This is a genomic window from Halomonas sp. IOP_31 (assembly GCF_021151495.1).
GTDB classification, from domain to species: Bacteria; Pseudomonadota; Gammaproteobacteria; order Pseudomonadales; family Halomonadaceae; genus Modicisalibacter; species Modicisalibacter zincidurans.
Window position 1 is genome coordinate 1 of the sequence record NZ_JAIRBP010000033.1, and the last position, 40,982, is coordinate 40,982.

Below are 40,982 nucleotides of genomic sequence, written 5' to 3' on the forward strand. Positions count from 1 at the left end.
CTGGAGGGCATGAACAATCGGATCAAGGTCATCAAACGGATGGCCTACGGGTACCGTGACACGGCGTACTTCTTCCTGAAGATCCGGGCCGCTTTTCCCGGCAAAGTGCGATGAACCGGAATTTTCGGGGGTGACGCTGGCTGACGGCTCGCTCGGCGATGCGCAGTTGAAACCCGCCCCGGATTATCGCCCGCGCCTGAAGCTCGCCTCGCTGGATATCGAGACCAGCGAGCGCGGCGAGCTGTACTCGATCGCGCTGGAGGGCTGCGGGGCGCGCACGGTCTATATGCTGGGCCCGGCGAACGGGCAGGGCGGCGACGCCGAAGCGGGCCGCGACTTCGAGCTCCACTATTGCGCAAGCCGCAACGCGTTGCTCACCTGTCTCAATGCGTGGATGGCACGCCATGACCCGGATGCGCTCATCGGTTGGAGCCTGATCCAGTTCGACCTGCGCATCCTGCAGCGTCATGCCGAGCAACTGGGCATCCCGCTATTGCTGGGGCGTGGCGGCGAGCCGATGGAGTGGCGCACCCATGGCAGCAAGCTCGATCACTTCTTCGCCGCCGCACCCGGGCGGCTGATCATCGACGGCATCGAGATGCTGCGTCAGGCGACCTGGCGTTTCGCCTCGTTCAGCCTGGAGAACGTCGCCCGGGAACTGCTCGGCGAGGGCAAGGCGATCGACGATCCCTACCAGCGCATGGACGCCATCAATCGCCTGTTCGCCGAGGACAAGCCGGCCCTGGCCCGCTACAACCTCAAGGACTGCGAGCTGGTCACGCGGATCTTCGCGCATACCGAGCTGATCGACTTCCTGCTCGAGCGTGCCACCGTCACCGGACTGCAGGCCGATCGCAGCGGCGGCTCGGTGGCGGCGTTCTCGCATCTCTACCTGCCGCGTATGCACCGGCTCGGTTTCGTGGCTCCCAACCTGGGTAGTCAGCGTGGCGAGAACAGTCCCGGCGGCTTCGTGATGGATTCACGCCCGGGGCTCTACGATTCGGTGCTGGTGCTCGATTTCAAGAGCCTCTATCCCTCGATCATCCGCACCTTCCTGATCGACCCGGTGGGGCTGGCGCAGGGGCTGGCCGAGCCCGAGAACGAGACGCTGCCCGGCTTTCGCGGCGCGCGCTTCTCGCGCACCCGCCATGCGCTGCCCGAGATGGTGGCGCGGGTCTGGCAGGGGCGCGAAGTCGCCAAGCGCGAGGGCAACGCACCGCTTTCCCAGGCGCTGAAGATCATCATGAACTCCTTCTACGGCGTACTGGGCGCCTCGGGCTGCCGGTTCTTCGACCCGCGCCTGTCGTCGTCGATCACCCTGCGCGGCCACGAGATCATGCACCGCACCCGCGAACTGATCGAGGCCGAGGGATATACCGTTATCTACGGTGATACCGACTCGACGTTCGTGTGGTTGGGTCGTGCCCACGAAGACGACGAGGCCGCCCGGATCGGCCGGCAGCTGGTCCAGCGCGTCAACGCCTGGTGGCGCGAACATCTGCGCCAGCAATACACGCTGGAAAGTGCCCTGGAACTGCAGTTCGAGACGCACTTTCGGCGTTTTCTGATGCCGACCATTCGCGGCGCGGAGGTGGGCAGCAAGAAACGCTACGCCGGATTGGTGCGCGAGGCCGACGGCAGCGAGCGGCTGGTGTTCAAGGGCTTGGAAACGGTGCGCGCCGACTGGTCGCCGCTGGCCAAGCGTTTCCAGCAGGAGCTTTACCGGCGGATCTTCGTCGGCGAGCCCCACCGCGACTTCGTGCGCGACTATGTGCAGCGTACCCTCGCCGGCGAGTACGACGAGCGGTTGATCTATCGCAAGCGGCTGCGTCGCAAGCTCGACGATTATCGACGTAACGTGCCGCCGCACGTACGCGCGGCACGTCTCGCCGACGCCTACAACGACCAGATGGGGCGGCCTCGACAATACCAGCACGGCGGCTGGATCAGCTACGTGATGACCTTGGCGGGACCGGAGCCACTGGAAACGCGGCGCTCGCCCATCGACTACCAGCATTACCTGACTCGCCAGTTGCAGCCGGTGGCCGATGCGATCCTGCCGTTCGTCGCTGACGACTTCGATGCCCTGACCGACCGTCAGTTGGGGTTGTTCTAGTCCAACGGCATTGCCGCAATCATGCCGATACAAAAACAAGGCCCCGCAAGAGCGGGGCCAATATCTTTCCATGATCATGTCGATCGGCATGAAGTGCCGTTTCACTCACTCAGGTGGATGCTTGCACCTGTGCGGATTCCTCCATGGGGGCCTCCCCCCTTGAGGTTTCCAGCCGGCGCGTTTCGGAGCGCTGCTGACTCGAGACGTCGATCTCGATCTCGCGCGGCTTCTGCGCTTCGGGAATCTCGCGCAGCAGGTCGATGATCAGCAGGCCGTTTTCCAGTTTCGCGCCGCGCACCTCGATATGATCTTCAAGCCGATAGGTCAGCTTGAAGGAGCGCTGGGCGATGCCCTGGTGCATGTACCGAACCCGATCGTCCTGCTCGGCCTGGGGCTTGGCGCCGGAAACGCTGAGCACGCCCCCTTCGAGCTGAATGCTCAGTTCCTGCTCGGTGAACCCGGCCACGGCCAGGATGATGCGGTACTCGTTCTCGCCATGCTTCTCGACGTTGTACGGCGGAAAGCCGGTTGTTGCGCTGCTTTCGAAGGCGCGTTCGAATAGATCGTTGAAGCGATCGAAACCGATCGAGTGACGGAAGAGCGGTTCCAGTGAGAATGCCGTATTCATAGTATGTTCTCCCCATTTGATGAGCGAAGCCATACCCCTATTGACGGGACCCACTTGGCGGCATCCCATGGCTAGGGATCTACCTTTCGGCACTTCATGAAATGGGGTCTGATACAACCGCTTCAATAGGCATATTTGTAAAAAATTGTATCAGGGCCTGTTGACGTTTTGTCGCGCTGGCTCCGTCAGTTGCCAGAAGCGGTACACGAAAGCTGTCAGTCCCGCCTGGATACTCTTTTGTCTGCCCGCGACATGTTCCAGCTTGAATGTCTTGCAAGTGATTGCTTACAAGTTCATATCCCAGCTATCGGCAGCCGAGGGAGAGGATTGGGCCGGGATGGGTACGAACGTCAACGCGTGGCGCGCTGCATGGCCTGAGCGCCGGTGGGCCGATCACAAGCCGAGCTGCCCAAGAAAGTGCGCCAGCAGCGCCGGTTCGAGTATCAGCGCGATGACCACGCCACCGAGTGCGCCGCCCAGGTGCGCTTCGTGAGCCAGCCCGCCGGCCTGGTCGGGGGCACGGCTGCGCATGGCGTACAGCGACAGGGCGACGAAGCCGATGGCGAACAGGATCGCCGGGATGGGAATGGCGAAGAACAGATAGAGCAGCCGGAAAGGTTCGTAGAGGCAGAAGGCGAAGACCACGCCGGTAATCGCCCCCGACGCGCCGACCGCCGAGTAGCGCGGGCTGTTGCGATGGACGATCAGCGCTAGCCCCTGGGCGGCAAGATCGGAACCGAAATACAAAAGCAGATAGCGCAGCGGCCCCAGAGCGGCTTCCAGCCAGGGGCCGAAGAAGTACAGCGTCAGCATGTTGACCAGTAGGTGCGCGCCGTTGACGTGCAGGAAGCCCGCGCTCAGCAGGCGATGGAACTCGCCGTGACGCAGGATGCGCTCTGGCCGAAAGGCCAGCGTGGCGAAGAGCTGAGGCCGGCGATGCAGCACGAACAGGCTGATGGCAACGTTGACGACGAGCAGCGCCAGGGTGATCGGCGCCTGGGTCAGATCAAGCATGGCGTTCCTCTGCTCTACTCTCTGCTGATGAAGCGCACCACGGCCTGCTGATGAAGCGCACCACGGCATTGTTGGCCACCAGTCATTGAGCATGCAACCTCTTCGTCGGGCACTTGTCGGAAAGATAGCCTTCGTCACTACGTATCGATCCAAGGAGACACCTCGTGCTCGACGCTATCCAGCAATTCTTTCAGCGTGCCTTGACCATGCCGGGAGCCGACGACGACCAGCGGCATTTGACCCTGGAACTGGCCACCGCGGCGCTGCTTTGCGAAATCGTGCGTGCCGACCAACGCACCGATCCCGCCGAACTCGACGCCTGGCGGGGCATGCTAAAGGCACGCTTTTCCCTGGACGATCAACGGGTCGATGAGCTGATGGCGCTGGCGACCCACGAGACGAACCAGGCAGTCGATCATTTCCAGTTCGTGCGGCTGGTCAACGAGCATTACGACTACGCCGACAAGGTCGCACTGGTCGAGTTGATGTGGCAGCTGGCCTACGTCGACGAGGCGCTTGATGCCCATGAAGAGCACCGCATCCGCAAGCTGGCGGATCTGCTGTTCGTCCGCCACAGCGATTTCATCCGTGCCAAGCTGCGGGTCCAGGCGCGGCGCGGCGGTGTATCGGGGTGAAGAGCATGGGCATCGGGTTGGGGTGGCCCGCTCGGGCGAGCCGGGTTGGCTAGCGATGCGGACTCTGGTGCCAGGGCAGGCCGGCGCGAGCACTGCGTTCGAGCTCGGCGATCACCTGGGCGCCGAGCAGCAGGATCACCGCACCGATCTCGAGACTCAGCAGCACCACGATCAGCGTCGCCAATGAGCCGTAGACAGCATTGACGTAGGAAACGTTGGCAAAGTAGTAACTCAGGGTAAGCCGGACGATCTCCCACAGCAGGGCGGCGACAAAGCCGCCGATCAGCGCGCGATGGGGCGCGATGCGCACCACCGGCATGATCTTGTAGATGGCGCTGAACAGCCCGCACAGACCGACGAAACTCAAGACATTGAGCGATATTACAGCCACGCTGGCCGAGGGCAGCTCGATGTCGAACAGCATGATTACTATTTGATTGAAGGCATTGCCCATCGCGACCAGCACGGTCAGCGCCAGCAAGCCGGCACCGAGTACCAACATGAAGGCGTAGGGCAACAGCGCCGACACCCAGAAACGGCGCTTCTTGTCGACCTCGTCGGCCTGGTGGAAAATCAGCGCGATGGAATCCTCGAGCATGCGAAAGGCGAATGAGCTGAAGAACAGCAATACCAGAGTCCCGACGAAGCCCACGACATTGCGCGAATCGACCAGCGTACGCACCGCATCGAGAATCACGTCGGCGTGGGCCGGTGCCAGGTGCTGGGCCTGAATGGCGATGATACCCAGCAGGCGTTGTTCATCGACGATATGGGTCAGCAGCACGGAGAGCAGGGCGAACAGCGGAACGGTCGAGAGCAGGACGTTATAGCCGACGCCGCCGGCCAGAAGAATGCCGCGATTGTGCAGGAAAGCGGCGAGTACGCGCCATGAGAACTGCCAGACCTGGCGGGCCAGAACGAGACGTTGCATTCCATTCCCTTGCAGCTTGGAACAAAGGTCCCGAAACGATGTGCTTCGGGCAGTCGTTGACGGTTCCCTGCCGGGCGGCTGGCAACGAGGATGGCTGTCATCCGACACTGACAGTATCCGCCAGGAAGCACTCGAGCACCAAGCCGTGGCAGGCGCTGGAGCGCTTCATGCGGACACGCACGCCGGAGCCCGCCTGAATGAGGCGTACTCACTGACAAGCAATCGAGGAGTTCCTCGGCAGCGCCAGGCTCACAGGGAGGTGATGCATGCATGAGGAACATGAAGACGCAGAGCCGGAAAACCTAGAGCAATTGCTCGCCGAGCTCGAGCGGGCCGTCAGCGAAGAGCGCCAATCCGGCGCGCCGGTCAGCCTGGCGCTGCTGCTCGAGGCGGTGGGCAACCGGGCGTTCGGCCCGTTATTGATAATTGCCGGGCTGATCACGGTCATGCCCCTGGTGGGCGATATTCCCGGCGTGCCGACGCTGATGGCGTTGCTGGTGGCGCTCAGTGCGGGCCAGCTGCTATTGCGACGCAAGCGCCTATGGTTGCCGAAGTGGCTGTTGCGCCGCTCGCTGTCCCGGTATCACTTTCTCAAGGGGTTGCGCCGTCTGTATCCGCTGGCGTGCTGGACCGACCGATTGCTGAAGCCGCGTCTGACCGGGCTGACCCGGGGCGCCGGCCTGCAGTGCGTGGCGCTGACCTGCCTGGCCATTGCCTTGTGCATGCCGCTGATGGAGCTCGTGCCGTTCTCCGCAACCGGCGCCGGCGCGGCACTGACCGCCTTCGGCCTGGCGCTGATCGCCCGCGATGGCCTGGTGGCATTGATTGCACTGGGCGTGACCCTGGCGACCGCGGTACTGGTGGCCCAGTCGCTCTGGTGAGCTTTCGTCGGGTGCCGTAAAGTAGCGGGCCAATCGTCGACCGGAGGTTCCATGCTGGAAATTTCCCGCCAGGTCAGCCTGCCCGACAGCGAATTCGAGATTCAGGCCGTGCGCGCCCAGGGCGCAGGTGGCCAGAACGTCAACAAGGTCGCTTCAGCGGTGCATCTGCGCTTTGACATCGGCGCCTCGTCGTTGCCGGCCCTCTACAAGGAGCGCTTGCTGGTGCTGGCCGATCAGCGCATCACCCGGCAGGGCGTGGTCGTGATCAAGGCGCAGCGCTACCGGACTCAGGAGCAGAATCGCGAGGATGCCCGGATGCGGCTGCGCGAGCTGATCCGTAGCGTGGCCCGCGAACGTCCCAGGCGAATACCCACGCGCCCCAGCAAGGCGGCCAAGCGTAGGCGAGTGGATGCCAAGACGCGCAAGGGCAAGCACAAGGCGCTGCGCGGCAGGATCGATAGCGAGTGAATGGCCGCTGTACAAGGCGACGTTGAATTTTCGTTCTACTCAATTAGTGAATTCGTCTTGCCCATCGGGGTGTTCATGGCCATGGTGAACTGGTACGCAGCCGAACCTAGGAGATGATCCATGGCCGAGACACCGCCGGAGCAGCCCCAGAACAAGCCCCAGAGCCCTTTCAAGGATAATCGGGTACGCATCGTCGTTGTGGTCGCGATAATCGCGGTGATCGTGGCGATCTTCGTGGCCTCCAACGCCAGTTCGCAGAAGGAGAAATGGCAGGCTCAACGCGAGTCGATGCAGGCACAGATCGCCCAGCTTCAGAACGAAAAACAATCCCTGCAACAGCGCAACGCCGATTTCGAGAAGGCCTATTCAAGCGTCGAAGCGGCCCAGCAGGAGCAGCAGTCGCTCGAGCAGCAGAATAGCCAGGCGCAGGAGCAGCTCAGCCAACTGCAGTCGCAGGTCGAGGACGTGCAGGCCCAGCTCGAGGAAACACAGGCTCGACTGGCACAGCGCACACAGCAACTGAAAGCCTTGCAGGATCAGGTCGGCCAGGCCCAGGCCCAGCTCGAGGATCTCAATGGCCAGGCTCAGCAGGCCCAGCAGCGTCTCGACAGCGCTCAGTCCGAATTGAAGAAGACGCAGCAGCAAATCGCCGATGCCGAGGGCCGTCGCACCGAGCTCGAGGAGAAGGTCAAGGCGCAGCAATCGCGTCTCGAACAGTTGGCCGAGCAGCTCGATACGCGGCAAACGGAACTTGCCGACATCGAAGGTCAGAAGACCACCGCCAAGGAAAATCTCGGACAGCTCAAGCAATCGCTGGCCGAAGTACAGCAGCGCGAGAAGTCGATGAGCGCCCAGGTCGCGTCCGCTGAGCAGCGCTTGAGCGAGCTGCAGGCGCAGATCCAGACGCGCACCCAGCGTCTCGGCAAACTCCAGACCTCCATCGCCAACATCCAGCAGGAGCTTTCCAGCATCGCCGCGATGCAGGAGACGCTGAACGAGCTCTCCCAGCGCATCGGTTCCGCTACGTCAGCCGGGGACGAGACGCCGTCAGGCGCGCAGGGCGCTTCGGACCAACCGCAGAATGGTTCTGAACCGGCCGGTGACGGCCAGCAAGATGGCGTCCAGAGTGGCGCGGACCAAAGTGGTAATAGCCAGAGCGGCGATTCCCGGGGCTCGCAAGGCGGTTCGGGCGCGTCGCAAGGCCAGGAGCGGTCTTCCTCCGGTCAGCAGGGCCAGCCGCAGGGCGATCAGCCACAGAGTGGATCCGAGACTCAGAGCGAGCAGAGCGAGGAGGCATCCCCGCAATCCTGATCATGTATTGAGTTGCTGATCTCATTTCGCCCGGCCAAATGGCCGGGCGTTTTATTTTCAGATCGGACCTAAGCGATGCTAAGCCATGCGTGGCACGCTATCCGTGGCCGGTATGCGCTACGCTCAAGCAACTGGGCAATATCGATAACAGCAACAATCACAGTACTGCGAGGCATTCATGAATAGATTGACTGTGGCACGGGCAATCTCGCTGATTGCTATCACCATCACGAGCGCCGTCACGGCGATGGCCAACGAAGACAGCCCCGCGACGGTGAAAATCACCCCGCTGGGAAGCCAGGACGGCGAGTTTTGCCGCTACGACCGGGCGCTGATCCTCGAGGATCCCAACGGCACCCGGTTGCTCTACGATGCCGGACGGACCGTGCGCGGCGGCGATGATCCGCGGCTCGGTGAAATCGATGCGGTACTGCTCAGCCATGTGCATGGGGACCATCTCGGCGATGTCTATCAGCCTACGGCCAACGCCGGCAGTTGCGCGTCGCCGGATTTTTCGGTGTCGGCCACGCCTGAATCCAATACCGTGCGCATTGCCGTGGCCAAGCAGGCCACGCTGCTAGTGGGCGGCGAGATGCCGGGGTTCTTCGAAAACAAGGTCGCTGCGGCCGGCGGTAGCGAAGAGCAGGTACAGTTGCTGCGCTTCGGTGGTGAAGCCGAGGTTGCAGGTGTCAAGATAGCCAGTGTGCCGGCCGTGCACAGTAACGGTCTGGGCCCGGCGTTCATCGAGGGCCAAGTCGGCGAGATGTTGGCAGCCAGCGGGCTGACCGCCTATGTCGGCCCGCCGGGTGGCTACGTGGTGAGCTTTTCCAATGGGCTGGTGGTTTATCTGTCCGGTGATACCGGGGTGACCGCCGAGCAGGATCTGGTGGTCAGACAGCTCTATGGCGCCGAGCTGGCGGTGATCAATATCGGCGATACCTTCACCACGGGCCCGAGCGAAGCCGCATACGTCATCGATGAAATGGTCCAGCCGAATGCGGTGATTCCTTCGCATGCCAACGAAGAGGCTACTCGTGATGGCGAATTGCTGCCTGATACGCGCACTGCAACATTCGCCGAGGCGGTCTCCGTGCCGGTGCACCTGCCGCTTAGCGGGCGCACCCTGGCTTTCGATGACCAAGGGCGCTGTGTCGGTGGCTGTCAGGGGCGCCGCTGAGCTGCCCACCGGGGAAGGACCCCCAGCGCTGCTCGACCGGTTCGTCTCTCGGCGCGCATGCGGTAGAACTCATCGGTGCCGTGCGAGGCTTCGCCGAGCAGCACGAACGGACGCTCGCCGACCTGCTCCATTAGCCGGTCGTAATCGCTGGGCTGGCCCGCCAGGCGCGAAGCGAGACCGTTCACACAATCGAGCGGCGTCATCATGGCCTCCTTGCTCTGGTAATGCCGACAGGTTGACTGTAGCCAAGCTCTTCAGGGGACGCATGGGCAGCGCAGCGCTCGGTGAGGGCGAGAAGGGCGGCTGCATGTACTAGGCTGATTGCAGAGTCATTGCGCCAATGGGCAGGGAGATAGCCACCATGCAACACGACGAATATCGCCACCACCTCGCGCCGCTGGCTGGCAGCGAGTGCGCCTTCGAGGAAGCGGAGCTACAGCGGCGTCGGGACACTGTCGTCAAGGCAATGAAGGACGCCGACATTGATGCGCTGTTGCTGACCGCACCGGCCGATATCTTCTACCTGACCGGCTACAGCACCTTCGAGGTCGCGGTCCACTCGGCGCTGGTGATGACCGCCGACCACATGATGCTGCAAGTGCCGTCGATCGAAGTGGGGCCGGCGGTGACCTGCACCCGCGTCGAGGATATACGCAGCTACCGCTGGGAGGGGCTCGCCGAGGTCCTCGCTCCGTTGACGAAGGTACTGGGCGAGGTGGGCGAATGCATCGGCATCGACCCGTGGCATGGCTCGCTGCGCCAGGGCGTGATCGATGCGCTGCGTCAGCGCCTGCCGGGCCACGAGTTCGTCGACGCCTCGGCGCTGCTGCATGGCATCAAGCTCGTCAAGTCGTCGGCCGAGCTGGAGTGTTTGACCGAGAGCGCCCGAATCACCGGGCGGGGCATCGAGGCGGCGGCCGATGCGGTGCGCGCCGACGCCACCGATAGCGAGATCGCCGCGGTGGGGGCCCAGGCCCTGCATCAGGCGGGCAGCGAGTTCATGAGCATGCAGCCGATCGTGGTGGCCGGCGTGCGCAGCAGTGTCGGTCATCTCAATCATCGTCGCCGGCCGATCGCCGCCGACGAGCCGGTATTCCTCGAGTTCGGCGCGGCCTGGAACCGTTACACCGCACCGATGATGCGCACCGTGGTCGCCGGGCGGCCTTCGGCGCGGATGGTCGAGGTGTTCGATACCTGCCGGCGCATCTACGACGCGCTGCTACCCGCGATGCGTCCCGGGGCCAGTTTCGACAGCGCGGCCCGCGACGCCGAAACGGCCTTCGAGTCGTTGGCCGGGCAGGCCTATTTCTCCGGGGTGTTCGGCTACGCGGTGGGCGCGCAGTTCCCGCCGTCCTGGGTCGAGGGTTCGGGGTTCATCGCCCGCGGCCAGAGCCGCTGCTTCGAGGAAAACATGGTCTTCCATCTGCCGTTGTGCCTGCGCTTGCCCGGCGAATGGGGCATCGGCTGCAGCGACACGGTACGCGTCAGCGCCGACGGCGGCGTGCCATTGACCGCCAACCCCTGGTCGCTGACCGCCGGCTGAAGCCAGGATCCGGCCGAACGCTTGGTCCTCGGCGCGCGGCGCGCGTTATACTGCGGCCAAGTTAGGAAAACCCTGAATAAATAGGCGAGCGGAATCAAGCGCAAGGCGTACGGAGCACAGGAACCGGAGCATATGGGTATATGTGAGGATTCCGCGCACCGCACAACGCAGCGATTTACCCGCGCAGACATTTATGCAGTTTTTCCTTAGGCATCGGTCGAACCCGGTGTCGTAACATTCAAGGAAAGGAGTCAGCCGTGATCGAGGGTGTGAAGCATATCGTGGCCGTTGCCTCGGGCAAGGGCGGGGTCGGCAAGTCCACGGTGACCGCCAATCTGGCGTTGGCGATGGCCGCCGAAGGCTACCGGGTGGGCCTGCTGGACGCCGACATCTATGGGCCCAGCCAGGCGCAGATGCTGGGCATTGCCGCGGGCACGCGCCCCGAGGTGGTCAGCGAGAACAGTTTCAAGCCGATCATCGCCCACGGCCTGCAGGCGATGTCGATGGCGCTGATGGTCGATGTCAACGAGCCCATGGTATGGCGCGGACCGATGGTTACCGGGGCCTTCCAGCAGCTGCTCAACCAGACGCTGTGGGACGACCTGGATTATCTGTTCATCGACATGCCGCCGGGCACCGGCGACATTCAGCTGACGCTGGCGCAGAAGGTACCGGTCTCCGGCGCGGTGATCGTCACCACGCCGCAGGACATCGCCTTGCTCGATGCGCGCAAGGGCATCGAGATGTTCCGCAAGGTTAACGTGCCGGTGCTGGGCGTGGTCGAGAACATGAGCCTGCACATCTGCTCCAACTGCGGGCACAGCGAGCCGATCTTCGGCGCCGGGGGCGGCGAGCGGATCGCCGCGCAGTACGACACCCGCCTGCTGGGACAACTGCCGTTGCAACTGTCGATTCGCGAGCAGGCCGACGGCGGCCGGCCCAGCGTGGTCGCCGAGCCGGAGGGCGGGATCGCCGCGACGTTCCGCGAGGTGGCGCGGGCGGTGGCCGCAGGCGTCGAGAGCCAGCGCGAGGAGGGGCCGAGTATTTCGTTCGGCGAATGAGGTGCTGTTGAAAGCGACTCGCTTTTGAAACGCCGCGGGGGCCGTTATGATGACGGCCCCTTTTTATCGATCCCGACCATGATCGCATTCGATCCCGACCATGATCGCGTTTCGATCCCGACCACGATCGCGTTTCGATCCCGACCACGATCGCGTTTCGACCCCTTTTTACGACCGCATGACCCGAGGACGCCCGATGAGCATCAAATCCGATAACTGGATTCGCCGCATGGCCGAACAGCACGGCATGATCGAGCCCTTCGAGTTCGATCAGGTCCGCCACGTCGACGGCCGGCGGGTGATCTCCTACGGCACGTCCAGCTACGGTTACGATGTGCGTTGCGCCGACGAATTCAAGGTGTTCACCAATATCCACTCGGCGGTGGTCGACCCCAAGCGCTTCGACGAGAAGAGCTTCGTCGACGTCAAGGGCGATGCCTGCGTGATTCCGCCCAACTCCTTCGCGCTGGCGCGCACCGTCGAGTACTTTCGCATTCCGCGCAGCGTGTTGACCATCTGCCTGGGCAAGTCGACCTACGCGCGCTGCGGGATCATCGTCAACGTCACCCCGCTGGAACCGGAGTGGGAAGGCCACGTGACTCTGGAGTTCTCCAACACCACCAACCTGCCGGCGCGGATCTATGCCAACGAGGGGGTGGCGCAGATGCTGTTCCTGGAGTCCGACGAGGAGTGCGCGATCTCCTACAAGGATCGCGGCGGCAAGTACATGGGCCAGCGTGGCGTGACACTACCCAGGACCTGAGCCGGCCCGGCCTCCGGCCGGGAGCTATAAGCAATCAGCTTGAAGCTGTAAGAAAAAGCGAACCCCACGAGCCTTGGGCCAGTGGGGTTCGCTTTTGATTATCTGGCTTACAGCTTACAGCTTACAGCTTACAGCTTACAGCTTACAGCTCCTCGTCCAGCTCCTCGGCGGCATCGTCGTGCGACAGCCGCATGCCCTGCGGCGGCAGCGCCGTACCATCGAGGGTCGGGCCTTCGGTGCCGAGCTGCAGCCGGCCCTCGAGGAACCAGCGCACGGCGATCGGGTAGATCAGGTGCTCGCGGGCGTGGATGCGCGCGACGAGCCGCTCTTCGCTATCGCCGCGGCGTACCTTGAGGGCGGCCTGCATCACCACCGGTCCGCCATCGAGATCCTCGGTGACGAAATGCACACTGACGCCGTGTTCCTCGGCGCCGTCGGCGAGTACCCGGGCATGGGTATCCAGGCCGGGGTACGCGGGCAGCAGTGACGGATGAATATTCAGCAGGCGACCGTAGTAACGTTGCACGAAGCGTGGGGTAAGGATACGCATGAAGCCGGCCAGCACCACCAGGTCGGGCTGATGACGCTCGATCACCTTGATCAGCGCGCCGTCGAAGGCCTCGCGACTGTCGTACTCGCGATGCGGCAGGGCGACCGCTTCGATGCCCGCGTCGTGGGCGCGCTTGAGACCGTAGGCGTCGGCCTTGTTGGAGATCACCGCGACGATCTCGCCGCCCAGTTCGTCGTAGGACTGGGCGTCGATCAGCGCCTGCAGGTTGCTGCCGTTGCCGGAAATCAGCACCACCACCCGGCGTGGCTCGGCGGCCTCGGCGGTGAAATCGTTGAGCGTGTCGCCGTTCGCGTCGTCCTGGCTCATGCCTCGAGGTTCTCCATGCGGACCTGCTCCTCGTCGCCGTCACGCGCGACGATGTCGCCGAGCTGGACGACCTGCTCGCCGGCGGCTTCCAGATGGCGCCGGGCTGCGTCGGCCTGGTCGGCGGATACCACCACGACCATGCCGATACCGCAGTTGAGCACGCGATACATCTCGCGCTCGGCGACGTTGCCCTGACGCTGCAGCCAGTCGAACACCGCCGGACGCTGCCAGGCGTTGGCGTCGATGCGCGCGGTGAGATGGTCCGGCAGCACCCGCGGCAGGTTCTCGGTGAGGCCGCCGCCGGTGATGTGCGACAGCGCATGCACGGCGACGCCGCTGTCCTTGATCAGCGAGAGCAGCGGCTTGACGTAGATGCGCGTCGGCGCGAGCAGGGCGTCGCCGAGGCTGCGGCCATCGATGTCGGTCGTCAGGTCGGCCGCGCTGACTTCGAGGATCTTGCGGATCAGCGAATAGCCGTTGGAGTGCGGGCCAGAGGAAGCCAGGCCGAGCAGCACGTCGCCCTTGGCGACCTTGCTGCCGTCGAGAATCTCGGCTTTCTCGACCACGCCGACGCAGAAGCCCGCCAGGTCGTAGTCGCTGCCTTCGTACATGCCGGGCATCTCGGCGGTCTCGCCGCCCACCAGCGCGCAACCGGCCTGCAGACAGCCCTCGCCGATCCCGCTGACGACGTCGGCGGCGATATCCACATCGAGCTTGCCCGTGGCATAGTAGTCGAGAAATTGCAGTGGCTCGGCGCCGGCGACGACCAGGTCGTTGACGCACATTGCCACCAGGTCGATGCCGATGGTGTCGTGACGGCCCAGCTCCATGGCCAGGCGCAACTTGGTGCCCACGCCATCGGTGCCGGTGACCAGCACCGGCTGGCGATAGCCGGCCGGCAGTTCGCACAGCGCGCCGAAGCCGCCCAGTCCGCCCAGCACTTCAGGGCGATGCGTCCGCTTGGCGACGCCCTTGATGCGGTCGACCAGGGCGTTGCCGGCGTCGATGTCCACCCCGGCGTCCTTGTAGCTCAGCGAAGGGGGCATAGGTTTGTCGGAGGCGCTGCGGGTCATGGCATGTCCTGTCAGTAGAAAGCCTAAGCTTGGCGTTAATTGCCCGTCGAGAATGACCTGGAGGAGAAAGCGCGCGCATTGTAGCATCGCGCCTGTCGCGGTGCATCGGCGTGCCGACGCGCATGGATGGAGTGAGTCGCATGACACGATTGCAAGTCTGGACGCTGCTGGGCGTGGCCGCCATGGTCTGGTTGCTGGTATTGCTCGGGCCGATCCTGATGCCATTCTTCGTCGGCATGATCCTGGCCTACCTGGGCGACCCGCTGACCGACTGGCTGGAAGCCAAGGGGCTGTCGCGTCGCCTGGCGGTCAGCGTGGTATTTCTGGTGTTGTCGCTGTGCCTGATAGTCGCCTTCGTGATTCTCATTCCGCTGCTGGGACGTCAGCTGGGGCAACTGATCGAGGCGCTGCCGGAGATGTTCAACTGGGTACAGACCATGATCCTTCCCTGGGTGCGTGAGGTCTCGGGACTCGATTTCAGCACCGACTTCGACCAGCTGCGTCAGGCGTTGATGGCCAACTGGAAGGAAACCGGCACCTTCGCGGCAGGCCTGCTCGCCCAGGTGTCGCGCTCGGGGCTGGCGCTGGCGATCTGGATCGGCAACCTGGCGCTGATCCCGGTGGTGACCTTCTACCTGCTGCTCGACTGGGATCGCCTCAAGCGGCATGTTCGCGATCTACTGCCGCGCCGCTACGAGCCGACGACGACGCGCCTGGCGATACAGTGCGACGAGGTACTGTCGGCTTTCCTGCGCGGTCAGTTGCTGGTGATGTTGAGCCTGGGCATCGTCTATGCCGTGGGGCTGACGCTGCTGGGTATCCAGTTCGGCGTGCTGATCGGCATCGTGGCGGGTCTGGCGAGCATCATTCCCTACCTGGGGGTGATCGTCGGCCTGGCGATCGCCGCGATCGTGGCCTTCTTCCAATATGGCGACGTGCTGTATCTGCTCGGCGTGGCGGCGGTCTTCGGTATTGGCCAGATGCTCGAGGGCATGCTGCTGCAGCCGCTGCTGCTGGGCGACAAGATCGGCCTGCATCCGGTGGCGGTAATCTTCGCCGTGCTGGCCGGCGGCCAACTGTTCGGCTTCACCGGCATCCTGCTGGCGTTGCCGGTGGCGGCAATGGTCATGGTACTATTGCGCTATCTACATGAGCGCTATAAAAACAGCCCCTTATATGAGGCCGAGGGTCCGCCCCGCGGCAACGAGGACAGTCAATGAGCACCGGGCCGGCGCAGCTGCCGTTGGGCGTCGGGCTACGCGACGACGCGACCTTCGGCAACTTCCTGCCGGGCGACAACGCCGCCCTGGTGGCCAAGCTGCGAGCCCAGCTCGACGACCACGGCGAAGCCTTCATCTATCTGTGGGGCGCGCCTGGGTCGGGGCGCAGCCACCTGTTGCAGGCCGCCTGCCATGAGGCCAGCGATCGAGACAAGCGGGCGCTCTATCTGCCGTTGAACGATCTGGGCCATTTTCCCCCGCATATGCTCGAGGACGTCGAGCGGCTCGACCTGGTAGTGATCGACGACATCGACCAGGTGATCGGGCGCAAGCGCTGGGAAGAGGCGCTTTTCCACGGCTTCAACCGCCTGCGCGATGCCGGCAAGCGGCTGGTGATCGCCGCCCCGGCCGCTCCCCGGCAACTGCGTGTCACGCTACCCGACCTGGCATCGCGCCTGACCTGGGGCGTGACCTTCCAGATCCAGCGCCTCGACGACGACGGTCGCTTCGAGGCGCTCAAGCTGCGTGCCAGGGTGCGCGGCATGCAGCTTCCCGATGAGGTCGCCCGCTACATCCTGCATCGCGGGCCGCGCCAGCTCAACGCGCTGTTCGCCATCCTCGAGCGGCTCGACCACGCCTCGCTCACCGCTCAGCGCAAGCTGACCATTCCCTTCGTCAAGCAGGCATTGGGCTGGTGACGAGCGGTTATTGGCCGTTCAATGTGGCCACGAGCTTGCGCGCGCCACCATGATCGCGATGTTCGCCCATCCAGATGCCTTGCCAGGTACCCAGTGCCAGCCTCCCCTTGTTCACCGCGATCGTCAGCTGCGTGCCGAACAGACTGGCACCGATATGCGTGGGCATGTCGTCTGGACCTTCGACGGTGTGGCGGAAATAGGCCAGGTCGCCGGGGACGAGATCGCGCAGGAAGGCATCCATGTCGTGGCGCACGTCCGGGTCGGCATTCTCGTTGAGGGTCAGCGACGCCGAGGTATGCAGCAACTGTAGATGCAGCAGGCCGACATCGAGTTCGCCGAGACGCGGCAGCGCATCGACGACGTCGCCGGTGATCAGATGAAAGCCGCGCGCTCGCGGCTCGAGGATGATTCGTTGTTGGTCCCACATGCGCATCTCCTTGTCTCGGTCAGCCGAGGCCGATAAGTCGACCCAAGGGATGAGTGTGGCCGTTCGTTCGGTATCGGGTCGAGCCCCAGGGTTCTGGAGCCAGATCTGCGAAGCCATTTGCGTTAGCATTTCGGCATTGTCGTCTGCCCCCGGCGCGCCATGTCAGGCCCCCAGCGTGATTCCCTCGATCGTGCCACGCATGGCGGCGACCATATCCGCGAGCCGGCCGGTGCCCCGGATATCGGGGGTGCGCGTTTCCGGGGCGGCGAGTGCGGATTGAACCCCCTTGGCCATCAGCTTCGCGGTTGCCTGGGCTTGCGGGACGTCGTGACGCCGGCCGAGCCATTCGATCAGCATGCGGGTGGATTCGACCATCGCGTAGGGATTGGCCAGCCCGGTGCCGGCGATGTCCGGCGCCGAGCCGTGGGTGGCCTGCGCCATGGCGATGCTGCCTCGGCCGATGCACAGGCCCGGCGCCATGCCGAGGCCGCCGACGAGACCCGCCGCCTCGTCGGTGAGGATGTCGCCGAACATGTTGGTGGTCACCACCACATCGTACTGCTGGGGGTGACGAATCAGGTGCATGGCAAAGGTGTCGACGATCGCTTCCTCGACTTCGACATCCGGGTACGCCTCGGCGGCCCGGTAACACTCTTCGACGAACATGCCGCAGCCGAGCTTGAAGACGGTGTTCTTGTGCACGACGGTCAGCTTCTTGCGTCGTGCACGTGCCAGTTCGAGCGCGGCTTCGGCGACCTTGCGGCTACCTTCGCGGGTGATCACGCGCACCGAGATCGTGGTGTCGTGGGTGGGGCGGAATTCGCCCGAGCCGGCCACGACGTTGCGATCCGGCTGGAAGCCCTCGTTGTTCTCGCGGACGATGACGAGGTCGATGTCATCGTAGATGCAGCCGATGTCGGGATAGGAGCGCGTCGGCCTGACGTTGGCGAACAGGTCGAAGTGCTTGCGCAGGATCGGGTGCGGGTTGATCGCGCCCTCCACCTTGGGGTATTCGCGATGCCCGATCGGGCCGAGAATGAAACCATCGAAGGTGGACAGGGTATCGAGCGTCCCTACCGGCATGGTGGTGCCGAGTTCGTCGAGTGCCTTGCGCCCCAGCGGCATGTGCCGCCAGTCGATGACGAGCCCGGTGCGCTCGGCGGCCGCCTGCGCGACCTCGACGGCGGCCGGTACGATCTCGTGACCGATATCGTCACCATTGAGAACGCCGAGGGTTATGTGGGGTGTGGACATAAGGCTTCCTTCATCATTTGTTTGGCGTTGTCGTCGAGGGCCGTGTTAGAGATCCGGGGCTGGCCTAACGGGTGGCACTCGGCACACAGGCCCTGGCCAATGCGCCGACATCGTCCATGGCCCCGATCTGCCAGGCCGCCTCAATCAGCGAGTCGCATGCCTGTTCGCCAATCACCATGGCGGCCTGGCCGCGGAACTTGGCCTCGATCTGGTCATCGCTCAGCGGCCGTTCGCGCGAGCCGATCGCTCGCTCGACGTGCTTCTCCAGGCGTTGGCCATCGTCGAGGGTGACGATGATGGTGACCGAGGCTTCATAACAGCCGGGATCGGTGGTGACATGCACGTTGCGGCGCAGCTCGACGAGCGCGGGATCGTTGACTGCCTCGTCGGTGAAGGCGGTGGGAGAACCGTCGCCACGCAACAAGGCGCTGGCGGCAGCGTGGAAAACGCTGAACTTGCCCTCGAGACCGGTGCGCGGTTCAGTCTTGCCGGTGAGTTCGAGTACCAGCGGGTGGGTGAGCAGCTCGACCTTGACGATACGGTTGACGTCGCCCAGCTCGTTCCTGAGCTGAATGCAGCCGTCGATCGCCGGGTGAATGACGATTCCGCAGGCGAACGGCTTGTAGGAATTCAACGCGGTTTCCCAGTGCGTGCCCAGCCCGCCGAGGATCTCGCCATAGTCCTGTTTGTCTGACATGACGTTGGCGAAGCCTCGCGGCGCTTCGATGGCGCGTTCCGACGAGTCGAAGCCCGCCTGAGCGAGAAAGGCGGCGAAGGCGCCGTTCTGTGCCGCCCGGCCGGGATGGAAGCTCTTGCACATCGTGCCGAACATTTCGCGAAAACCCGACGACTGCGTCGCCGCGATACCCAGCGCCCAGGTCATCTTCTGGACATCCAGGCCGAGAAGGCGCCCGACCGCCGCGGCTGCGCCGAACACGCCGGCCGTGCCGGTGATGTGCCAGCCGCGGTCATAGTGCTCCGGATAGACCGAGTTGCCGATGCGACATTCCGCTTCGACGCCGATAATCAGGGCGTCGAGAAACGCAGTGCCACTGACGGGACGCGTCTCGGCGATCGCGAGCAGGGCGGAGGCAACGGGGCCGGCCGGATGGATGATCGTCTTGAGATGGGTGTCGTCGTAATCGAGGACATGTGAGCTGATGCCATTGATCAGCGCAGCGTGCAGCGGATCGAGCCGTTCGCTGCGCCCCAGTACACTGGCCTCGGGGGCGCCGGAGAAGGGCGCGACGGCGGCTAGGGCGCGGTCGACCGTCTTGTGTGTCGCCCCACCGATGGCGCAGCCCAGCCAGTTGACGAAAGTGCGTAGACCCTCGGTGCGGATCTCCTCCGGGATGGCGTCGGATCGACAGCCGACGATCCATTCCGCCAAGGTTCGTGTGACATCGGTTCTCTGGGTCATGATGATTCTCCTGCTGTGCAATGGAGACTACGCAAGCCATCTCGACTTAAGTGATGGCCTGATTTTTGTACCGTAAATTGTAGACAATTCTGTAAAGCCTTATACTAGGCATGAATTCTGTAATGAAGCGCTTTCCCTGACTATAATGGTCCTATCTGTAGATATTTTTTTGACGACTGTTGACAAAAAAGTACATCAAATTAGCCAAAACATGTGGCGCGGTATGACGCCACGGCATTCCAAACATGAGCCAAGGCTGACGATAATGGCCGAAAAAAACATCGATTCCTCCGGTTTCCTGAGGGCCCAATCGCTGACCAGCATGGCGCAGCGTGAAATTGAACGCCTGGTCATGGAAGGGCATTACTCACCGGGCGAGCGCATCAATGAGAACGCCCTGGCCATACGCCTCGGCATCAGTCGTGGGCCTGTAAGGGAGGCGTGCCGGGCCCTGGCTGCACAGGGGCTCGTCCAGTTGATTCCCAATCGTGGCGTATTCATCCGCGTGATCGATGAAGAGGATGCAAAATCTGTCTATGAGGTGCGTGCCGGCTTGTTCGGCTTTTGTGGCAGGTTGCTGGCGGAGCGCATCACTCGCGCCCAGCTGGACCACCTGGAATTGCTGATCGAGCAGATGGAAGCGGCGGCCAATGCCAGTGATTTCGACCGCTACTATCCGGCGAATCTGACTTTTCACGACTTCCTGATTTCCGCCTCGGGTAACGAGCGGTTGGTCAAGACCTATCACGATCTCGTTCGTCAATTGCATCTTTTCCGCACGCGTGGCCTGGTGTCGGGCGATGGCATGAAGGCATCCAACCGTGAGCACCGCGAGATCGTCGCGGGACTCGCCTCGCGAGATGCTCAGCGAGCGTTCAATGCCATGCACGACCATGTGCTGGCCGGTCGGGACCGGGCTATGCGGGCGATTGCGCATGCTGGCTCTTGAGCCATGCTCGAGCGATGGTGCCAAGTTGGGCATGCTCACCTCTTGAAAAATTCCGACTAATCGCCCCAGATAACCGCCGGCCTTGGCCGGCGATGTCGCTTCGTACGGATTTACGGAGTCGTCGAGCGGCGTTTAGTGAAAATACGCTTAAATGCCGGCTTAATGAATGGGCTTGCCAAGCTGAGTGCCGCCAAGGCGAAGAAGAGATTGGAGACTGGGCTAGCAAAGAATAACGTCCAGTCACTATCGAAGATGATCATCGCCTGAGAGAAATTGTTCTCGAGCAGGTTACCCAGAACAAGTCCCATCACGAACGGTGCTGGACCAAAGCCATGGCGTAGTGCGAAGAATCCGATCAGGCCCGAAATCAGCATGACCCAGACGTCGAACATCTGCTGCTGATAGGCGAAAGCGCCGACCACCGAGAAACAGAATACCGAAGGCCAGAGAAACGTCCGTGGAATCAAGGTGATCATTGAGAATAGCTTGGCACCTGCCAGCCCGATGATCAGGAACCCGATATTAGCGATGAACATGGCCGTGAAGATTGCGTAGAGAATCTCCGGCGTTTCGCGCATGAGAAAGGGACCCGGACGGAAGCCATGCATGACCAGTGCAGCTAGAATGACCGCAGTGGTACCGCTTCCGGGGATGCCAAGTGCCAGCGTGGGTACCATTGCGCCACTAGTGCCGGCATTATTTGCCGCCTCTGGTCCGGCGATGCCCTCGATCGACCCCTTGCCGAACTCTTCCGGATGCTTCGACCAGCGTTTGGCTTCGTTGTAACCCATGATCGCAGCGACGGTGGTACCTTCTGCAGGCAGAATGCCCACGATGGTGCCGATTCCGGTCGAGCGCAGAATATGCGCCCAGATCCTGCGCATGTCAGCGCGCCCCGGCAGCTTGACCGCAACCGAACGGATCCTCTCCATGGCCTTGTCGCTGGCCTGGGATTGCTTGAGCAGCTCGGCGATCGCAAAGATGCCGATCAACACCGGTACGAAGTCGATACCTTCATAGAGCACCGAAGTGCCGAAGGTGAAGCGCTCGATGCCAGTAACCATATGAATACCGATAGTGCTTACCAAGACACCAAAGAAGCCTGCGATTACATTGCGAAGCGACGACTTGCCACTGATCGCGGCCAGCATGGAAAGACCGAAAAGTGTCAGCGCGAAATACTCTTGTGGGCGGAAGCTCAGGGCTACCGAAGCGAGCAGCGGCGCTGCGAGAATGAAGATGAACAGGCTTAGAATGCCGCCGGCGACGCTTGAAATGGCGGCAACGCCGAGTGCACGTCCGGCCTCGCCACGTTGTGCAAGTGGGTAGCCGTCGAGCGCCGTCGCCACCGCGGGCGGTGCACCGGGGGCATTGATAAGAATCGCTGTGATCGACCCGCCGAAGGTTCCGGCACAGTAGAGCGCAGCCATCATGGCAATGGCAACGACCGGGTCGAGCCCCAGCGTGAAGGGAAGCAGAAGGGCCACCGCCATTGTCGAGCTCAGTCCCGGTAAAGCGCCCACCAATACGCCGAGCAAGACCGAGAGCAGTATGAGCATAATACTCGTTGGCGTCAGAATGATTCCAACGCCCAGAATGATCGCATCGATGTTCAAGGGAGTACCCCCAGGCAAACTATTGAAAAGCGCTTAAAAGCTTTCTGCTGGTTTGAGCAGTTTCTCGGCCGCTCGGTAAGTCTCTGCCATGAGTGATTAAAATCACCCAGGGGCTACCGGAACAGGTAACCGGTAATGCCGGGCAGGAACGACACCTGAAGAGCCCCCGCAAAAAGCCATATCAATGCCGTGGGAAACAGCACGGCATAGGGCACCAGGATTTTGTAGCGGCGCTCACCCCATAGTAGTGGCAGTCCTGCCGCTGCGAGCAGTAGCCCAACGTAAGTGCCGAGCCAGGGCATACTTGCGACAAGGATCAGCATGACTGCCGAAGTGATGAATACGATCAGCTTCGGTCGGGTGCGACGGTCCTCGTCGAGGTCAATGCCTTGCTTGCGTTTCTGAAGATGCTCGAACGGCAGCAGGAGTGCTAATGCCGCAATAAAAACCAGCAGCATTTGCGGAAACATGGCCGGCTGAACGTTCTGAGCCAGGGAGGAGGGTACGGTGTCGAACAGTAATGTCCGCCAGAACAGGAAGGCGCAGATGGCGAGTATGATCAACGCAACAATCGTATCCAGGCGGTGAAAGCGCGAAGTTGCGGGGCGCTGTTGCCCCGCTTCTTCACCGGCACGCTGTGCTGGCTTGTGCCCCATTGTCACTTCCTCTATGAATGGCGAGTGGTGATTACTTCTCTGTGAGACCGAGCTTGCGCATGGCTTCCAGCGCCGTCTGATATTCTTCTTTGATCTGCTTGTCCCATACCTCGCTACCGGCAATGCTGTCCGCGGGATCAAGCCCGGCACTCTTTACGTATTCCTGGTAGCGTGTGCTCTCCATCGCATTGAGAATCCACTTCTCGATCCTGTCGACCATCTCGGGCGGCGTGTCCGCATCCACGTAATAGCCGCGTGTCGTGGAGACTTGGACATCGTCGCCGAGCTCAGCGGCCGTGGGCACGTTGGGCAGGGCCTTGATACGCTCGTCGGAGAGTGCTGCGAGGGCGCGAAGGTCGCCTTCCTGGATCTGGCCCAGCGCTTCGCTGACGTTGGCAAGCGAAGCATCGACGGCGCCAGAGCGCAGTGCGGTGACCATGTCGCCCCCGCCACCGAACGGCACGACGCGCACATCGGTTCCGGCGGCCTCGGCCCAGCGTTCGATGCCGATGTGCTCGGTACCGCCGACTTGCGCTACGCCCCAGGTCAACGCCTGATCCTTCGAAGCCTTGACCAGCTCCTCGTAGCTCTCATAGGGACTATCGCTACGGACCACGATCACCGACGGGTCGTCCATGGCACGGGCGACACCCTGCATGTCCGAGATTTCTATCGGAGAGTTGCCGCGCGCGATGGTGTAGAGGTGGGTCTGGGTGAAGGCCATGATGGTATGGCAGTCAGCACCCTGTTCCTGGAAGTATTCTTGTGCCGCGCGAGCACCGCCGCCCAGCTTGTAGACGATGACGACATCTTCGTCGACTTGCTGGGCGGCAGCGTCCATCCACATGCGCATCGTCATGTCAGTGCCGCCCCCCGCCGAGGAGTGCGAGACGAGTTCGATTGTCTGGGTTGGCCATTGTTCGGGGTCGCAGGAGTCTTCCTGTGCCGCTGCACTGAGAGGAACGACCAGGGCAGCAGTCATCAGGCCGGCCCGGAACAAGTGGCCATTCAGTGTGGATGCGGTAGTGCGCTTGAATGTCATATCAGCCTTCCTTCTCTCTGTTTATGCTTGTCGTCGAAATGGGCCTTGCTTTGGGGTTGCTTCGAGTTGTTATTGTTTCTCGCCTCGCTGCCTCTATCTACGAAGCATCTTCACTCGGCCTCCCCAATATTCAGTGTTTTTAGCTAAACAGAAAACTGTCAACAAAAAAGGTTTTCTGAATCTTAGTCTTTAGTCTTACTGATGCCGCTCACTACGAGCGAAGTCGCATCGATATTGTCCTATAAATACATATAAATTAGTTGCTTACTGGATTTTACGCAGACTCCGTTAGGCCCTGGCTTGGTCTAAGAGGCGACGGGCGATGAAAGTTTGAGGGCAGAATTGTTTTTTTGGTTTGACATAATAGTTAACAGTTTTCAATACTGGCGAGCGTAGCCTAATCGGACTTGCCCGCAAGTGCGAAGGTGGTCGGATTCGAGATTTGTTGCTGGCAAGCATTTGCCCTGGGTCGGCGTGCGTGCCCAACCATCAGGTGATCAATCGGGGAATAACAACAATGAAAATCAAGGACATCAGGACAAGTTTGCACACCACATCCATTGAGATTCCATTGCTGGCCGGCAAGGTGGCCGGCTACGGTCGCGAGGAACAGAAGCTTTTCGTGGTCTGCGAGGTGGAAACCGATGAAGGCATTGTGGGTTATGGCCTGACCGGACATTTTCTCGCTCAAGCGGTGGTCGCTGCCTTGGAGAAACACTTTCTGCCCGTGGTCAGGGATATGGACCCGCGCGACGTCGAAGCCATCCATCAACGCGTTGCTGCCAAGCTCAACCCGCGCGCGATGACCGGCACGGTATCCATGGCGCTGTCCTGCCTGGACATCGCCCTCTGGGACATCCAGGGCAAGCAGGCCGGTCGCTCGGTCACCCGGTTGCTAGGTGGGTGCCGCGAACGGGTTCCCGCCTATGTCACCTTCGGCTTTCCCCAGTACGATCGCGACCAATTGGCCGAGGCAGCCCGGTTGCACGTCGCTAACGGTTTTCGCTCGCTCAAGACGGTCGTGGGGGTCGATAAGGGCGGCTGGCGCGAGGACGCTGCGCGTGTACGCGTGATCCGCGAGGCGGTGGGTGACGATATAGACTTGATGATGGATGCCAACTATCTGTTCAGCCCGGTGGAAGCCAAGCTGCTATGTCGCGCCGTCGAGGACTGCGATATCACCTGGTTCGAGGAGCCGCTCTACCAGAATGATGCGCGGGCACTGGCCGACCTGCGTCGCTCGACGCGAATCCCCCTTGCTGCCGGCCAGATGGAAGGCCACCGTTGGCGCTTGCGCGAGCTGGTCGAGCACCAGGCGGTCGATATTCTCCAGCCTAACTGCACCTATTGTGGCGGTTATACCGAGGCGCGCAAGGCCGCGCACCTGGCACAGACCTATAACCTGCCGATCGCCAATGGCGGCGGTTGGCCGCTGTTCAATATGCACACCATGGCGGGGCTGGCCAACGGCTGGTTGGTCGAATGGCACCTGGGCATGGTGTCGGTGGGCGAGACGCTATTCATCGACCCGCCGCGTCCCGAGAACGGCATTCTCACCATTCCCGATCGTCCGGGCCTGGGGCTCGAGATTGACCGCGACGGCTTGAAGGATACCCGCGTCACGGCGTAGGCCGGATGCGGATCATCAGCGACCACGCCACCCCCATGCGGCTTGGCCGACCACGACGTGCTGCCATGCAGGCGTCTATTACCATGGCGTCAGACGACGACAAGGAGAGAACATGGCTGATAGTCAGAAAGCCACCATCGAGAAGTTCACACCCGATATCGACTCCCGACGCGGCGAGGGGCTGACGCGCGAAATCGTCGAGTTCATTCGCGGCACCGATTACGCTGATCTGCCCGACGACCTGATCAGCATGGGCAAGAAGTCTATCCTGGACGGCTTCGGACTAGCGCTGTCGGGGTCGGTGGCGGAATCGGGGCGGATTGTTCAGAACTACTTGAAACGTCAGGGCGTCTCCGGCCAGGCAAGCATCATTGGCACTGACATGCATGTGCCGGAGCGTTTCGCGGCGTTCGCCAACGGGGTCGGCATTCACGCCGACGATTTCGACGACACTCAGCTCGCGGTGGGTCCGGACCGCGTCTACGGTCTGCTGACGCACCCCACCGCGCCGTGTCTGCCGGCCGCGCTGGCGGTTGCCGAGGTTCATGACCTCTCCGGGCGCGAGCTGATGCTGGCCTATCATCTCGGTGTGGAGGTCGAAACCAAGATCGCTGAGGCGATCTCGCCGCGCCACTATCAGCATGGCTTCCACGCCACGGCGACCTGTGGCACCTTCGCCGCCGCGGCGGCGGCCGGTCGTCTGCTGGGGCTCGACGAGGCGACGCTGCTGCGCGCGCTGGCCATTGCCGCCAGCCAGTCGGCCGGCCTGCGCGAAAACTTCGGCACCATGACCAAGCCTTTCCACGCCGGCCGTTCTTCGGAGTCGGGGGTCGTCGCAGTGGATTTCGCCCAGTCCGGCTGGAGCGCCACCGACAAGATTCTCGAATCGCCGCGCGGCTTTTTCCAGGCTCATGGCGGTGGCTATATGCTCGAGGCGATATCCGGCAAGCTGGGCCTTCCCTGGACCTTCGTCGAGCCCGGTGTCTCGATCAAGCCCAACCCTTCCGGGTCGCTGACTCACCCGGGCATGACCCGCATGCTCGAGCTGATTCTCGAACATGACATCAAGCCCGACGACGTCGACCGCGTGGATGTGGGCACCAACCACAACATGCCCAACGCGTTGATTCATCATCGCCCGACCAACGAGCTACAGGCCAAATTCTCGATGGAATTCTGCATGGCGATCCTGCTGCTCGAACGCCGTGGCGGCTTGCCGGAATTCACCGATGAAGTGGTCAATCGCAGCGACGTTCAAGAGATGATCGAGCGCATCCACTTCGGTGTACATCCCGAGGCGGAGGCAGCCGGCTACGACAAGATGACCACCATCATCGACATCCATCTCAAGGATGGTCGGACAATTTCGGGGCGCGCCGATTTCGGCAAGGGCAGCCCCGCCAACCCGATGAGCTACGACGAGGTGGCCGACAAGTTCCGTGGCTGTGCCGAGTTCGCCGGTTGGGATACTAGCAAGAGCGAGTCGCTGATCGAGGCGGTGCGCCATCTTGAGGAACTCGAGTCGGTCCGTGAGTTGACGTGCTGGCTGAGCGCGTAAAGCCTGGCGCCGGCGACTAACGCCGGCATTCTCAATTCATTCAAAGGAATCGTACGCCATGTCGAATCTCTGGACGCCCGATCTAAGCGGTGAGTGCGCCATCGTTACTGGCGGCACGCGCAACATCGGGCTGGCGATCGCTCAGGCGCTACACGATTGTGGCGCCAGCGTCTGTCTTGTCGGTGCTTCGGATCGCCAAGCGCTCGATGACGCGCTGGCGACACTTGGCGGCGAGAGCGAGAGGGTGACTGGCCTGCTCGCCTCGGTGGCCGACGAGGCGTCGGTCGACGGCATCTTCGATCACGCCGAATCCTGGCTCGGCACGGTTTCGATTCTTATCAACGGCGCCGCGGAGCGTCCTCACAAGCCGTTTCTGTCGATTACCCGTCAGGAATGGGACAGCGTCGTCGGGGTCATTCTGGCCGGCGCGTTCCTGACTGCACAGCAACTGTTCCGCCGCCTGCCTGAAGAGCGCCAGGGGGCGATCGTCAACTTGGGCGGGCTGAGCGCGCATCGGCCAGCCACCGAGCGTCCCCATGTGATCGCCGCCAAGGCCGGGTTGGTGGGGCTGACCCGGGCGTTGGCCGAAGAGGGACTGGGCCGGGTGCGTGCCAATTGTGTAGTTCCCGGTGCGATCGATACCGCGCGCAAGCCCGGGCAGTCGGTGCCGCACCAGAGCGAGAAGGGGCCGCAGCGGGCCCTGGGTAGCAGCGAAGCGGTGGCTCGTGCGGTACTGCCCTTTGCCGATCCACGGGACTCATATATTACAGGGCAGACGCTGCACGTTAACGGCGGCCGGTTCATGCCGTAATGCACCAGCACCAGGTGTTCACGTTGCTGGTCGTGGCTGCTGCGGCAGCCGCTGGCTACGCAGCGAAGCTGGCCGGAATACCGCTGCCGTGGATTCTTGGCCCGATGCTGATCAGCGCGATAGCCGCGCTGAGCGGCTTCGGGGTTCCTGAATCCTTGACGGTGCGGCGTAGCGCCCAGGTCGTCGTGGGGACCGCGGTCGGCCATGGCTTTACGGCGGCCGTGCTTATTTCGCTCGCCTGGCAGGTGCCCTGGATGGTGCTGTTCGCGTTCTGGTCGCTGTGTGTTGCGGCGGTCTGTTCGCTGCTGCTGGCACGCTGGGCCGGCCTGGACCGACGTACCGCGCTGCTCGCCAATCTGCCCGGCGGGGTTGCGGAGATGGCCTTCCTGGGCGATGACAGTCAGTCGCGTGGGGCGAGTACGGCGATTTCGTTGATCCAGGCGATGCGCGTCACTTCGCTGGTGATCCTATTGCCGTTTCTGCTGAGTCTGATTCTCGACGGCTCGGGTGGCGCCAGAACGACGGCCGGCGGTGTCGAGCTGGGCTGGGCGACGCTGTTGGTCCTGGCAATCGGTTTCGGGGTCGGCTGGGGCATGAATCGTTTGGGCATTCAGAATGCCTTCATCGTCGGCGCGTTGCTGGTCTCGGTCATAGACACGCTGAGCGGGGCGTTGGGCGGCAACGTGCCGGCATGGCTGTTCATTGCGGCCCAGATTGCCATCGGCCTGACCCTGGGTGGGCGTTTCAAGCGTGAAGAGATTGCGCGCCTGCCACGAATTCTGGCGGTGGGGCTGGGCGTCTCGTTGATCACCTCGACGCTGATCATTGTATCGGCCTGGTCGATCGCGAGCCCGCTGGGCATCCCATTATCGATAATGACGCTGGCCGGCTCGCCGGGCGGCATCGCCGAGATGATGATCACGGCGACATCGTTGGGCTTGGGTGTTGCCGAGGTGGTGGCGTTTCAGATGGTGCGGATCATCGTCGTCAACCTGTCGGCTTCGCCGATGGCCCGTCTGTGGCTGCGGGTAACGTCTTGAATGGGCGGGACCGGCGTGGAGTGGATTGGGTGTTTGCTATGCTGTGGCTGAGTTACCGGTTTCGACGGTGTGTTTTCTTCCTGCGTAGACATTAGAGGTTGCCATGAGCGAGACCCGCATCGAACGCGACAGCATGGGCGAGCTGGACGTGCCAGCCAGCGCGCTCTACGGCGCCCAGACCCAGCGTGCCGTGAATAATTTCCCGGTCAGCGGTCAGCCGATGCCGGCCGCCTTCATCGCCGCGGTGGCGCGGATCAAGCAGGCCGCCGCCGAGGTCAACCGCGATCTCGAGCTGCTCGATTCGCCGCGCGCCGAGGCGATCATCGCCGCCGCTCAGCAGCTGATCGATGGCGAGCATGCCGATCAGTTTCCCATCGACGTCTTCCAGACCGGCTCGGGCACCTCGACCAACATGAACGTCAACGAGGTGATCTCGCATCTGGCGTCGAAGGAGGGGCTCGAGGTCGGGCCCAACGACCATGTCAACATGGGCCAGTCGAGCAACGACGTGATCCCCACGGCGATTCACCTGTCCGCCGCGCTGACCGTCAAGGAACGGCTGTTGCCGGCGCTGGAATACCTGAAGGCGACGATCGAGCGCAAGGCCGGCGAGCTCGACGACGTGGTCAAGACCGGGCGCACTCACCTGATGGATGCCATGCCGGTACGCATGAGTCAGGAGCTTGGCGGCTGGGCGAGCCAGGTGGGTCAGGCCATCGAACGTCTGCAGAGCGGCCAGCAGCGGCTCTCGCGGCTGGCCCAAGGCGGTACGGCGGTGGGCACCGGAGTCAACGCCCATCCCGAGTTCGCCGCGCGCATCGCCAAGGCGCTGAGCCGCCAGACCGGACTGGAGCTGCGCCCCAGCGACAGCTTCTTCGCCAGCCTGGGCTCGCAGGATGCCGCGGTCGAACTCTCGGGGCACTTGCGTACCTACGCCTGCGCGGTGATGAAGATCAGCAACGACCTGCGCTGGATGAATTCCGGGCCGCTGGCCGGGCTCGGCGAGATCGAGCTCGAGGCGCTGCAGCCGGGCAGCTCGATCATGCCCGGCAAGGTCAACCCGGTGATCCCCGAATCCGCCGCCCAGGCCGCCGCCCAGGTGATCGGCCTGGACAGCGCGATCGGCGTCGCCGGCCAGAGCGGCAATTTTCAGCTCAACGTGATGCTGCCGCTGATCGCCAGCAACCTGCTGACCTCGTTGACATTGATGACCAATGTCAGCCGGCTGCTCGCCGATCGGGCGATCGCCACCTTCAACGTGCGCCGCGACAGCATCGACGCGCCGTTGTCGCGCAACCCGATCCTGGTCACCGCCTTGAATTCGGTGATCGGTTACAACGCCGCGGCCGCGATCGCCAAGAAGGCCTACCAGGCTGGCCGGCCGATACTCGACGTCGCCGAGGAGCAGACCGATCTGTCGCGTGACGAGCTCGAGCGCCTGCTCGACCCGGCCAAGCTCACCGAGGGCGGCATTCCCGGCTGAGCGGTATCCGACGCGCCGGCGAATGCGAGGCGCTATTCACAAATGACCAAGTCGGCGCTCAGCGCCGGCTTGGTCATTGTATGCATGTTGGCGAGGCTGCGCCGATCAGCCGTGTCGGGTCGCCTCGCCGTCACCTTCGCGGCGCGCCTCCTGAATGGTCTCGGCGGCCTGCTGGCGCTCCTCGCGGTCGGCCTCGGGGGAGTCGTTCTCGTCGGCGCGGGCCGGACGGTAGCAGAGCGTGGCGAGGATCGGAAAATGATCGGAGCCGAAACCCTCGAGCCGGCGCATGCCGCCCAGCGTGAAGTGTTCGCTGACGAAGATGTGATCGAGCGGCCAGCGCAGCAGGACATGGCCCGCATGGAAGGTACTGAACATGCCGCGGCCACGGCGCGGATCGAGCATCCCGCTGACACGACAGAATAGCCTTGTGGTGCGCGACCAGGCGACGTCGTTGAGATCGCCGAACAGCAGGGTCGGCTGCTCGTGCTGATGGATGCCCTTGCCGACCAGCAGCAGCTCGGCGTCGCGCCACAGCGACTCCTCGCTCTCGCTGGGCGCCGGCGGCCGCGGATGCACGGCGTGGATGCGGATCCTGACGCCGCACTGCATGCGCAACCAGGCATGAATCGACGGAATGTCGCTCTGGATCAGCCATTTGACCTCGACCTCCTCGAGCGGCTCGCGTGAAAACAGATGCATGCCGTAAAGGTTGTCGAGCGGTACCTTGACGCTGTGCGGCCAGTCGCCTTGAAGCGAGCGGGCCAACTGATCGCCCCACCATTCGTCGGATTCCAGCGTCAGCACCAGATTGGGCTGGGCGGCATGGATCTGCTTGAGCAGGTCCTCGGCATTGCGGTTGGGCGTCAGCACGTTGGCGACCAGCACGGTCAGGTAGCGCCACTCGCCGTCGGCATTGGCATCGGCGACCTTCTTGGTCGCCAGCGGCGTCCAGGGGCGGATGTGCTTACCCTGAACGGCGAACACGGCGGTGCAGGCGGCGATTGCCCACCAGCGCCACTCGGCGCTGCCGAACAGCCAGAGCAGCAGGCCTACGACCAGCGCCAGGCTGGCAATCTGCAGCCGCGGGAAATCGAAGCCGCGTACCCACCAGTGGCGTAGCCGCAAGAAGGGAATCAGGGTGGCAATCAGCAGTAGCGCAGCCGCGGTGCTCAGGCCGATGTCGATCATGCTTGCTCCGGGCAGACCGCTCGACATCCGCCTGGCCAGTGGCGTCACTCGCAGACGACGTGTTCGGCCTGGTAGATCGTGAGCGGCATGAAAATGCGTCACTAATAACACGGATGACAACCGCGGCGTAAGCGTCGCTTTTCAATCGAGTGACTCAGAGCGTGCCTGCATTCATGGCGATCAGTTGAACGCGGCCTGCATCGAATGCTGCGTCCGCCCGAGGTAGTCGGCGAGCCGCTCGCGCTGAGTGTTGTCAAGGCGCAGATAGCGCTTGGTACGCCGCCACAGGATGTCGTCGACGTCACGCGCCCATTCGTGCTCGACCAGATAGTCGACCTCTCGCTGTGACAGCCCGCCGCCGAAATCCTGGCCCAGCGCCTCGATGCTGGTGCAGCCCTGGAGAAAATGCAGGCAGAGCGTGCCATAGCTGCCGGCAAAACGCCGTGCGCGCTCTGCGCCGAGGAACGGGTAGTCGCGCAGTAGCCGAGTCTGGAAGTCCGCCTGGCTGGCGATATCGCCGCCGGGCAGGCGTGCCTCGGCCGTCCATGCCGGCCGCATGGATGGGAACAGGGGGGCGAGTGTCTCGAGAGCGGTTTCGGCGAGCTTGCGGTAGGTAGTGATCTTGCCGCCGAACACGGAGAGCAGCGGAGCGCCCTGGCGATCCAGGTCGAGTGTGTAATCGCGGGTCATCGCCGCCGGATCGGTGGATTCGTCGTCGCACAGCGGGCGTACGCCGGAGAACGTGGTGACCACCTCGTCGCGGGTCAACGGTGTGCGGAAGTGCGCATTGACTACGTCGAGAAGATAGTCGACTTCGTCGTCGCTGGCCCGAATGGCGGCGGGGTCGCCCCGGTAGCGCACGTCGGTGGTGCCGATCAGGCTGAAATCCTGTTCGTAGGGCAGGACGAAGACGATGCGCCCGTCGCGGTTCTGCAGGATATAGGCGCGCTCGTCGGCATTGATGCGAGGCACCACCATGTGGCTGCCCTGGATCATCCGAATGGCGTAGCGTGAGTGATGCGAGGTGCGCTCGCTGATGAAGCGCTCGACCCAGGGTCCAGCCGCGTTGACCAGCACCCGGGCGCGGCGCTCGAAGCGTCGCCCGCCAGGCTGCTCCTCGAGCACCAGCCGCCAGTGGCCATCCTCGTCGTGGGCTTCGACGCAGCGCGTGCGCACCAGGATTTCGGCGCCGTTGTCGCGGGCCTGCAGGGCATTGAGCACGACCAGCCGGGCATCGTCGACCCAGCAGTCGGAATATTCGAAACCCTGGCTGATCTCTTCGCGCAGCGGGTTGCCGGCGGCGAAGCGCAAGCCCTTCGAGCGCGGCAGGCTGTCGCGCTTGCCCAGGTGGTCGTAGAGAAACAGCCCGGCACGAATCATCCAGGCCGGACGCAGGTGCGGCTGATGGGGCAGGATGAAACGCAGCGGCCAGATGATATGCGGGGCTTTTCTGAGCAGCACCTCGCGTTCGCGCAGGGCCTCGCGAACCAGCCTGAACTCGTAGTATTCGAGATAGCGCAGGCCGCCGTGGATGAGCTTGCTGCTCGCCGAGGAGGTCGCCTGGGCCAGGTCGGCCTGTTCGCAAAGGGTTACCGAAAGACCGCGACCGGCGGCGTCGTTGGCGATCCCCGTGCCGTTGATGCCCCCGCCGACCACGAACAGGTCGAGTAGCGGTGGCGTTGATGACGTTGCGCCCATGTCGGCTCCTTCGGGACACCCCGAGTGCGATGATGAAAACGGTGGTTTTCATTATGGGCGAAATTTTCGTTTATGAAAATACTCATGGGTGAAAACGAACATCATCGCGATTGCTGAGCGGGTCCCGTATCGTCTTCAAGCGAGCCGGCAGTGGCCGGTTCTTCGGCGATATGCAGGGCGACGTCGTGAGCCTCGATCAGCTGCAACAGCCGTTCCGGTGGCTGACGGTCGGTGAACAGGGCGTCGATCTGAGCGATGTTGCCCTGACGCACCACGGCGTTGCGGTGAAACTTGGAGTGATCGGCGAGCAGCATCACCTGTCGTGAGTTGTGGATGATTGCCTGGGCGACGCGCACTTCCTGATAGTCGAACTCCAGCAGCGAGCCATCGTCGTCGATGCCGCTGATGCCGATGATGCCGTAGTCGACCTTGAACTGGTTGATGAAATCGATCGTCGCCTCGCCGATGATGCCGCCATCCCGCGAGCGCACCTGGCCGCCGGCGACGATGACGTTGAAATCCTCCTGATGCTGGAGAATGGCCGCGACATTGAGGTTGTTGGTAATGACTTCCAGGCCGTGGTGGTCGGCTAGCGCCTCGGCGAAGATCTCGTTGGTGGTGCCGATGTTGATGAACAGCGAGGTGTTGTCGGGAATCTGGCGAGCCAGCAGGCGGGCGATGCGCTGTTTGGCAGCGAGATTGAGGGTCTTGCGCGTCTGGTAGGCGGTGTTGACGGTGCTCGACTCGAGCCCGGCGCCGCCGTGGACGCGGCGAAGCCGGCCCTCGTTGGCCAGCAGGTTGAGATCGCGACGAATGGTCTGCGGCGTAACCCCGAAATCGCCGGCCAGTTGTTCGATGGAGGCGTAACCTTGGCGCCTGACGAGGGCGATGATGGCGTCGTGGCGGTTGCGCTGGATCATGAAGCGTTCCATTGAGTTATCGATGCAAAGCCCGCAGGCGGCATGCCGTCATAGTATCAGCTTGTGCCAACAGCGCGGCCGCCACCGGGCGGATTCGACCATGGTCTTAGGGTGAGCCGTGCCCGATGGTTTGTTGTTATGTGAAAAGCGGTTTAGCCTCTTTCAAGCAATAACGAACATGCGCAACCCGGCGTCGACATCGCCCCTCCGCTCGGGCAGAGAGACGACGCGCGCCGGATAACCGCCAACAATACGAGTACGCCATGGCTTCCTACCTGCTTTCCATCGACCAGGGCACCACCAGTTCACGGGCCATTCTCTTCGATCGCGATGGTCGAGGCGTGGCGGTCGCCCAGGAGGAATTCCCGCAGCATTTTCCTCATGACGGCTGGGTCGAGCATAATCCCGAAGACCTCTGGGAGTCGGTGCTGCGCACCTGCCGGCAGGTGCTGGACAAGGCCGGGGTCGACGCCTCGGCGGTGGCGGCCATCGGCATCACCAATCAGCGCGAAACCACGCTGGTGTGGGATCGCCGTACCGGCGAGCCGATCTACAACGCCATCGTCTGGCAGGATCGCCGCACCTTCGCGGCCTGCCAGGCATTGACCGACGCCGGCCACGATGCGCTGATTCGCGAGCGCAGCGGGCTGGTGATCGATCCCTACTTCTCGGCGACCAAGCTCAAGTGGCTGCTCGACAACGTCGACGGGGCACGTGAGCGCGCCGAACGCGGCGAGCTGGCCTTCGGTACCGTCGACAGCTTTCTGCTATGGCGGCTGACCGGCGGGCAGGTGCATGCCACCGACGCCACCAACGCCTCGCGCACGGCGCTATTCAACATCCACGAGCAGCGCTGGGACGAGGATCTGCTGGCGCTGTTCGGCATACCCGCGAGTCTGCTGCCCGAGGTGCGCGACTGCAGCGGCGACTTCGGCACCACCCAGCCCGAGTGGTTGGGCGAAGCGCTACCGATCCGCGGCGTGGCCGGCGACCAGCAGGCGGCGCTGATCGGCCAGGCGTGTTTCGAGCCGGGCATGACCAAGAGTACCTACGGTACCGGTTGTTTCATGATTCTCAATACCGGGGGGCGCGCGGAAACTTCACGCAACCGGCTGTTGACCACCGTGGCCTATCGGCTCGATGGGCAGGTGACCTATGCCATGGAGGGCAGCATATTCGTCGCCGGGGCCACGGTGCAATGGCTGCGCGACGGACTCAAGCTGTTCGCCGAGGCCGCGGACAGCGAACAATTGGCGCGCAGTACCCGCAAGGGGCACGGCGTCTATCTGGTGCCGGCCTTCACCGGCCTGGGTGCGCCGCACTGGGACCCGCTGGCGCGTGGGGCGATCTTCGGGCTGACCCGCGACACCGGCATCGCCGAGATCGTCGCCGCCGGCCTGCAATCGGTGTGCTACCAGACCCGCGATCTGCAGACCTGCATGAACGACGACGTCGCCGGACGTGCCGGTACGCTGCGTGTCGATGGCGGCATGGTCGGCAACAGTTGGGTCATGCAGTTTCTCGCCGACATGCTAGGCGTTCCGGTGGACCGCCCCGAGACGCTCGAGACCACCGCGCTGGGCGCGGCCTACCTGGCCGGGTTGGCGATCGGCTGGTACGCCGACCTCGACGAGATCGCCCGGTTGTGGCACTGCGAACGTACCTTCGAACCGCAGATGGCCGAGGAGGAGCGCGAGACGCTGTATGCCGGCTGGCAGGATGCGGTGAATCGCGTCAAATGCCGTTGAGCCTGGCGCGCGGCGGTATCTTGAAGGCGCCGGTGCATTGTCAGGGCATCCTAGCGCTTGATGAGTCTGGAATTGTCCGCCGAATCAAGCACAAGGGAGGGATGTTCCGCGGCGAAAAGTGCCCGCCGGGGGTTGCATTCGCCGCCGCCGAGGGTAGAATACGCATCCGTTGCCGGCCAGCGTATGTGCATAATCGCCGTCAACGCCTGCAGGACCGTAGCTCAGTTGGTTAGAGCGCCACGTTGACATCGTGGAGGTCAGCGGTTCAAATCCGCTCGGTCCTACCAGCAGGCTCTCGCAGCATTGCAGGACCATAGCTCAGTTGGTTAGAGCGCCACGTTGACATCGTGGAGGTCAGCGGTTCAAATCCGCTTGGTCCTACCAGCTTTCAGACGCCCGATTCGCTTGCCGAGTCGGGCGTCTTTCGTTGTGTTTTTCACTGGTCTGGGCGTGTCAGTCGTCATCGACCGGCGCATGCGCGTCGACGAAGCGGGCGATCTCCTCGAGCGCCCGATTGGCCGCATCGAGTAGCGGGGCGAAGCCGACGAACACATGCGGCATGTCGGCCCACAGGCTGAGCTTGACGGGGCTGCCGCTTTGTTGCGCCTGTTCGGCGTAGCGCCGGCTGTCGTCGAGCAGCACTTCCGCTTCGCCGCACTGGATCAGCATCGGCGGCAAGCCGGTGAGATCGCCCTCGATCGGCGACACTCTGGGGTCGTCGGCCTGGGCGACCGGCGCGTGGCCAAGATACAGCTGGGTCAATTGCGGTAGCAGGCTGGCATCGAGGATCGGGTCGACTGTGGCCTTGCGCGTCAGCGAGTCGCTCTCCCAGCTCTGGTCGGTGGCCGGCGAGAAGGCGAGTACCGCGTCGGGCAGGCGCAGCGCTTCGCGCTTGAGAACATCCACACAGGCCAGCGCCAGATTGCCGCCGGCGCTGTCGCCGGCGAGCAGCAGCGGCGGCTCGGAGTCTTCGCGGCACAGCCATTGCCAGGCGTCGAGACAGTCCTCGAGCCCGGCGGGAAATGGCGCCTCGGGGGCCAGCCGGTAATCGATGGCGATCACCTCGGCCTGGCAGGCTCGTGCCAGGCGTGTCGTCAGCGGGCGATGGCTGGCCGGGCTGCCGGCGATCCAGCTACCGCCGTGAAGATACAGCAGCCGGCGGCATGGCTCGTGGTCGGTCTCGGCCGGGCGTACCCGCTCGGCAGCGATGACGCCGGCGCGGGTCGGCACCAGTAGCGGCTCGACCCGGCAGTGAGCGTCGAGGATCATTGGGTCGGCGGCGAAGTACAAATCGAGCAGGCGACGCTTGACGGTCAGGTTGTTACCGCTGGCGATATTGAGCGATTTGAGCCGCTCGAGATGGGTGAGCACGGCGTCCAGCCCCTCGTGGGCGGCGCCGGGCGAGGGCGTGTGATGCATGAATGAGCCTCCCGGATTAGCGGACGTACAGCATGGCGTCAGCGAGAGGCGGCGGCAATGGCTAGCCGGCGAAGTCGCTGGCGGCGATGAATGTCGCGACAAGGCACTCGATCCCGGCCTGGTCGTCGCCGGAAAAGCGCGCCGGGTGGGGGCTGTCGAGATCGAGTACGCCCCACAGCGCCTCGTCGACGACGATCGGCACCACCAGCTCGGAACGCGACGCCGCGTCGCAGGCGATGTGATCGGCGATGGCGTGTACGTCATCGATGCGCTGGGTCTGGCGGGTGCGCGCCGCGGCGCCGCACACCCCGTTGCTGAAAGGAATCGGGTTGCAGGCTGGCTTGCCCTGAAAGGGACCGAGAATCAGCGTCTCGGCCCGGCGCTGCAGGTAGAAGCCCGCCCAGTTGAGATCGGGGATCTCCTGCATGATGAAGGCGCAGGTCTGGGCTGCGTTGGTCAGCCAGTCGCGGCTGTCGAGCAGCGCTTCGAGCTGGCGGGCGAGGCGTGGATAATCGCTCATGGACACTTCCTTTAAGCGGGCCTGAAAGTAGACGGGCCGGCCCTTTCAGGTCGGCCCGTCGGTCACGACGAGTGGCGCTTACTTCCAGCCGGGAACGGCGCCGCCCTTGAACAGCTCCTCGGCCTTGTCGATCACCGGCTGGCTCTGGTAGGCGTCGACCAGCTGCTGGATCGCTTTGCGGTCCTGATCGCCGGCGCGCACCACGATCAGATTGACATAGGGCGACTCGGGGCCTTCCTTGATCAGCGCATCGTCCAGGCTCAGGCCGGCCGGCTGGGCGAAGGTGTTGTTGATGAACGCCATGTCGACGTCGGGGAGCACTCGTGGCAACTGAGCGGCCTCGATTTCGCGAAACTCGAAATCGCGTGGGTTCTCGGCGATGTCGATTGGCGTGGCTTCAAGATTGCTCGGATCGTTGAGCTCGAGCAGGCCCTTGTTGTGCATCAGGATCAGCGCGCGGCCTTCGTTCGACGGATCGTTGGGCAATGCGATGGTCGCGCCGTCGGGTAATTCCTCGATGCTGTCGTACTTTTCGGAATAGGCGCCGATCGGATAGACGAAGGTGCGCCCGGCGATCGCGAAATCGTAGCCGCGGTCACGGACCATCGACTTCATGTACGGCTCGTGCTGGTAGGCGTTGGCATCCAGGCTGCCATCGGCCAGCGCGGCGTTGGGCGTCACGTAGTCGGTGAACTCGATGATCTCGACGTCGAGCCCGTACTTGTCCTTGGCGATCTGCTTGGCGACCTGCATGACGTCGGTTTCGGGCCCGGCCACGGTGCCGACCTTGATCTGATCGGCGGCGGCGCTGGCGGGACCGCCGACCAGGCCGAGGCCGAGCAGGGCGGTGCCGAGTGTCTTGGCGATGGCGTGCTTCATGATGTGTCTCCTTGCGATGTGCCCGATGCCGCGGAACCGCGCGGCGGAATAGGGCGTATTTTAAGCTATAAGCAGAAAATTGGTAATGCCTTTTGGTTATTGGTTCGATTTGGCTGCTCGGGTCGGCTATTTATGGTCGGTTCGCCGCACCAGATAGTCGCCGAGCATCTGGAAGCCCTGCACCAGAACCACCAGAATGACCACCGTGATCAGCATCACGGTGGGGTTGAAGCGGTTGTAGCCGTAGCGAATGCCCAGATCGCCGAGCCCGCCGCCGCCCACCGCACCGGCCATCGCCGAATAGCTGATCAGCGTGACCACGGTAATGGTCAGGCCGGTGATGATGCCGCCACGCGCCTCGGGCAGCAGCACCTTGGTGATGATCTGCAGCGGCGTCGCGCCCATCGATTGAGCGGCCTCGACCAGCCCTGGCGGGACTTCGTTGAGCGCCCCCTCGACCAGTCGCGCGACGAAGGGAATCGCGGCGATGGTCAGCGGCACGGCGGCGGCGCTGGTGCCGATCGAGCTACCCACCAGCATGCGCGTGAAGGGGATGATCGCGACCAGCAGGATGATGAAGGGGACCGAGCGGCCGATGTTGGTGACGATCCCCAGGATGCGGTTGCTCAGCGGCTGGGCGAGAATCTGCCCCGGGCGGGTCACGTAGAGCAGTACCCCCAGCGGCACGCCCAGCGCCGCGGCGATGACGCCGGACACGGCGACCATGTAGAGAGTGTCGAGGGTCGCCGCGAGGATCAGTTCAAGCATCGCGCTGGACATGGCCGAGCACCTCCACTTGCAGGTCGTGGGAGTCGAGATAGGCCAGCGCCTTGGCGGTCTGCTCGGGCGTGCCGATCAGTTCGGCAATCATCAGTCCCAGGGTGCGATCCTGGATCGACTCGACCTTGGCCTCGAGAATGCTGACGTCGATGTCGCAGTCGCGGGCCAGGCGCGAGATCAGCGGGGTGGATACGGCATCGCCCTTGAATGCCAGGCGCACCACCGGGTGGCTGTTGTCGCCGGGGCGCGCCTCGAGCCGGTCGACCAGCGCCTGGGGCGGCTCGAGTTCGAGGAAGGCGTTGAGGAAATCGCGGCCCAGCCGGGTCGCTGGCGTGGTGAAGAAGTCACCGACGTCGGCTTCCTCGACCAGCTCGCCGCCGGAAATCAGCCCCACGCGATGGCAGATCGACTTGACCACTTCCATCTCGTGAGTGATCAGCAGAATGGTCAGCCCCAGCTTGCGGTTGATGTCCTGCAGCAGTTCGAGAATCGACACGGTGGTCTGCGGATCCAGCGCCGAGGTCGCCTCGTCGCACAGCAGCACCTTGGGACGGCTGGCCAGCGCCCGGGCGATCGCCACGCGCTGCTTCTGGCCGCCGGAAAGCTCGGCCGGGTACTTGTCGCGCTTGTCGGAGAGCCCGGTCATTTCAAGCAGCGGCTCGACGCGTTCGCGTATCTCGCGCTTGGCCACGCCCATCAGCTCCAGCGGCAGGGCGACATTGGCGAACACCGTGCGCGACGACAGCAGGTTGAAATGCTGGAAGATCATGCCGACCCGGTGGCGGGCGCGATTGAGTGAGGCGGCGTCGAGCGCGGTCAGTTCCTCGCCATCGACGTATACCCGGCCGGTGGTCGGGCGTTCGAGCAGATTGACGCAGCGAATCAGCGTCGACTTGCCGGCGCCGGACAGGCCGATGACACCGTGGATGGCACCCTGGGGCACGTGCAGGTCGGTGGGCTTGAGCGCATGAATGGCGCCGGCGCCGCTGCCGTAGGTCTTGGAAACGTGGTCGAGTGTGATCATGGTTCCGGTCGTGTCGGGGCGACGATCGGAGCGGGAAAACGGGCGGAGCGGACCAGGTCGCGGTACAAAAAAGGCCACCCTGGCGGGTGGCCATCAACGCTGGACACACCCTTTTAGCTGCACTTTCCAGCGCCTTGCGGCCCTGGAGGCGCCCGCAATCCGGGAACAAATCGGCGCCTTGAGATGATGCGCGAAAGTCTAGAGAGCCCTTCGGGGGCTGTCAACGACTTTGGTCTATGCCCTAATAACAAGCGCCACCATGTAGCAAATTGCCATGTGAAAGGCTCCTTTCATAGAAGAAAAGCCTAAAAATTCATGGGTGACCCGCGGCCGTTGATGGCGGTTATCCGCCCGCGGCGTCGGTGGGCGCGACAATCGGCTTTCCTCCAGGCGCGGCTTTTCTCTAGCAGCCTGTCGGACTTAGCGTCGGCAGACAATGGACGCCGCCTGCCGCGGCAGATTTTTGCACCATCATGATGCCTACTTACGGGCTTCTGTGGCCAATATTCTCAAAACGAGCAGCA

The 40,982-nt window shown here is 63.3% G+C and carries 39 protein-coding genes and 2 tRNA genes; 21 read left to right on the forward strand and 20 right to left on the reverse strand.

Annotated elements, in window-relative coordinates:
- Nucleotides 1-114: transposase (locus K7I12_RS14385; RefSeq protein ID WP_171250026.1), on the forward strand; the 114-nt coding region annotated here is incomplete at its 5' end.
- A gap of 16 nt (nucleotides 115-130) precedes the next feature.
- A complete protein-coding gene (locus tag K7I12_RS14390) occupies nucleotides 131-2,116 on the forward strand; it encodes a DNA polymerase II (protein ID WP_231664520.1) in 1,986 nt (661 codons plus the stop codon).
- 109 nt (nucleotides 2,117-2,225) lie between these two features.
- Here the strand turns inward: K7I12_RS14390 and K7I12_RS14395 are convergent, their stop codons facing one another.
- Together K7I12_RS14395 and K7I12_RS14400 are read right to left on the reverse strand one after the other, a co-directional pair.
- Nucleotides 2,226-2,744: an Hsp20 family protein gene (locus tag K7I12_RS14395; RefSeq protein WP_035575259.1), complete on the reverse strand. Its 519-nt coding sequence runs from the start codon at nucleotides 2,742-2,744 to the stop codon at nucleotides 2,226-2,228.
- 393 nt (nucleotides 2,745-3,137) lie between these two features.
- Complete coding sequence (locus K7I12_RS14400) at nucleotides 3,138-3,758, reverse strand: rhomboid family intramembrane serine protease (protein ID WP_031383838.1); 621 nt, start codon at nucleotides 3,756-3,758, stop codon at nucleotides 3,138-3,140.
- Nucleotides 3,759-3,922: 164 nt separating this feature from the next.
- Between K7I12_RS14400 and K7I12_RS14405 the strand changes: the two genes are divergently transcribed.
- A complete protein-coding gene (locus K7I12_RS14405) occupies nucleotides 3,923-4,393 on the forward strand; it encodes a tellurite resistance TerB family protein (RefSeq protein ID WP_031383837.1) in 471 nt (156 codons plus the stop codon).
- A gap of 49 nt (nucleotides 4,394-4,442) precedes the next feature.
- Here the strand turns inward: K7I12_RS14405 and K7I12_RS14410 are convergent, their stop codons facing one another.
- Nucleotides 4,443-5,324: a YihY/virulence factor BrkB family protein gene (locus tag K7I12_RS14410; RefSeq protein ID WP_031383836.1), complete on the reverse strand. Its 882-nt coding sequence runs from the start codon at nucleotides 5,322-5,324 to the stop codon at nucleotides 4,443-4,445.
- A 266-nt stretch (nucleotides 5,325-5,590) separates the two neighbouring features.
- Here K7I12_RS14410 and K7I12_RS14415 point away from each other — a divergent pair, with 266 nt between their 5' ends.
- The 4 genes from K7I12_RS14415 to K7I12_RS14430 all read left to right on the forward strand — a co-directional run bounded on the left by K7I12_RS14415 (nucleotide 5,591) and on the right by K7I12_RS14430 (nucleotide 9,161).
- Nucleotides 5,591-6,205, forward strand: a complete 615-nt coding sequence (locus K7I12_RS14415; RefSeq protein WP_031383835.1) for an exopolysaccharide biosynthesis protein — start codon at nucleotides 5,591-5,593, stop codon at nucleotides 6,203-6,205.
- 51 nt (nucleotides 6,206-6,256) lie between these two features.
- Entirely contained in the window at nucleotides 6,257-6,673 is a 417-nt protein-coding gene (arfB, locus tag K7I12_RS14420) for an alternative ribosome rescue aminoacyl-tRNA hydrolase ArfB (RefSeq protein WP_031383834.1), read from the forward strand.
- A gap of 120 nt (nucleotides 6,674-6,793) precedes the next feature.
- Nucleotides 6,794-7,984, forward strand: coding sequence for a tropomyosin (locus K7I12_RS14425; RefSeq protein WP_231664521.1), 1,191 nt, complete (start codon nucleotides 6,794-6,796; stop codon nucleotides 7,982-7,984).
- A gap of 178 nt (nucleotides 7,985-8,162) precedes the next feature.
- On the forward strand, nucleotides 8,163-9,161 hold the full coding sequence (locus K7I12_RS14430) for an MBL fold metallo-hydrolase (RefSeq protein WP_031383833.1): 999 nt from the start codon (nucleotides 8,163-8,165) through the stop codon (nucleotides 9,159-9,161).
- On the opposite strand, the gene K7I12_RS14435 is transcribed toward K7I12_RS14430, so the two are convergent.
- A complete protein-coding gene (locus K7I12_RS14435) occupies nucleotides 9,146-9,364 on the reverse strand; it encodes a hypothetical protein (RefSeq protein ID WP_031383832.1) in 219 nt (72 codons plus the stop codon). The two genes, K7I12_RS14430 and K7I12_RS14435, sit on opposite strands and share 16 nt — an antisense overlap.
- A gap of 158 nt (nucleotides 9,365-9,522) precedes the next feature.
- On the opposite strand from K7I12_RS14435, the gene K7I12_RS14440 reads away from it, so the two are divergent.
- From K7I12_RS14440 to dcd, 3 genes are all read left to right on the forward strand, one after another.
- Nucleotides 9,523-10,704 (forward strand): M24 family metallopeptidase, encoded by a 1,182-nt coding sequence (locus tag K7I12_RS14440; RefSeq protein ID WP_031383831.1) that lies wholly within the window; start codon nucleotides 9,523-9,525, stop codon nucleotides 10,702-10,704.
- 260 nt (nucleotides 10,705-10,964) lie between these two features.
- Complete coding sequence (gene apbC, locus K7I12_RS14445) at nucleotides 10,965-11,765, forward strand: iron-sulfur cluster carrier protein ApbC (protein ID WP_231664541.1); 801 nt, start codon at nucleotides 10,965-10,967, stop codon at nucleotides 11,763-11,765.
- A gap of 196 nt (nucleotides 11,766-11,961) precedes the next feature.
- Entirely contained in the window at nucleotides 11,962-12,528 is a 567-nt protein-coding gene (dcd, locus tag K7I12_RS14450; protein WP_231664522.1) for a dCTP deaminase, read from the forward strand.
- A gap of 142 nt (nucleotides 12,529-12,670) precedes the next feature.
- Here the strand turns inward: dcd and purN are convergent, their stop codons facing one another.
- Nucleotides 12,671-13,405: a phosphoribosylglycinamide formyltransferase gene (purN, locus tag K7I12_RS14455; protein ID WP_031383828.1), complete on the reverse strand. Its 735-nt coding sequence runs from the start codon at nucleotides 13,403-13,405 to the stop codon at nucleotides 12,671-12,673.
- Entirely contained in the window at nucleotides 13,402-14,478 is a 1,077-nt protein-coding gene (gene purM, locus K7I12_RS14460; protein WP_084173451.1) for a phosphoribosylformylglycinamidine cyclo-ligase, read from the reverse strand. The genes purN and purM overlap by 4 nt, the downstream gene beginning before the upstream one ends.
- A gap of 140 nt (nucleotides 14,479-14,618) precedes the next feature.
- Between purM and K7I12_RS14465 the strand changes: the two genes are divergently transcribed.
- Both K7I12_RS14465 and hda read left to right on the forward strand, forming a co-directional pair.
- Nucleotides 14,619-15,698 carry an AI-2E family transporter gene (locus K7I12_RS14465; RefSeq protein ID WP_031383826.1) on the forward strand — a complete coding sequence of 360 codons (1,080 nt, stop codon included), beginning with the start codon at nucleotides 14,619-14,621 and terminating at the stop codon, nucleotides 15,696-15,698.
- Nucleotides 15,695-16,396, forward strand: a complete 702-nt coding sequence (gene hda, locus K7I12_RS14470; RefSeq protein ID WP_031383825.1) for a DnaA regulatory inactivator Hda — start codon at nucleotides 15,695-15,697, stop codon at nucleotides 16,394-16,396. Before K7I12_RS14465 ends, hda begins: the two co-directional genes overlap by 4 nt.
- 7 nt (nucleotides 16,397-16,403) lie before the next feature.
- On the opposite strand, the gene K7I12_RS14475 is transcribed toward hda, so the two are convergent.
- The 3 genes from K7I12_RS14475 to K7I12_RS14485 form a co-directional block, all read right to left on the reverse strand.
- Complete coding sequence (locus K7I12_RS14475) at nucleotides 16,404-16,823, reverse strand: secondary thiamine-phosphate synthase enzyme YjbQ (RefSeq protein ID WP_231664523.1); 420 nt, start codon at nucleotides 16,821-16,823, stop codon at nucleotides 16,404-16,406.
- 162 nt (nucleotides 16,824-16,985) lie between these two features.
- Nucleotides 16,986-18,077, reverse strand: coding sequence for an isocitrate/isopropylmalate dehydrogenase family protein (locus tag K7I12_RS14480; RefSeq protein WP_231664524.1), 1,092 nt, complete (start codon nucleotides 18,075-18,077; stop codon nucleotides 16,986-16,988).
- 64 nt (nucleotides 18,078-18,141) lie between these two features.
- Nucleotides 18,142-19,497, reverse strand: a complete 1,356-nt coding sequence (locus K7I12_RS14485; RefSeq protein ID WP_231664525.1) for an MmgE/PrpD family protein — start codon at nucleotides 19,495-19,497, stop codon at nucleotides 18,142-18,144.
- A 265-nt stretch (nucleotides 19,498-19,762) separates the two neighbouring features.
- Here K7I12_RS14485 and K7I12_RS14490 point away from each other — a divergent pair, with 265 nt between their 5' ends.
- The gene (locus tag K7I12_RS14490; RefSeq protein ID WP_231664526.1) at nucleotides 19,763-20,446 is read left to right on the forward strand and encodes an FCD domain-containing protein; all 684 of its coding nucleotides are present in this window, start codon (nucleotides 19,763-19,765) and stop codon (nucleotides 20,444-20,446) included.
- Nucleotides 20,447-20,556: 110 nt separating this feature from the next.
- Here K7I12_RS14490 and K7I12_RS14495 read toward each other — a convergent pair whose 3' ends face one another.
- From K7I12_RS14495 to K7I12_RS14505, 3 genes are all read right to left on the reverse strand, one after another.
- The gene (locus K7I12_RS14495) at nucleotides 20,557-22,062 is read right to left on the reverse strand and encodes a tripartite tricarboxylate transporter permease (protein WP_231664527.1); all 1,506 of its coding nucleotides are present in this window, start codon (nucleotides 22,060-22,062) and stop codon (nucleotides 20,557-20,559) included.
- Nucleotides 22,063-22,175: 113 nt separating this feature from the next.
- On the reverse strand, nucleotides 22,176-22,718 hold the full coding sequence (locus K7I12_RS14500) for a tripartite tricarboxylate transporter TctB family protein (RefSeq protein ID WP_231664528.1): 543 nt from the start codon (nucleotides 22,716-22,718) through the stop codon (nucleotides 22,176-22,178).
- Between the two features lie 31 nt (nucleotides 22,719-22,749).
- Complete coding sequence (locus K7I12_RS14505) at nucleotides 22,750-23,760, reverse strand: Bug family tripartite tricarboxylate transporter substrate binding protein (protein ID WP_231664529.1); 1,011 nt, start codon at nucleotides 23,758-23,760, stop codon at nucleotides 22,750-22,752.
- Between the two features lie 544 nt (nucleotides 23,761-24,304).
- Here K7I12_RS14505 and K7I12_RS14510 point away from each other — a divergent pair.
- From K7I12_RS14510 to K7I12_RS14530, 5 genes are all read left to right on the forward strand, one after another.
- Nucleotides 24,305-25,390 carry a mandelate racemase/muconate lactonizing enzyme family protein gene (locus tag K7I12_RS14510; RefSeq protein ID WP_231664530.1) on the forward strand — a complete coding sequence of 362 codons (1,086 nt, stop codon included), beginning with the start codon at nucleotides 24,305-24,307 and terminating at the stop codon, nucleotides 25,388-25,390.
- A 112-nt stretch (nucleotides 25,391-25,502) separates the two neighbouring features.
- Complete coding sequence (locus K7I12_RS14515) at nucleotides 25,503-26,948, forward strand: MmgE/PrpD family protein (RefSeq protein WP_231664531.1); 1,446 nt, start codon at nucleotides 25,503-25,505, stop codon at nucleotides 26,946-26,948.
- A 58-nt stretch (nucleotides 26,949-27,006) separates the two neighbouring features.
- Nucleotides 27,007-27,759, forward strand: a complete 753-nt coding sequence (locus tag K7I12_RS14520; RefSeq protein ID WP_231664532.1) for an SDR family NAD(P)-dependent oxidoreductase — start codon at nucleotides 27,007-27,009, stop codon at nucleotides 27,757-27,759.
- The gene (locus K7I12_RS14525; RefSeq protein WP_231664533.1) at nucleotides 27,759-28,799 is read left to right on the forward strand and encodes an AbrB family transcriptional regulator; all 1,041 of its coding nucleotides are present in this window, start codon (nucleotides 27,759-27,761) and stop codon (nucleotides 28,797-28,799) included. The genes K7I12_RS14520 and K7I12_RS14525 overlap by 1 nt, the downstream gene beginning before the upstream one ends.
- 103 nt (nucleotides 28,800-28,902) lie before the next feature.
- The gene (locus K7I12_RS14530; RefSeq protein ID WP_231664534.1) at nucleotides 28,903-30,282 is read left to right on the forward strand and encodes a class II fumarate hydratase; all 1,380 of its coding nucleotides are present in this window, start codon (nucleotides 28,903-28,905) and stop codon (nucleotides 30,280-30,282) included.
- Between the two features lie 105 nt (nucleotides 30,283-30,387).
- On the opposite strand, the gene K7I12_RS14535 is transcribed toward K7I12_RS14530, so the two are convergent.
- From K7I12_RS14535 to K7I12_RS14545, 3 genes are all read right to left on the reverse strand, one after another.
- On the reverse strand, nucleotides 30,388-31,470 hold the full coding sequence (locus K7I12_RS14535) for an endonuclease/exonuclease/phosphatase family protein (RefSeq protein WP_031383822.1): 1,083 nt from the start codon (nucleotides 31,468-31,470) through the stop codon (nucleotides 30,388-30,390).
- A gap of 180 nt (nucleotides 31,471-31,650) precedes the next feature.
- Complete coding sequence (gene glpD / locus K7I12_RS14540; protein WP_231664535.1) at nucleotides 31,651-33,168, reverse strand: glycerol-3-phosphate dehydrogenase; 1,518 nt, start codon at nucleotides 33,166-33,168, stop codon at nucleotides 31,651-31,653.
- Between the two features lie 101 nt (nucleotides 33,169-33,269).
- The gene (locus K7I12_RS14545; RefSeq protein ID WP_051907609.1) at nucleotides 33,270-34,088 is read right to left on the reverse strand and encodes a DeoR/GlpR family transcriptional regulator; all 819 of its coding nucleotides are present in this window, start codon (nucleotides 34,086-34,088) and stop codon (nucleotides 33,270-33,272) included.
- A gap of 263 nt (nucleotides 34,089-34,351) precedes the next feature.
- Between K7I12_RS14545 and glpK the strand changes: the two genes are divergently transcribed.
- From glpK to K7I12_RS14560, 3 genes are all read left to right on the forward strand, one after another.
- Nucleotides 34,352-35,836, forward strand: coding sequence for a glycerol kinase GlpK (gene glpK / locus K7I12_RS14550; RefSeq protein WP_231664536.1), 1,485 nt, complete (start codon nucleotides 34,352-34,354; stop codon nucleotides 35,834-35,836).
- A gap of 210 nt (nucleotides 35,837-36,046) precedes the next feature.
- Nucleotides 36,047-36,123 (forward strand) — tRNA-Val (locus K7I12_RS14555).
- A 20-nt stretch (nucleotides 36,124-36,143) separates the two neighbouring features.
- A tRNA-Val gene (locus tag K7I12_RS14560) sits at nucleotides 36,144-36,220 on the forward strand.
- Between the two features lie 69 nt (nucleotides 36,221-36,289).
- On the opposite strand, the gene K7I12_RS14565 is transcribed toward K7I12_RS14560, so the two are convergent.
- The 5 genes from K7I12_RS14565 to K7I12_RS14585 form a co-directional block, all read right to left on the reverse strand.
- The gene (locus K7I12_RS14565; RefSeq protein WP_269438695.1) at nucleotides 36,290-37,255 is read right to left on the reverse strand and encodes an alpha/beta hydrolase; all 966 of its coding nucleotides are present in this window, start codon (nucleotides 37,253-37,255) and stop codon (nucleotides 36,290-36,292) included.
- A 61-nt stretch (nucleotides 37,256-37,316) separates the two neighbouring features.
- Nucleotides 37,317-37,775 carry a GAF domain-containing protein gene (locus tag K7I12_RS14570; protein WP_231664537.1) on the reverse strand — a complete coding sequence of 153 codons (459 nt, stop codon included), beginning with the start codon at nucleotides 37,773-37,775 and terminating at the stop codon, nucleotides 37,317-37,319.
- A gap of 78 nt (nucleotides 37,776-37,853) precedes the next feature.
- Entirely contained in the window at nucleotides 37,854-38,654 is an 801-nt protein-coding gene (locus K7I12_RS14575; RefSeq protein WP_231664538.1) for a MetQ/NlpA family ABC transporter substrate-binding protein, read from the reverse strand.
- A 126-nt stretch (nucleotides 38,655-38,780) separates the two neighbouring features.
- Nucleotides 38,781-39,434 carry a methionine ABC transporter permease gene (locus K7I12_RS14580; RefSeq protein ID WP_231664539.1) on the reverse strand — a complete coding sequence of 218 codons (654 nt, stop codon included), beginning with the start codon at nucleotides 39,432-39,434 and terminating at the stop codon, nucleotides 38,781-38,783.
- Nucleotides 39,415-40,458, reverse strand: a complete 1,044-nt coding sequence (locus K7I12_RS14585; RefSeq protein WP_231664540.1) for a methionine ABC transporter ATP-binding protein — start codon at nucleotides 40,456-40,458, stop codon at nucleotides 39,415-39,417. Before K7I12_RS14585 ends, K7I12_RS14580 begins: the two co-directional genes overlap by 20 nt.
- Nucleotides 40,459-40,982: the final 524 nt, after the last annotated feature.

What these genes read in the sequence shown, in the direction of transcription:
- K7I12_RS14395 (WP_035575259.1), bottom strand. Translation starts at nt 2,744, where the DNA reads ATGAATACGGCATTCTCACTGGAACCGCTCTTCCGTCACTCGATCGGT.
- K7I12_RS14400 (WP_031383838.1), bottom strand. Translation starts at nt 3,758, where the DNA reads ATGCTTGATCTGACCCAGGCGCCGATCACCCTGGCGCTGCTCGTCGTC.
- K7I12_RS14410 (WP_031383836.1), bottom strand. Translation starts at nt 5,324, where the DNA reads ATGCAACGTCTCGTTCTGGCCCGCCAGGTCTGGCAGTTCTCATGGCGC.
- K7I12_RS14415 (WP_031383835.1), top strand. Translation starts at nt 5,591, where the DNA reads ATGCATGAGGAACATGAAGACGCAGAGCCGGAAAACCTAGAGCAATTG.
- arfB (WP_031383834.1), top strand. Translation starts at nt 6,257, where the DNA reads ATGCTGGAAATTTCCCGCCAGGTCAGCCTGCCCGACAGCGAATTCGAG.
- K7I12_RS14425 (WP_231664521.1), top strand. Translation starts at nt 6,794, where the DNA reads ATGGCCGAGACACCGCCGGAGCAGCCCCAGAACAAGCCCCAGAGCCCT.
- K7I12_RS14430 (WP_031383833.1), top strand. Translation starts at nt 8,163, where the DNA reads ATGAATAGATTGACTGTGGCACGGGCAATCTCGCTGATTGCTATCACC.
- K7I12_RS14435 (WP_031383832.1), bottom strand. Translation starts at nt 9,364, where the DNA reads ATGACGCCGCTCGATTGTGTGAACGGTCTCGCTTCGCGCCTGGCGGGC.
- K7I12_RS14440 (WP_031383831.1), top strand. Translation starts at nt 9,523, where the DNA reads ATGCAACACGACGAATATCGCCACCACCTCGCGCCGCTGGCTGGCAGC.
- dcd (WP_231664522.1), top strand. Translation starts at nt 11,962, where the DNA reads ATGAGCATCAAATCCGATAACTGGATTCGCCGCATGGCCGAACAGCAC.
- purN (WP_031383828.1), bottom strand. Translation starts at nt 13,405, where the DNA reads ATGAGCCAGGACGACGCGAACGGCGACACGCTCAACGATTTCACCGCC.
- purM (WP_084173451.1), bottom strand. Translation starts at nt 14,478, where the DNA reads ATGACCCGCAGCGCCTCCGACAAACCTATGCCCCCTTCGCTGAGCTAC.
- K7I12_RS14465 (WP_031383826.1), top strand. Translation starts at nt 14,619, where the DNA reads ATGACACGATTGCAAGTCTGGACGCTGCTGGGCGTGGCCGCCATGGTC.
- hda (WP_031383825.1), top strand. Translation starts at nt 15,695, where the DNA reads ATGAGCACCGGGCCGGCGCAGCTGCCGTTGGGCGTCGGGCTACGCGAC.
- K7I12_RS14475 (WP_231664523.1), bottom strand. Translation starts at nt 16,823, where the DNA reads ATGTGGGACCAACAACGAATCATCCTCGAGCCGCGAGCGCGCGGCTTT.
- K7I12_RS14480 (WP_231664524.1), bottom strand. Translation starts at nt 18,077, where the DNA reads ATGTCCACACCCCACATAACCCTCGGCGTTCTCAATGGTGACGATATC.
- K7I12_RS14485 (WP_231664525.1), bottom strand. Translation starts at nt 19,497, where the DNA reads ATGACCCAGAGAACCGATGTCACACGAACCTTGGCGGAATGGATCGTC.
- K7I12_RS14490 (WP_231664526.1), top strand. Translation starts at nt 19,763, where the DNA reads ATGGCCGAAAAAAACATCGATTCCTCCGGTTTCCTGAGGGCCCAATCG.
- K7I12_RS14500 (WP_231664528.1), bottom strand. Translation starts at nt 22,718, where the DNA reads ATGGGGCACAAGCCAGCACAGCGTGCCGGTGAAGAAGCGGGGCAACAG.
- K7I12_RS14505 (WP_231664529.1), bottom strand. Translation starts at nt 23,760, where the DNA reads ATGACATTCAAGCGCACTACCGCATCCACACTGAATGGCCACTTGTTC.
- K7I12_RS14515 (WP_231664531.1), top strand. Translation starts at nt 25,503, where the DNA reads ATGGCTGATAGTCAGAAAGCCACCATCGAGAAGTTCACACCCGATATC.
- K7I12_RS14520 (WP_231664532.1), top strand. Translation starts at nt 27,007, where the DNA reads ATGTCGAATCTCTGGACGCCCGATCTAAGCGGTGAGTGCGCCATCGTT.
- K7I12_RS14525 (WP_231664533.1), top strand. Translation starts at nt 27,759, where the DNA reads ATGCACCAGCACCAGGTGTTCACGTTGCTGGTCGTGGCTGCTGCGGCA.
- K7I12_RS14530 (WP_231664534.1), top strand. Translation starts at nt 28,903, where the DNA reads ATGAGCGAGACCCGCATCGAACGCGACAGCATGGGCGAGCTGGACGTG.
- K7I12_RS14535 (WP_031383822.1), bottom strand. Translation starts at nt 31,470, where the DNA reads ATGATCGACATCGGCCTGAGCACCGCGGCTGCGCTACTGCTGATTGCC.
- glpD (WP_231664535.1), bottom strand. Translation starts at nt 33,168, where the DNA reads ATGGGCGCAACGTCATCAACGCCACCGCTACTCGACCTGTTCGTGGTC.
- K7I12_RS14545 (WP_051907609.1), bottom strand. Translation starts at nt 34,088, where the DNA reads ATGATCCAGCGCAACCGCCACGACGCCATCATCGCCCTCGTCAGGCGC.
- glpK (WP_231664536.1), top strand. Translation starts at nt 34,352, where the DNA reads ATGGCTTCCTACCTGCTTTCCATCGACCAGGGCACCACCAGTTCACGG.
- K7I12_RS14565 (WP_269438695.1), bottom strand. Translation starts at nt 37,255, where the DNA reads ATGCATCACACGCCCTCGCCCGGCGCCGCCCACGAGGGGCTGGACGCC.
- K7I12_RS14570 (WP_231664537.1), bottom strand. Translation starts at nt 37,775, where the DNA reads ATGAGCGATTATCCACGCCTCGCCCGCCAGCTCGAAGCGCTGCTCGAC.
- K7I12_RS14575 (WP_231664538.1), bottom strand. Translation starts at nt 38,654, where the DNA reads ATGAAGCACGCCATCGCCAAGACACTCGGCACCGCCCTGCTCGGCCTC.
- K7I12_RS14580 (WP_231664539.1), bottom strand. Translation starts at nt 39,434, where the DNA reads ATGTCCAGCGCGATGCTTGAACTGATCCTCGCGGCGACCCTCGACACT.
- K7I12_RS14585 (WP_231664540.1), bottom strand. Translation starts at nt 40,458, where the DNA reads ATGATCACACTCGACCACGTTTCCAAGACCTACGGCAGCGGCGCCGGC.